47 protein-coding genes are annotated in these 46,104 nt (G+C 68.8%); 21 read left to right on the plus strand and 26 right to left on the minus strand.

From position 1 onward, the window contains the following. Window positions 1-89: 89 nt before the first annotated feature. The 6 genes from ABZX92_RS22660 to ABZX92_RS22685 all read right to left on the minus strand — a co-directional run bounded on the left by ABZX92_RS22660 (window position 90) and on the right by ABZX92_RS22685 (window position 5,380). A complete protein-coding gene (locus ABZX92_RS22660; protein WP_355562630.1) occupies window positions 90-1,013 on the minus strand; it encodes a cation diffusion facilitator family transporter in 924 nt (307 codons plus the stop codon). Window positions 1,014-1,072: 59 nt separating this feature from the next. Beyond that, entirely contained in the window at window positions 1,073-2,287 is a 1,215-nt protein-coding gene (gene manA / locus ABZX92_RS22665) for a mannose-6-phosphate isomerase, class I (protein ID WP_355562633.1), read from the minus strand. Between the two features lie 19 nt (window positions 2,288-2,306). Continuing rightward, entirely contained in the window at window positions 2,307-3,371 is a 1,065-nt protein-coding gene (locus tag ABZX92_RS22670) for a hypothetical protein (protein ID WP_355562636.1), read from the minus strand. Window positions 3,372-3,375: 4 nt separating this feature from the next. After that, window positions 3,376-3,576: a Trm112 family protein gene (locus ABZX92_RS22675; protein WP_355562638.1), complete on the minus strand. Its 201-nt coding sequence runs from the start codon at window positions 3,574-3,576 to the stop codon at window positions 3,376-3,378. A gap of 10 nt (window positions 3,577-3,586) precedes the next feature. Beyond that, entirely contained in the window at window positions 3,587-4,939 is a 1,353-nt protein-coding gene (locus ABZX92_RS22680; RefSeq protein WP_355562641.1) for a phosphomannomutase/phosphoglucomutase, read from the minus strand. Window positions 4,940-5,020: 81 nt separating this feature from the next. Further along, window positions 5,021-5,380 carry a DUF3499 domain-containing protein gene (locus tag ABZX92_RS22685; protein WP_196778186.1) on the minus strand — a complete coding sequence of 120 codons (360 nt, stop codon included), beginning with the start codon at window positions 5,378-5,380 and terminating at the stop codon, window positions 5,021-5,023. A gap of 93 nt (window positions 5,381-5,473) precedes the next feature. On the opposite strand from ABZX92_RS22685, the gene ABZX92_RS22690 reads away from it, so the two are divergent. After that, complete coding sequence (locus tag ABZX92_RS22690; protein WP_355562741.1) at window positions 5,474-5,917, plus strand: metallopeptidase family protein; 444 nt, start codon at window positions 5,474-5,476, stop codon at window positions 5,915-5,917. Between the two features lie 31 nt (window positions 5,918-5,948). Here the strand turns inward: ABZX92_RS22690 and ABZX92_RS22695 are convergent, their stop codons facing one another. Both ABZX92_RS22695 and ABZX92_RS22700 read right to left on the minus strand, forming a co-directional pair. Further along, entirely contained in the window at window positions 5,949-9,104 is a 3,156-nt protein-coding gene (locus ABZX92_RS22695; RefSeq protein WP_355562645.1) for a glycosyltransferase family 2 protein, read from the minus strand. 40 nt (window positions 9,105-9,144) lie between these two features. Further along, a complete protein-coding gene (locus ABZX92_RS22700) occupies window positions 9,145-9,441 on the minus strand; it encodes a WhiB family transcriptional regulator (protein WP_045315329.1) in 297 nt (98 codons plus the stop codon). 245 nt (window positions 9,442-9,686) lie between these two features. On the opposite strand from ABZX92_RS22700, the gene ABZX92_RS22705 reads away from it, so the two are divergent. The 4 genes from ABZX92_RS22705 to ABZX92_RS22720 are packed head-to-tail and all read left to right on the plus strand — an operon-like array spanning window position 9,687 to window position 13,268. Beyond that, window positions 9,687-10,442 (plus strand): site-2 protease family protein, encoded by a 756-nt coding sequence (locus ABZX92_RS22705; protein ID WP_355562648.1) that lies wholly within the window; start codon window positions 9,687-9,689, stop codon window positions 10,440-10,442. A gap of 33 nt (window positions 10,443-10,475) precedes the next feature. Next, complete coding sequence (cofD, locus tag ABZX92_RS22710; RefSeq protein WP_355562650.1) at window positions 10,476-11,429, plus strand: 2-phospho-L-lactate transferase; 954 nt, start codon at window positions 10,476-10,478, stop codon at window positions 11,427-11,429. Further along, on the plus strand, window positions 11,365-12,744 hold the full coding sequence (locus ABZX92_RS22715; protein ID WP_355562653.1) for a coenzyme F420-0:L-glutamate ligase: 1,380 nt from the start codon (window positions 11,365-11,367) through the stop codon (window positions 12,742-12,744). Before cofD ends, ABZX92_RS22715 begins: the two co-directional genes overlap by 65 nt. Beyond that, on the plus strand, window positions 12,741-13,268 hold the full coding sequence (locus tag ABZX92_RS22720; protein ID WP_355562656.1) for an NUDIX domain-containing protein: 528 nt from the start codon (window positions 12,741-12,743) through the stop codon (window positions 13,266-13,268). The genes ABZX92_RS22715 and ABZX92_RS22720 overlap by 4 nt, the downstream gene beginning before the upstream one ends. Here the strand turns inward: ABZX92_RS22720 and ABZX92_RS22725 are convergent. Both ABZX92_RS22725 and ABZX92_RS22730 read right to left on the minus strand, forming a co-directional pair. After that, entirely contained in the window at window positions 13,265-14,143 is an 879-nt protein-coding gene (locus ABZX92_RS22725) for a DNA-3-methyladenine glycosylase 2 family protein (protein WP_355562658.1), read from the minus strand. The genes ABZX92_RS22720 and ABZX92_RS22725 overlap by 4 nt on opposite strands. 47 nt (window positions 14,144-14,190) lie before the next feature. Further along, window positions 14,191-15,258: an NDP-sugar synthase gene (locus tag ABZX92_RS22730; protein WP_355562661.1), complete on the minus strand. Its 1,068-nt coding sequence runs from the start codon at window positions 15,256-15,258 to the stop codon at window positions 14,191-14,193. A 101-nt stretch (window positions 15,259-15,359) separates the two neighbouring features. Between ABZX92_RS22730 and ABZX92_RS22735 the strand changes: the two genes are divergently transcribed. Further along, a complete protein-coding gene (locus ABZX92_RS22735; RefSeq protein ID WP_355562664.1) occupies window positions 15,360-15,719 on the plus strand; it encodes a hypothetical protein in 360 nt (119 codons plus the stop codon). A gap of 4 nt (window positions 15,720-15,723) precedes the next feature. Here ABZX92_RS22735 and ABZX92_RS22740 read toward each other — a convergent pair whose 3' ends face one another. Continuing rightward, window positions 15,724-16,632, minus strand: a complete 909-nt coding sequence (locus tag ABZX92_RS22740; protein ID WP_355562667.1) for a glycosyltransferase family 2 protein — start codon at window positions 16,630-16,632, stop codon at window positions 15,724-15,726. 20 nt (window positions 16,633-16,652) lie between these two features. Here ABZX92_RS22740 and ABZX92_RS22745 point away from each other — a divergent pair, with 20 nt between their 5' ends. From ABZX92_RS22745 to ABZX92_RS22775, 7 genes are all read left to right on the plus strand, one after another. After that, the gene (locus tag ABZX92_RS22745) at window positions 16,653-17,624 is read left to right on the plus strand and encodes a glycosyltransferase family 1 protein (RefSeq protein WP_355562670.1); all 972 of its coding nucleotides are present in this window, start codon (window positions 16,653-16,655) and stop codon (window positions 17,622-17,624) included. A gap of 80 nt (window positions 17,625-17,704) precedes the next feature. Next, on the plus strand, window positions 17,705-18,835 hold the full coding sequence (locus ABZX92_RS22750) for a glycosyltransferase family 1 protein (protein WP_355562744.1): 1,131 nt from the start codon (window positions 17,705-17,707) through the stop codon (window positions 18,833-18,835). Between the two features lie 70 nt (window positions 18,836-18,905). Beyond that, the gene (locus ABZX92_RS22755) at window positions 18,906-19,799 is read left to right on the plus strand and encodes a glycosyltransferase family 2 protein (protein WP_355562673.1); all 894 of its coding nucleotides are present in this window, start codon (window positions 18,906-18,908) and stop codon (window positions 19,797-19,799) included. Next, a complete protein-coding gene (locus ABZX92_RS22760) occupies window positions 19,796-20,371 on the plus strand; it encodes a hypothetical protein (RefSeq protein ID WP_355562676.1) in 576 nt (191 codons plus the stop codon). Before ABZX92_RS22755 ends, ABZX92_RS22760 begins: the two co-directional genes overlap by 4 nt. Continuing rightward, window positions 20,368-20,919, plus strand: coding sequence for a hypothetical protein (locus ABZX92_RS22765; RefSeq protein ID WP_355562679.1), 552 nt, complete (start codon window positions 20,368-20,370; stop codon window positions 20,917-20,919). Before ABZX92_RS22760 ends, ABZX92_RS22765 begins: the two co-directional genes overlap by 4 nt. Window positions 20,920-20,922: 3 nt before the next feature. Beyond that, on the plus strand, window positions 20,923-23,415 hold the full coding sequence (locus ABZX92_RS22770) for a glycosyltransferase (RefSeq protein ID WP_355562682.1): 2,493 nt from the start codon (window positions 20,923-20,925) through the stop codon (window positions 23,413-23,415). Next, complete coding sequence (locus ABZX92_RS22775) at window positions 23,408-24,499, plus strand: glycosyltransferase family 1 protein (protein ID WP_355562684.1); 1,092 nt, start codon at window positions 23,408-23,410, stop codon at window positions 24,497-24,499. The genes ABZX92_RS22770 and ABZX92_RS22775 overlap by 8 nt, the downstream gene beginning before the upstream one ends. A gap of 251 nt (window positions 24,500-24,750) precedes the next feature. Here the strand turns inward: ABZX92_RS22775 and rfbD are convergent, their stop codons facing one another. Both rfbD and rfbB read right to left on the minus strand, forming a co-directional pair. After that, window positions 24,751-25,608: a dTDP-4-dehydrorhamnose reductase gene (rfbD, locus tag ABZX92_RS22780; RefSeq protein WP_355562747.1), complete on the minus strand. Its 858-nt coding sequence runs from the start codon at window positions 25,606-25,608 to the stop codon at window positions 24,751-24,753. Further along, the gene (gene rfbB, locus ABZX92_RS22785) at window positions 25,605-26,591 is read right to left on the minus strand and encodes a dTDP-glucose 4,6-dehydratase (protein WP_355562686.1); all 987 of its coding nucleotides are present in this window, start codon (window positions 26,589-26,591) and stop codon (window positions 25,605-25,607) included. The genes rfbD and rfbB overlap by 4 nt, the downstream gene beginning before the upstream one ends. Window positions 26,592-26,701: 110 nt before the next feature. Here rfbB and ABZX92_RS22790 point away from each other — a divergent pair, with 110 nt between their 5' ends. From ABZX92_RS22790 to ABZX92_RS22800, 3 genes are all read left to right on the plus strand, one after another. Next, the gene (locus tag ABZX92_RS22790; protein ID WP_355562688.1) at window positions 26,702-28,273 is read left to right on the plus strand and encodes an LCP family protein; all 1,572 of its coding nucleotides are present in this window, start codon (window positions 26,702-26,704) and stop codon (window positions 28,271-28,273) included. A gap of 66 nt (window positions 28,274-28,339) precedes the next feature. After that, on the plus strand, window positions 28,340-29,524 hold the full coding sequence (locus tag ABZX92_RS22795) for an LCP family protein (RefSeq protein WP_355562690.1): 1,185 nt from the start codon (window positions 28,340-28,342) through the stop codon (window positions 29,522-29,524). 9 nt (window positions 29,525-29,533) lie between these two features. Next, a complete protein-coding gene (locus ABZX92_RS22800) occupies window positions 29,534-30,217 on the plus strand; it encodes a TIGR03089 family protein (protein WP_355562693.1) in 684 nt (227 codons plus the stop codon). Here the strand turns inward: ABZX92_RS22800 and ABZX92_RS22805 are convergent. From ABZX92_RS22805 to ABZX92_RS22815, 3 genes are all read right to left on the minus strand, one after another. Continuing rightward, complete coding sequence (locus ABZX92_RS22805) at window positions 30,198-30,614, minus strand: DoxX family protein (protein ID WP_355562696.1); 417 nt, start codon at window positions 30,612-30,614, stop codon at window positions 30,198-30,200. The genes ABZX92_RS22800 and ABZX92_RS22805 overlap by 20 nt on opposite strands. A gap of 104 nt (window positions 30,615-30,718) precedes the next feature. Continuing rightward, complete coding sequence (locus tag ABZX92_RS22810; protein WP_355562699.1) at window positions 30,719-31,501, minus strand: META domain-containing protein; 783 nt, start codon at window positions 31,499-31,501, stop codon at window positions 30,719-30,721. 65 nt (window positions 31,502-31,566) lie between these two features. Then, a complete protein-coding gene (locus ABZX92_RS22815; protein ID WP_355562701.1) occupies window positions 31,567-32,499 on the minus strand; it encodes a hypothetical protein in 933 nt (310 codons plus the stop codon). Between the two features lie 314 nt (window positions 32,500-32,813). Here ABZX92_RS22815 and ABZX92_RS22820 point away from each other — a divergent pair, with 314 nt between their 5' ends. Beyond that, a complete protein-coding gene (locus ABZX92_RS22820) occupies window positions 32,814-33,140 on the plus strand; it encodes a metalloregulator ArsR/SmtB family transcription factor (protein ID WP_355562749.1) in 327 nt (108 codons plus the stop codon). Then, entirely contained in the window at window positions 33,137-33,616 is a 480-nt protein-coding gene (locus ABZX92_RS22825; protein ID WP_355562704.1) for an SRPBCC family protein, read from the plus strand. The genes ABZX92_RS22820 and ABZX92_RS22825 overlap by 4 nt, the downstream gene beginning before the upstream one ends. Before the next feature lie 39 nt (window positions 33,617-33,655). Here the strand turns inward: ABZX92_RS22825 and ABZX92_RS22830 are convergent, their stop codons facing one another. Both ABZX92_RS22830 and ABZX92_RS22835 read right to left on the minus strand, forming a co-directional pair. Next, a complete protein-coding gene (locus ABZX92_RS22830) occupies window positions 33,656-34,240 on the minus strand; it encodes a hypothetical protein (RefSeq protein WP_355562706.1) in 585 nt (194 codons plus the stop codon). Next, on the minus strand, window positions 34,237-34,809 hold the full coding sequence (locus ABZX92_RS22835; RefSeq protein ID WP_355562709.1) for a hypothetical protein: 573 nt from the start codon (window positions 34,807-34,809) through the stop codon (window positions 34,237-34,239). The genes ABZX92_RS22830 and ABZX92_RS22835 overlap by 4 nt, the downstream gene beginning before the upstream one ends. An 88-nt stretch (window positions 34,810-34,897) precedes the next feature. On the opposite strand from ABZX92_RS22835, the gene ABZX92_RS22840 reads away from it, so the two are divergent. Both ABZX92_RS22840 and ABZX92_RS22845 read left to right on the plus strand, forming a co-directional pair. Beyond that, on the plus strand, window positions 34,898-37,648 hold the full coding sequence (locus ABZX92_RS22840) for a tetratricopeptide repeat protein (protein WP_355562711.1): 2,751 nt from the start codon (window positions 34,898-34,900) through the stop codon (window positions 37,646-37,648). A 61-nt stretch (window positions 37,649-37,709) separates the two neighbouring features. Beyond that, the gene (locus ABZX92_RS22845) at window positions 37,710-38,066 is read left to right on the plus strand and encodes a hypothetical protein (RefSeq protein WP_355562714.1); all 357 of its coding nucleotides are present in this window, start codon (window positions 37,710-37,712) and stop codon (window positions 38,064-38,066) included. Between the two features lie 8 nt (window positions 38,067-38,074). Here ABZX92_RS22845 and ABZX92_RS22850 read toward each other — a convergent pair whose 3' ends face one another. The 5 genes from ABZX92_RS22850 to ABZX92_RS22870 form a co-directional block, all read right to left on the minus strand. Further along, window positions 38,075-39,310 carry a hypothetical protein gene (locus ABZX92_RS22850; protein WP_355562717.1) on the minus strand — a complete coding sequence of 412 codons (1,236 nt, stop codon included), beginning with the start codon at window positions 39,308-39,310 and terminating at the stop codon, window positions 38,075-38,077. 68 nt (window positions 39,311-39,378) lie between these two features. Continuing rightward, window positions 39,379-40,542 (minus strand): acyl-CoA dehydrogenase, encoded by a 1,164-nt coding sequence (locus tag ABZX92_RS22855; RefSeq protein WP_355562720.1) that lies wholly within the window; start codon window positions 40,540-40,542, stop codon window positions 39,379-39,381. 79 nt (window positions 40,543-40,621) lie between these two features. Then, window positions 40,622-41,110 (minus strand): 5-(carboxyamino)imidazole ribonucleotide mutase, encoded by a 489-nt coding sequence (gene purE / locus ABZX92_RS22860; protein ID WP_355562722.1) that lies wholly within the window; start codon window positions 41,108-41,110, stop codon window positions 40,622-40,624. Continuing rightward, window positions 41,107-42,294 carry a 5-(carboxyamino)imidazole ribonucleotide synthase gene (locus tag ABZX92_RS22865; protein WP_355562725.1) on the minus strand — a complete coding sequence of 396 codons (1,188 nt, stop codon included), beginning with the start codon at window positions 42,292-42,294 and terminating at the stop codon, window positions 41,107-41,109. The genes purE and ABZX92_RS22865 overlap by 4 nt, the downstream gene beginning before the upstream one ends. Beyond that, window positions 42,258-43,085, minus strand: coding sequence for a helix-turn-helix transcriptional regulator (locus tag ABZX92_RS22870; RefSeq protein ID WP_355562728.1), 828 nt, complete (start codon window positions 43,083-43,085; stop codon window positions 42,258-42,260). The genes ABZX92_RS22865 and ABZX92_RS22870 overlap by 37 nt, the downstream gene beginning before the upstream one ends. Window positions 43,086-43,152: 67 nt before the next feature. On the opposite strand from ABZX92_RS22870, the gene ABZX92_RS22875 reads away from it, so the two are divergent. Further along, window positions 43,153-43,911 carry an NAD(P)-dependent oxidoreductase gene (locus ABZX92_RS22875; RefSeq protein ID WP_355562731.1) on the plus strand — a complete coding sequence of 253 codons (759 nt, stop codon included), beginning with the start codon at window positions 43,153-43,155 and terminating at the stop codon, window positions 43,909-43,911. Here ABZX92_RS22875 and ABZX92_RS22880 read toward each other — a convergent pair. The 3 genes from ABZX92_RS22880 to ABZX92_RS22890 are packed head-to-tail and all read right to left on the minus strand — an operon-like array spanning window position 43,869 to window position 45,978. After that, a complete protein-coding gene (locus tag ABZX92_RS22880) occupies window positions 43,869-44,810 on the minus strand; it encodes a hypothetical protein (RefSeq protein WP_355562733.1) in 942 nt (313 codons plus the stop codon). The two genes, ABZX92_RS22875 and ABZX92_RS22880, sit on opposite strands and share 43 nt — an antisense overlap. After that, window positions 44,807-45,601 (minus strand): ABC transporter ATP-binding protein, encoded by a 795-nt coding sequence (locus tag ABZX92_RS22885; protein WP_355562736.1) that lies wholly within the window; start codon window positions 45,599-45,601, stop codon window positions 44,807-44,809. The genes ABZX92_RS22880 and ABZX92_RS22885 overlap by 4 nt, the downstream gene beginning before the upstream one ends. Beyond that, window positions 45,598-45,978 (minus strand): GntR family transcriptional regulator, encoded by a 381-nt coding sequence (locus tag ABZX92_RS22890; RefSeq protein WP_355562739.1) that lies wholly within the window; start codon window positions 45,976-45,978, stop codon window positions 45,598-45,600. Before ABZX92_RS22890 ends, ABZX92_RS22885 begins: the two co-directional genes overlap by 4 nt. Window positions 45,979-46,104 lie beyond the last annotated feature (126 nt).

Consider the following 46,104-nt stretch of genomic DNA (forward strand, 5'->3'; position numbering starts at 1 on the left):
GACGACTCCGGCCGTGGAGCCGCCTGTACAGGGCGCGCTCTACGGCCGGGTCATGCACGCCACCGGCACGGCCGCGCCACGGGCAGGGGTCAGGGGGTGGTGATGATGGAGCGGTCGAGGTCGGGCTCCAGGTAGATGAGACGGGCGTGCGGCACCTTGTTGCGGACCCGCTGCTCCGCATCGTTTATGGCCTGGGCCACCTCGTCCAGCGGCAGCTGCGGCTCCAGCGCGATCTTCGCCGCGACCAGCAGCTCCTCCGGGCCGATGTACTGGGTCTTGATGTGGATGACCCGCTGCACCTTCCCGGCCGCGAGCTCGTCACAGATGATGTCCAGGTCGGCGTCCGAGGCGCCCTCACCGATCAGCAGCGACTTCATCTCGATGATCAGGATGACCGCGATGATGCCCAGCAGCACGCCGATGGCGATGGTGCCGAGCGCGTCGAACACCGCGTCACCGGTCAGTGTGGTGAGGCCGACGCCGAGCAGCGCCAGCACCAGACCGAGCAGCGCGCCGGCGTCCTCCAGCAGCACGACCGGCAGCTCCGGCGTGCGGGACTGGCGGATGAAGCCCCACCAGCTGACGTCGCCCTTGATCTTCTTCGACTCGGTGATCGCGGTGATGAAGCTGTAGGTCTCCAGGCCGATCGCCACGACGAGGATCGCGACGGCGACGATCGGGCTGTCCAGCTCGGACGGGTGCTGCAGCTTGTGGATGCCCTCGTACAGCGCGAAGACCGAGCCGAGGCTGAACAGCATCAGGGCGACCACGAACGACCAGAAGTACCGGTCGCGGCCGAAGCCGAACGGGTGCAGCCTGGTGGCCTTGCGCTGAGCCGTCTTCTGGCCGAGCAGCAGCAGGCCCTGGTTGGAGGTGTCCGCGACCGAGTGCACTGCCTCGGCGAGCATCGATGACGACCCGGTGATCGCGAAGCCGATGAACTTGGCCACCGCGATACCCGCGTTCGCCGCCAACGCCGCGATGATGGCCTTGGTCCCGCCCCCTGCTGACACGCCTGTCTCCTCGCAACCAGTCCTGGCCAAAGCACGTCCGCTTTGTCCGGTCGTGAACCTTAGTCGTTCCCTGCCGTGGCGCGGAAAAGTTGAGCGGATTCAACACCATCCGGTCGGACGATCACCGCTGGGTCGGACGCGGGCAGCCACACGGACTCGCCGCGCGCCAACCGGACCTCGTCCCCGCGGGCGTTGGAGAGCACCGCCGCGCCGGACGTGCAGATCAGGATCTGCGGGCCGTCGTGGTTGATCCGCGCCTCACCGGTGAGGTCCAGGCGCGACAGCTCGAACTCCGGCGCGGGCGTGCGGTACACGCGGACACCCGGCGCGACTTCCTCACCGGTCGACACCGGCATGTCGCCGCACGTGAAGTCCAGCACGCGCAACAACTCCGGCACGTCGACGTGCTTCGGGGTGAGGCCGCAACGCAGGACGTTGTCCGAGTTCGCCAGGATCTCGATGCCGGTGCCGCGCAGGTACGCGTGCAGGTTGCCGGCGGGCAGGTGGATGGCCTCGCCGGGCTGCAGCACGATGCGGTTGAGCAGCAACGCGGCCAGCACGCCCGCGTCGCCGGGATAGGACTCGCCGAGCTCCAGGACCGTGCGGCATTCCAGGTCGAACTCGCCGTGCTCCTTCACGTGCAGCACGCACGCGTCGAGAACCTGCGGCAGCAACGTCGACAGCGAGGTCTGCGGCAGCGTGATCAGCATCGTGAACAACGCGCGCAGGCCCGACGAGTCCGGTTGCGCGACCAGCATCTCGGTGTACGGCGACAACGCGGGCGCGTCCAGCGTGCGCAGCAGCGAGACGGTCCGAGACGGCTCGCGGAACCCGGCGAGAGCGTGGAACTCGGTCAGCGCGCAGATCAGTTCGGGCTTGGCGGCCGGGTCCTTGTAGTTGCGGACCGCGGCGTCGCGCGGCACACCGGCGCGTTCCTCTGCGGCGAAACCCTCCGCCGCCTGGGCAGCGGACGGATGTGCCTGCAGGCTCAGGGCTTCCTCGGCGGCGAGCACCTTGAGCAGGAACGGAAGCCTGCTGCCCCACCGCTCGGAGACGCGCGTGCCCAGCTGGCCGTCGGGGTCTGCCGACAGCAGGTCGAGCAACGAGCGCTGCACGCCGTCCGCGCCGGTCACGCGGGACGGGTCGCCGGGATGGGCGCCCATCCACAGCTCTGCCTCGGGATGGGGTGCGGGCACCTCCTTCCCGAGCAGCTCGGCGATGGCCGTGCGCGAGCCCCACGCGTACGGCCTTACCGCGTTGTGCAGCAGGTCCACTTCTGAGTCAGCTCCCAAATCAGTACGGGTTGCCACCGAGAGTTCCGGCGGCGAGCCCGAGATACAGCGCGGCCAGTTCGAAGCGGAGCGCGAGCAGCGCGGCGCTGACCGCGTCGCCTCCCGCCACCTCGACGGCCGGTTCCAAGACGTCGGCTCCCGGCAGAGCGTCCTCGGCGGCGTGCCGCACAGCATCGGCCACCGGGCCCTGGCGCACGGCCAGCAACAGCACGCGCACGAGCCCGCTGCCCGGCTCGTCGTCCGGGTCTGCGAAGAGATCCGCACCGGAAGTGCCCTGCACCGCGCGGCGGTGCAGCACCGGGCGGGTCAGCGCCTGCGGATACCCGGCGACGTCGCAGGCTACCCCGGCGAACGCGGCGAGCACGCCGGCCCCGTGCACGCCCACCGACGTGGCGACCTCGTCGAGGCCCCACAGCAGCGGCGTGCGGTCGGCGACGCGCAGCGCCAGCGACTTCGCCGGGTTCACGAACGACTCGTGCATCGGGTGGTCGCGCTCGGCCTCGCGGTCGAGCTCGTCCGCGATGAGGCCGACGTCCACCTTGAGCAGGCCCAGCGAGTTCAGCACCACGAGCCACGCGGCGAGCGCGCGGGGGAAGCTGAAGCCGGGCGGCACGTCGACGCGGGGAGCCAGCAGCACGGCCTGGCCGGCAGCGGCGGCAGCGATCGGGCCGGAGTCCGGCGCCGTCAGCAGAGTCCGCGCGCCACGGCGGGAAGCGCGGTCGATCGACTCGGCCAGCACCCGGTCGCCGGGGTCCTCGGTGTGCGCGAGCACCACGTCGAGAGCGCCGACCCACGGCGGCACCTCGTCGGCGACCACGACCGGGACCGAGCAGCCAGGACCGAGCAACGCCATGACGACGCCCGCGACCGTGACCGCGTGGCCAGGCCTGGTGACCAGCACGACCGCGCGCGGGCGTTCGGAGAAGATCCGCTCCACCCCCGCCTCGGCCGCGGCCTCGGCGGTGGAACGGACCTGTGCCCCCGCCCGCGCGGCGGCGCGCAGCCAGCCACCGGTGTCGGCGTCGGCGAGGCGGCTCGGGTCGTCGAGCAGCGTGTCGTCGAGCACGGGATCACTCAGCCGACGGCGGCTCGACCGCCTCGTCCAGCAGCAGTACCGGGATGCCGTCGCGCACCGGGAACGAACGGCCGCACGCGGTGCACGTGAGGAAGTCCGCCTCCGGGTCTTCAGCGGTCCCGAGCTGCAGCGGCGCGTGCTCAGGGCACGGGCAGGCGAGGATCTCCAGCAACTGCTCTTCGAGCTTGACGGCCACGTTGTTCTCCTCAGGCCCGCACGATCGCGAGGACCTCGTCGCTGAGCGCGGCGACGGCCTCGGGCGTGGCGGCTTCGACGTTCAGGCGCAGCAGCGGCTCGGTGTTCGAGGCCCGCAGGTTGAACCACGACCCGTCCGCCAGCTGCACGGTGAGACCGTCCAGCTCGTCGATCGTGACGCCGTCCTTCGACCCGTACGCGTCCTTGATCGCGGCGATCCGGCCGGCCTGGTCGGCCACCGTGGAGTTGATCTCACCGGAAGCCGCGTAGCGGTTGTAGACCTCGGTCAGCTTCGACAGCGGACCGTCCTGCTCACCGAGCGCGGCCAGCACGTGCAGCGCGGCCAGCATGCCGGTGTCGGCACGCCAGAAGTCGCGGAAGTAGTAGTGCGCCGAGTGCTCGCCGCCGAAGATGGCGCCGGTCTTGGCCATCTCCTCCTTGATGAACGAGTGGCCGACGCGCGTGCGCACGGGCTTGCCGCCGTGCTCCTTGACGATCTCCGGCACGGCGTGCGAGGTGATCAGGTTGTGGATGATCGTGCCGCCGGGGTCCTTGGCGAGCTCGCGCACCGCGACCAGCGCCGTGATCGCGGACGGGCTGACCGGGTCGCCGTTCTCGTCGACCACGAAGCAGCGGTCCGCGTCGCCGTCGAACGCGACACCGGCGTCCGCGCCCTCGGCCTTCGTGCGGGCCTGGAGGTCGACGATGTTCTTGGGGTCGAGCGGGTTCGCCTCGTGGTTCGGGAAGCTGCCGTCGAGCTCGAAGTACATGGGCACGACCTCGATGGGCAGGCCCTCGAAGACCTGCGGCACCGTGTAGCCGCCCATGCCGTTGCCCGCGTCCACGACGATCTTCAGTGGACGGATGTTCTTCAGGTCGACCAGGTTGTTGAGGTACGCCGCGTAGTCGACGAGCATGTTGCGCTCTTCGAACGTGCCGGGCTCGACACCCTCGGCGTCCGGGACCTGGTTCTCGGCGTCCTGGCGGATCTGCGCGAGACCGGTGTCCTGACCGACCGGCGAGGCGCCCGCGCGGCAGAGCTTGATGCCGTTGTACTGCGCGGGGTTGTGGCTCGCGGTGAACATGGCACCCGGCAGGTCCAGCTTGCCGGACGCGAAGTACAGCATGTCCGTGCTGGCCAGGCCGATGCTGATGACGTTCACGCCCTGCGCCTGGGCACCCTCGGCGAACGCCCTGCTGAGCCCCGGCGAGGAGTCGCGCATGTCATGACCGATCACAATGGCCGGTCCGCCGACCAGGCGGGCGAAGGCCGCGCCGAAGTCGCGGACCACACCGGCGTCCAGCTGTTCGCCGACCACCCCGCGGATGTCGTACGCCTTGACGATGCCGGACAGGTCACGCACGCCGCACACTCCCGAAACTCGCTCTTGACGGCTACTGCACGGCAGCCTACCGGCGAGCGGATCTGCGACGCGTGTGGTCGCTCAGTCCTCGTGCGGATCCGGCAATACCCGCAGGTGACCGCGCCTCTGAGTGCCCAACGGCACATCCGGCACCTTCGGACTCACATCAGCCCGCCCAGCCTCACGCACGGCCTCGGCCAGGGCCGTCAGGTCGTCCACAGTGGGCTCGGGCGCCGCGAACTCACCCTGATGCCTCACGACCTCCCACCCACGCGGCGCCGTGAGCCGCAACGCGTGCTCCTCGCACAAGTCGTAGCTGTGCGGTTCGGAGTACGTGGCGAGCGGTCCGACGACTGCGGTGGAGTCCGCATAGGCGTAGGTGAGCGTGGCGACAGCCGGGTTAGCACACCCGGTTCGCGAGCACCGTCTCACGCTCCGCACGATCGGGGACGATAGCGCGTCCACGCGAGCCTGTGTGTGAGGCACGCTGTGTTTGCTCGCTCGGCACAGCAACTAGGCTGCTCGGTTGTGGTGATGGCACGAGGTTCACGTCGACAGGACTCGCCCCGCCGGCGCAACCGAGACCGGCACGGCCGAGGCCTGCGCGGCCCTCTTTATCCCGCCACGCTGCCGGCCGCCCGCTCCCGGGCCGAACGCTTCGACGCCCTGGTCATCGAGGCGCTGGAGCCCATCGAGGCCCGCTGGCGCACCGAGCTCACCCAGCTCGACGTGGCCGTGGACGACGTCCCGGACGTCCAGGTGGAGGGTGAGGACGGCGTGGTCGAGGACGGCAACGTCCCGCTCGCCCGCCTGCTGCCGACCGGGTCCGACAACCGAGCCCGAATCGTGCTCTACCGCCGCCCTCTGGAAGCGCGGGCGAAGGACGGCGCCGACCTGGCCGACCTGGTGCACGACGTCCTCGTGGAACAGGTGGCGAACTACCTGGGCCTGGACCCGGACGTGGTCGACGAGGGCTGAAACCCCTCTCACACACGCCAGAACGGCGACCTCACGCCCGACGGCGAGACGGAATCGCCGTCAGCACCGTGAACAGCGCCGCCGCAGCCTGAGCCAGCAACAGGAAGTCGCGGAGCGTCGTCGACATCTCCGCCCGAACCTCGGCCGCGTCTCCGGGCAACGGCACCCCGACCAAGTGCCCCCAAGCCCGCACGACCGGCACCTGCACCCCATCCACAGAAACAACCCACCCGGGCTCGTCCTCAGCGGCCAGAACGAGCACGCGCCCATCCCCACCAGCAGAAACCCGAACCGCCACCTCAGGCAACGACACGTTCACCGGCGCAATCCCAGCAGCAGCCAGCTCAGCCGGCGGCTCTCCACCGGTACGAGCCCGGCGAGCCAGGTCCGGACCGAGCAACACCCCGGTGTCCGCAGCCAACCGCAACCGCAGAACCGGCCGCCCATCAGAAGCCGCAGGCGCCACGGACACCAACTCACCACCAGCGGCCCGAACCCGCGAAGCAGCCTCCTCAGAAGGCAGCACCAGGAACGAAACCCCGGAAGACGCGGCCTGAGCCAACGCCAGCGTCACCACCGGCCCTGCCCCGTCCAGCAGCGACGAGTTCCACCGCCGCAACCGAGCCGGCGAGGAAACAGTCGGCACCAGATCGTCGTCCCCGAACGCAGGCATCCGCCCGGCCACCTGCCGGACAGGTGAGCCGAGGATCAGCACGGACCGCCCGGTCCGCTCCAGCTCAGCGGTCAACGACGACGACAGCCGCACCCCGCCATCAGCCTTCAACGGCCCGCCACGAAGATCCAGCAACCCGGCCACCCCGAGGCTGACCAACGTCACCACTCCAACGAGGTACACCGCACGCCGAACCCGAGCCTGCCCGGCGATACCCGGCGCAACACCGCGCTGACACCCGGCGAGCACCACACACACGAGCCCCCACGCCAAGATCACCAACGGTGTCCCGGGCCAGGCCTTGACCGCGGCCACCGCAGCGAGAGCGGCGATCGCCAGCACGATCACCAACAGCCCCGGCAACATCGAAGCGTTCGGCCGCAGCACAGCGGCAGCGAAAGCCGCCGCCACGAACACCGAGCACACGATCAGGTTCGGCGGAGGCGAGGAGAACGCCGCCCCGAGCCCGTTCAGGACCATCTCGGGGTGTTGCAACAACACCGCGGGCCAAGGCAACAACAACGCCATGGGCAACAACACGATGGCGAACAACGCGGCGATGCGACGAGCGCCACCGGACACCGCGATGAACCCGCCAAGAGCACCCACGATCACCACCACGTGGGTCAGCGGCGAAAACGCGCCCAGAACAGCAACCCCGAGCGCCGTGCCGGAAGCCATCGGCAACCAGGCGTGCGTGGACGACGCGCGCAACACCGCGTACACGCCGGCGAACACCACGGGCGTGACGATGTGGACGACGACGACGTCCAGCCGTCCCTCTGACACCGCTGTGGTGGCCACGGGCAGCAGTCCGTAGAACGCCGCCACCACCGCGCGCACGGACCGGCGTACGCGCATGCCCCGTGACGCGATGTAGGCGGACAACGCCGCGAGGGGGATATCTCCGAGCAACAGCAGTGCCACCGCGAACGAAGGTCCGCCGGGGATCAGGCCCAGCACGGCCAGAGCCGCGGGAGCCGGAGCCGCGGTGCCTCCGAACACCGGGTGCCAGGAGGCCAGGTAGGACGACCAGACCGAGCCAAGGGAACCCACGGGCAGCAGCCGGCCGCCGGCGAGGTCCAAGCCGAGGCGCGACCAGTTGGCGATCAGCGCGACCACCGACAGGCCCAGCACCAGCAGCACCGGCGGGGCCAGCAGCAGCGAGCGCAACACCCGTGACTGGTCGACCTCGACGAAGACCAGCTCCGGTCCGCGCGGGCCGGGTGACGGACGTGGCCGCGGTGAAGGACGCAGCGCACCCGGCAACGCGGCGTCGACCGGCACGACGATCGGAGGCCGGCGCAAACCGGCCACGCGCGGGCGGCCGCGTGAGGCGCCGGCGGGCAGCGCGGAGGGACCGACCGGGCGAGTGTCCACTTCGGATGGTTCGAGCCACGCCGAACGAGAGTCGGACGCGGGCAAACGACCCAATGCCGCGTCGGCCTCGACACGCCGTCGGATCAGGAACGCCGCGCCGGCCCGGACGGCGTTGCGCAACCGGGTCAGACGAGAGGTGAAGAGGCCCGGCACGACGGCCGAGCCCCGACGAGCGCGACGGCCTTCGAGGAGCCGGCCTCGGGTCAACAGGTAACGCGCGGCGCCCACTTCCGCGTGCGCGTCGCCGAAACGTCGGAGGAACAGGAAACCCAAAGCCCGCAGCAAAGACAGAAAGAGCAGGCGCGGGAGTCCGATCAGGAACGAGAAACCCGAGGTGTTGACCAGAAAGGTGCGCATGCCGTGCGCGCGGTCCACGCCTCGAAAAGACGGACCCGGCCGCGCCATGGCCGCATCCAAACGACGTGCGCCTTTAGTTGCGGCGCGCGCATGTCGCATGCGTGCGACCGGTACGCACAGGACCAAATGACCGGAGCGATTAGCGCGCCAGCCGAAGTCGAGATCATCGCGCAGCAGCGGCATGGCCTCGTCGTAACCGCCCAGCTGATGCCAGATCTCGCGACGGATCAACGAACCCGCGGACGAGACCGCGAGCACTTCGGTGCTCTGCTGGAACGACGCCGAATGTTCGGCGGACGAGAGGCCAGTCTGTCGATGTCCTGAAGAATCGGTCGACAAACCCGCCTCGACGACCAGACGAGAATCCACCCAATCGAGGCACAGCGGGCCCAGCACGGCAGCCGACGGCGACACCTCGGCCGCGGTGAGCAGGGCGGCCAGGCAGTCGGGTTCGGGCGCGCTGTCGTCGTGCAGCAGCCACAGCCATTTGCCGGGGTCGCCCCACCGTTCGACGGCGTGCTCCACCGCCAGACGCACCGCGGTGCCGAAACCCGTGCCACGAGGCGCCGTCAGCACGCCGTCCAGCAGATCTTCCGCCTCGGCAAGGACTTTCGCGGTGCGATCGTGGGATCCGGTGTCGACCGCGATCACATGCCTGGGGCGAATTCGCTGGCGCCGCAACGCGGACAGCGCCGTGCTGAGCCACTGGTCGCCGTCGTGGCAGACCAGGACGCACAGCACCGGCGCGGTCCGGAGCCTCGGGTGAGGACTTGTCACGTCCTCAAGTTAAGGCACAAAGATCACACTTCTGACCGCGTTAGACGGCCCGCTTCTTCAGCTTGCGGCGTTCTCTCTCCGAGAGACCGCCCCAGATGCCGAAGCGTTCGTCGTGCTGGAGTGCGTACTCAAGGCACTCCGAACGCACCTCGCAGCCCAGGCAGATGCGCTTGGCCTCCCGCGTCGAACCACCCTTTTCGGGGAAGAACGCCTCGGGATCCGTCTGCGCGCAAAGCGCGCGCTCCTGCCAGTCCTGCTCGTCGGCAGGGTCGAACAGGTACGACAGCTCGCCCTGGACTACCGGCTGCGCGACGTGATCTTCTTCGAATTCCTGCATTTCGTCCGCCTCCTCGCCTTCCGCTCTCCCCGGTTGGCGGACGCCAGACGCCGTTCCCACAACGACGAATGACACCGATGTGATTACACCTGCGTCACAGCGGGCGGTCAAGCGGAGTCCACACGTCGGGGGATATTCGCGCAGATGGCCGCAAAAACCTTGACTGGCAGCACAGACAGTGATTCAGGTGTCGCAACAGGTGCCCGAACGGCCCACCACGCCAGCCGACACGCCACACTGGTGGGGTGAAGCGATCAGCAGTGCGCCCCAGTCCACTGTTCCTCGGCCTGCTCGCGGTGACCGCCGCCGGAGCCGCACTCACCCTGCTCGAAGGTGACGTGGCCATCATCTCGGGCACCATCCTCTTCGTACTCGCCGGGTGGGCGGTAACGCTGTGCCTGCACGAGTTCGGGCACGCCGCCGTCGCGTACAAGGGCGGCGACTTCTCCGTACGCGACAAGGGTTATCTGACTCTCGACATCCGCCGTTACACCGACCCGGTGCTGAGCATCGTGCTGCCGCTGGTCCTGCTCGCGGTCGGCGGAATCCCCCTTCCGGGTGGCGCTGTGTGGATCAACCACCACGCGCTGCGGTCGAAGAAGGTCGAGTCGCTGGTCTCGCTCGCGGGACCGGCCACGAACCTCGTGATCGGCGTGCTCCTCGCGGGAATCGTCACGCTCTTCTCGCCGCCTGACGCGCTCGCCGGCGCCATTTCGTACCTGGCTTTGTTGCAGGTGTTCGCGTTCCTGCTGAACATCCTGCCGATTCCCGGCTTGGACGGCTGGGGTGTTTTGGAGCCGTTCATGTCGTACAAGGCGCAGCAGTTCGGCGCGAAGGCCCGGATGTGGGCGCCGCTGGTGCTCTTCGCCGTGCTGCTGACGTTCTCCGAGGTCAGCATGCTGTTCTTCCAGGCGGCGACCGCGATCTTCGAGGCGGTCGGCGGCGACCGCGTCGCGGCGAACTCCGGTTCGATCGTCTTCGCGTTCTGGCGCTACCTGTAGGCCCGTCGGACCCTTGTGGAAGCATGGCTTGGCGTGAAGGTCGTAGCACTGGTCGGCGGGGTCGGCGGAGCACGGTTCCTGCAGGGACTCAAGCAACTCGGGGCTGACGTCACCGCGGTGGTCAACACCGGCGATGACGTGTGGATGCACGGGTTGCGCATCACGCCCGACCTCGACACCTGCATGTACACGCTGGGCGGCGGGATCGACACGGAGCGCGGCTGGGGCCGTGCGGGCGAGTCGTGGACCGTCAAGGAGGAGCTCGCTGCGTACGGCGCCGAGCCGACCTGGTTCGGGCTCGGCGACCGCGACATGGCGACGCACCTCGTTCGCACCAGGATGCTGCGCGCCGGGTACCCGCTGTCGGCCGTCACCGAGGCGTTGTGCGACCGCTGGCAGCCGGGCGTGCGGCTGCTGCCGATGTCCGACGACCGGGTGGAGACGCACGTCGTCGTCGAGCTGGACGGCGAACCGAGGGCGATCCACTTCCAGGAGTGGTGGGTCAAGCACCGGGCGGGCATCCCGGCGCAGTCGTTCGCGTTCGTGGGCGCCGAAGCCGCGACCGCGGGGCCTGGCGTGCTGGACGCGATCGGTGAGGCGGACGCGGTGATCCTGGCCCCGTCCAACCCGGTTGTGAGCATCGGCACGATCTTGAACGTGCCCGGCGTGCGCGACGCGTTGCGCAAGACCGAGGCCGGCGTGGTGGGCCTGTCGCCGATCATTGGCGGAAAACCGTTGCGGGGCATGGCCGACGCTTGTCTGGACGCGATCGGGGTGGAGACCTCGGCCGAGGCGGTCGGGCGGCTCTACGGCTCCCGCAAGTGCTCTGAAGACGGCATTCTCGACGCGTGGCTGGTGCACACCGGTGACCGCGCGGACGTTCCAGGGGTCGCGGTTCGCGCGGTTCCGCTGCTGATGTCCGATGTGGACGCCACGGCGCAGATGGCCCGTGACGCGCTGGAACTGGCCGGAGTCGACGTTGACTGATCACGCCGCCGCGGCGCTGGAGCTGCTGCCGGTACCGGGCCTGCCGGAATTTCGCCCCGGCGACGATCTTGCCGCAGCGATCGCCGCTGCCGCACCCTGGCTGCGCGACGGCGACGTGCTGGTCGTGACGTCCAAGGTGCTGTCCAAAGTAGAGGGACGGCTCGTCCGCGTGCCCGCCGATCCGGAGGAACGCGACAGGATCCGGCGCGAGCACGTCGAGGCCGAGTCCGTGCGGGTGCTCGCCCGCAAGATGCGCACGCTGATCACCGAGAACAAGCTCGGCATCGTGCAGGCCGCGTCCGGGGTCGACGCGTCGAACGTGGCCGGCGACGAGATCGCGCTGCTCCCGGTGGATCCGGACGGGTCCGCGGCGGCGTTGCGGGGGGCTCTCAAAGCCCTGCTCGGCGTCGAGGTCGCCGTGGTGGTGACCGACACGATGGGCCGCGCGTGGCGGATCGGCCAGACCGACGCCGCGATCGGCGCGTCCGGCATCCGCGTGCTGCACGACTACGCCGGGTCGGTCGACGAGCACGGCAACGAACTGGTCGTGACCCAGGTGGCGATCGCGGACGAGATCGCGTCCGCCGCCGACCTGGTCAAGGGCAAGCTCGGGGCGGTGCCGGTGGCGGTGCTGCGCGGGTTCGAGGTGGTGGACGACGGGTCCACCGCGCGCGATCTGACCCGGCCGACCGACGAGGACCTGTTCCGGCTCGGCACCGAGGAGGCGCTGGCTCAGGGCCGCGCCGAGGCCGTGCTGATGCGGCGGTCCGTGCGGTTCTACACGTCCGAGCCGGTTGATCTCGCTGCGGTGAAGCGCGCTGTTGGCGCTGCGTTGACCGCGCCCGCTCCGCACCACACGAAGCCGTTGCGGTTCGTGCTGGTGCGCGAGAAGCGAGCCGAGCTGTTGCAGGCGATGCGGATGCAGTGGGAAGCCGATCTGCTCGGGGACGGGTTCACGGCCGAGCAGATCGCGCGCCGGGTTCGCCGCGGTGACCTGCTGGTGGAGGCGCCGGAGATCGTGGTGCCGTTCCTCGTTCGCGACGGTTCGCACAGCTACCCCGATGAGCGACGCGCCGCCGCCGAGAAGACGATGTTCACGGTCGCTGGTGGCGCCGCCGTGCAGGGCCTGCTGGTGGCGCTGGCCGCCGAGGGGCTCGGCTCGTGCTGGGTGTCGTCGACGATCTTCTGCGCGGACGTCGTGCGCGCCGTGCTGGGCGTTCCGGCCGACTGGGAACCGCTGGGCGCGGTGGCGGTCGGGCATCCGACCGAGCCGCTGACGCCGCGCGAGCCGCTGGAAGGGCTGATCGAGCTGTGACGCTGCACGACGACGCGGTCTCCACGCTGCGCCAGTTCACCGGGCAGGACGCGTTGAAGGAGGCCTACCTGGGCTTCCTGGCGGCCCGTGAGGACGCTTGCCGGCGTTCCTGCGAGCCGGGGCATCTCACGGCGTCCGCGTTGGTGCTGGACGCCACCGCGGAGCACGCGTTGCTCACGCTGCACCCGCGGGTGGGCCGGTGGCTGCAGCTCGGCGGTCACTGCGAGCCGGAGGACGTGTCGCTGGCCGCGGCGGCGTTGCGCGAGGCCACCGAGGAGTCCGGCATGCGCGGGCTGCGCATCGAACCGACGCCGATCCACCTCGACGTGCACCCGATCACGTGCTCGCTGGGCAAGCCGACGCGGCACTTCGACGTGCGGTTCCTGGTGCGGGCTCCGATGGGCGCGCAGCCGGTGCGGTCGGCCGAGTCCGTCGACCTGCAGTGGTGGCCGCTGGACTCGTTGCCGGACAACGTGGACGACCTGCACCCGCTGATCGAGTCAGCGCTGGCCCGCCTCCGCTAGAACTTGCGGTAGTCGCGCGGGGAGAACCTCGGGGCTCGTCGCGGCCGCCGCATGCCCGCCGACTCCAGGTACATCACCGCGCGGTGACGTTGCGGCTTGTACGGCTCCAGCAGCTCCATCATGGCGTCGTCACCGCTTGGCGTGCCGGTCAGCGCCCACGTGACGTTCTTCGCGACGTGGTAGTCGCCGACGCTCACCGCGTCCGGATCGCCCCACGAGCGTTGGGCCACCTCGGCGGACGTCCACACGCCGATTCCGGGTACCTTCTCGAGCAGCTCACGGCTGCGCATCTCGGCGGCCTTCTCCAGCCGGTGCGCGACCTGGGCCGCGTTGATCAACGTGCGGCGGCGGGCACCGTCGAGCCCGCACTGGTGCCACTCCCAGTCCTGCAGGCCGAGCAGGCGTTGAGGCGTCGGCGGCACCTTCAGAGGGAGTGGCCCTGGCGCAGGCTCGCCGAAGCGGCGGCCCAGCTCGCGCCACGTCCGGAACGCCTCCGTACCGGTGACCTTCTGTTCCAGGATCGAGGCGAACAGCAGGTCCCAGACCCGTCCGGTCGAGCCGAGCCTGAGGCCGGGGCGGCGCCGGCGGGCTTCCGCGATCACGTCGTGATGGGCGACGAACTCGTCCACCGGGTCGTCCGCGCCGAGCAGGGCGGGCAGGCCGTCGAGCAGCCACCCGCCGCCCTCGCCCCACGCTTCCGCTTCGATCACGTCGGTCCGTGTGATGTGCAACGTGCCTGGACCGCACGGCGTGTTCGCCGCGAACCAGATGCCGCCGTCCGTGCTGAAGGACGGATCACCTGGTCCGCGGCGCAAACCGCCCAGCACCGCACCCAGATCGAGTGGGAACGGTGGTGTCCAGGAGCGGCTAGGCATCCCGGACACCGCTCCCCGAGTCGAGGAGCGGTGTTGTCCGAGATCTCCTAGGCATCCGTCGAGAAGCGCACGCCGGCCTCGGGCAGCACCACACCCGGCCACACGCGCGCCCCGCCGATCAGCTCACAACGAGCACCGATCACGGCCGAGTCACCGACAACCGCATCACGCAGCACCGCGCCGGCCTGCACCAGCGCACCGGCACCGACGATCGAGCGCTCGACGACCGCACCTTCACCGACAACAGCTCCGTCGAACAGGATCGCGCCGTCGAGCACCGCGCCGTCCGCGACCGTGCAGTTCGAACCCACCGCCGAGCCGCCGCGAACCGTGGCGCCCTCGTGGATCGACGAGCCCTCCAGCACCAGGAAGTCGCCGGGCTGTGCAACCGCGGCCGACGGCGCGACGCCGCGCACCAGGTCCGCCGAACCCTGCACGAACGCCTCCGGCTTGCCCAGGTCGAGCCAGTACGTGGCGTCGACGTGGCCCTGCAGGCGGCGACCGGCCTCCAGCAGACCGGGGAACGTCTCGCGTTCAACCGACACCGGGCGACCGGCCGGGATGGCGTCGATCACCTCGCGGCGGAACACGTAGCAACCGGCGTTGATCTGGTCCGTCGGCGGGTTCTCGGTCTTCTCCAGGAACGCCTGCACCCGGCCCTCTTCGTCGGTCGGCACGCAGCCGAACGCGCGGGGGTCCGCGACCTTCACGAGGTGCAGCGTGACGTCCGCCTCGTGCTTGCGGTGCGTGTCCACGATCCCCGTCAGGTCGACGCCCGAGAGGATGTCGCCGTTGAAGACCATCACGTCGGGTTCGCGCAGCTTGTCCGCGACGTTGCGGATGGCGCCGGCGGTGTCCAGCGGCACCTCCTCGACCACGTACTCGAGCTCAAGGCCGAGCCGCGAGCCGTCACCGAAGTACTCCTCGAACACCTCGGCCTTGTAGGACGTGCCGAGCACCACGTGCGTGATGCCGGCCTCCTTGATCCGCGACAGGAGGTGCGTCAGAAACGGCACCCCCGCGGTCGGCAGCATGGGCTTGGGAGCGGACAGGGTCAGCGGGCGAAGACGGGTGCCCTTGCCCCCGACCAGCACCACAGCTTCGACGCCGTGCACCTTTTTCCTCCTCCGCGTTACAGCGAGCCGTTCGACGGAATACTCTGACACGAAGCAGATCGTCATACGGGATCTGGTCCCGGCAAGGAGCTAAATCCGACATGGACCCCCGCGACCGGGCCGACGCCATGCTCGCCCGCGCCCGTGCACGTGGGCGGCACATCGTGACGCCGGACAACATGACCTCCCCGATGGACGCGTCCGACACGCAGCAGGTCCCTCGCACGCTGGTCAACGCCATGGATCCACGTCAGGACCCGGACTCGACCATGATCATTCCTTCGGCTCAGATGGGTCAGCAGCCGCGGCCGCAGACGGCCCCGTCGATGCCGACCCAGCCGATGCCCGTGGCGGATGACGCGGAGATCACTCAGGTCGTGCAGCAAGGTGTGATCCCGACCGCCACGAACCACCAGCAGACGCGCAACTCGCTGACGCAACGCCTGAACGGGAACATGTGAGGGTCTAACGACCAGCCCAGTCCTGCCAGACCTGGCGGCGCGCGATCTTGGCACGCGAGCCGATCACGAACCGTTGGAACACGGTCGCGGGCAGCCTGATCAGCACCTCTCCGAGAACCCTGAGCCTGAGCCAGAGCTTGAAGTTGGCTGCTTGAGGCACGTTTTTGCGCAGCGGCAGCAACGCCGTGATCACCAGAAACCGCGCCAGCTCCCGTGCCGCCACGGAGACCGGCGCACAGCGCAGCAGCATCAGCAAGCGGTTGCGCTCGTTCCAGCGGTGGAACAACGCCGAGCCGGGCCGCGTGCTCGCGCCGTGCCGATGCCGCACCCGCGCGGGCCCGACCGAGATCACCCGGTGCCCGGCCAGCCGCAGCCGCCAAGCGGTGTCGGTGTCCTCGTAGTAGCAGAAGAAGCTCGCCGGGACGCCGCCAACTTCGCGCAGCTCTTCGGTCCGGAGCAACGCCGCGCCACCGCAGAAGCCGAACACCTCGCGTCCGGCCAGCACGACGTCCTTGCCGTGGCCGTCCGAGGTCAACGCCACACCGACGGACTGCGTCGAGCCGTCCGTCAGCAGGAGGGACGACGTGGCGGCGGCTGCTCCGGGATCGCCTTCGAGAGCGCTCTCCAACTCGGTCAGCCACGACGGGTCCGGTACCGCGTCGTCGTTGAGCCAGGCCACGTACGGGGTGTCGATCATGTTCGTGACGGCCGCCAGCCCGCCCGCATACCCACGGTTCTTCGGCAGCCTGACAACCTCATGTCCGCTGATCAACGAGGCTGTGCCGTCGTCGGACGCGTTGTCGACGATGATCGTCCTATGTGGACTCTTCTGGGCTTCGAGGGCGTCCAGGCACGCCGTGATGTGATCACGGCCGCGCCACGTCACGACCACCACGGTGCTGAGTGCCGACACGGCGTGAGACGGTACGCGACGTGCCAGAGCTGGTAGTCCTGACCGAGCAACTCAACGCGCCCGTCCCCGGCGGGACCGGGCGGTACACGGCCGAGCTGTTGCAGGCCCTGAAGGACACCGCGCCTTCGGGCTGGACGGTTTCGAGCGCGGCCACAGCTCGCGCGGATCACGTGATCAGGCTGCCGCGCCGGGCGCTGGTGGCGTTGTGGGAACGGGGGCTGCCACCTCGGCTCGGGCCGCACGTGCACGCTCCCACGCCGCTCGCGCCGCTGCCGGGCGCGGTCGTCACGGTGCACGACGTCGTGCCGTGGACGCATCCGGAAACGCTGACACCGCGCGGGGTCGCGTGGCATCGCAAGGTGATCGCTGCTGCCGCGTTGCGCGCACGGGCCCTGGTCGTGCCGACTCGGGCCGTCGCCGACCAACTGACCGCTCACTTGCGCGTCGAAGTTCCGGTGCACGTGGTGCCCAACGGCGTCACTCCGCTGAAAGGGCCTCCGGCGGACGACCTGTTCGACCGCTATGTGCTCGCCGTCGGCACCATCGAGCCGCGCAAGGGCTTCGACCTGCTGGTGCGGGCGACCGAGCGGCTCAAGGTCCCGCTGGTCGTGATCGGGCCGCAGGGGTGGGGCGGTGTCGATCTCCGCGCGGCGCACGTCAGGTTGCTGGGCAAGGTTTCCGACGCCCGGCTCGCGTCGGTGCTGGCGGGTGCTTCCGTGCTGGCGGCGCCGTCGCTGGCCGAGGGGTTCGGGCTGCCGGTGCTGGAGGCGATGGCCGCCGGTGTGCCGGTCGTGCACTCCGACGACCCGGCTCTGGTGGAGGTCGCGGGCGGCGCCGGAACAGTCGTGCGGCGGGGCGACCTGGCCTCGTTGACGGAAGGACTGCGCTCGGTTCTGCAGGATCCGCATCACACGATCGAGGCCGGCGTCACCCGCGCGAGAGAGTTCACCTGGGCAAAGACCGCGCTCGGTGTCTGGGAGGCCCACCTGTGAAGACCGGATTGGCGCATTCCCGCTAAACGCATTAGCGAATGACATTACGCTGACTGATCGTGCCGACCGCCGAACCCAGCGTGCTGATCGACGCCACCGCGGTTCCCGCAGATCGTGGTGGTGTCGGCCGTTACGTGGATTCGCTCGTCGCCGCACTGGACGCCGACGGCGCCGAGCTGGCCGTCGTGTGCCAGCCGCGCGACGAGGACCTCTTCACCAAGATCGCGCCGAACGCCCGCGTGGTGCGAGCCGCGGACGCCGTCGCCACCCGGACAGCGCGGCTGGCCTGGGAGCAGACGACGTTGCCGCGCCTGGTCCGGGCTCTCGGTGTCGACGTCGTGCACTCACCGCACTACACACTTCCGCTGGCCATCAAGGCCGCATCGGTCGTGACGCTGCACGACGCCACGTTCTTCACCGACCCCGTGCTGCACTCATCGGTCAAGGCGCGCTTCTTCCGCGCCTGGACCCGTGCGTCGTTGAAGCGCGCGGACCTGTGCGTGGTGCCGTCCCAGGCCACCGCCAACGAACTGGCGCGCGTCGCTTCCGCCGACCCCCGCGTGCTGCACATCGCGCAGCACGGCGTCGACACCGAGCGCTTCCACCCGCCGTCGCCGGACGAGATCCTGGCGGTGCGGCGCACGTTGTCGTTGGGGGACACGCCATACGTGGCGTTCCTCGGCGCACTCGAACCGCGCAAGAACGTCCCGGCGCTGATCCGCGGCTTCGCCCAGGCGATGGTGGGCCGCGCCGACCCGCCCGCCCTGGTGCTCGCCGGCCAGCCCGGCTGGGACAGCCAGGTCGAACGCGCTCTGGACTCGGTGCCGCACCGCATCCGGGTGATCCGCGCGGGCTACCTGCCGTTCGAACAGCTCGCCGGGTTTCTGGGTGGCGCGGAACTGGTCGCCTACCCGTCACTCGGCGAGGGCTTCGGCCTGCCGGTGCTGGAGGCCATGGCGGCAGGCGCCTGCGTGCTCACCACCCGAAGACTGTCGCTGCCCGAGGTGGGCGGCGAGGCAGTCGCGTACTGCGGTGTCGGAGCGGGTGACATCGCGGCCGCGATCGCCGATCTGCTGGACGACCCCGCCCGCCGCGCGTCGCTCGCGGCGTCCGGGCAGCAACGCGCGAAGGACTTCTCCTGGGCCATGAGCGCCGAACGGCACCGCCTGGCCTACGAGCGCGCGGTCATGGTGCGCCGCCGCCGTCGGTGACGCCACCGCCTAACCACGTGCGCGAACCACATCGCGCCCCGCCACACGCTCGTGAGAGCGCCGCCCGGCCATGCGCGCGCAGACCACTGGAACGCGACGCACTACTGTGGCGCGCGTGAAATACGGCGACGGACTTGGTGTCGTGACGGTCACGTACTCGCCGGGCGAGACGCTGGCACCGTTCGTGGACACCCTCGCGAAGGCGACCACCCGCTCAGTGCAGGTGATCCTCGCCGACAACGGGTCCACGGACGGCGTGCCCGAGCAGGTTGCCGCGGAGCGCGAGCACGTGAGGTTCGTGCCCACCGGCGGGAACCTGGGTTACGGCGGCGGGGCGAACCGGGGGGTCGAGGCCCTCGGCCAGGACGTCGGCTGGGTGCTGATCTCCAACCCGGACATCGAGTTCGCGCCCGGCAGCGTCGACACGTTGATCGAGGCCGCCGGCCGCTGGCCCAGGGGTGGCATGTTCGGGCCGCTCATCCGCGAGCCGAACGGCGAGATCTACCCGTCGGCGCGGCTGTTGCCGTCCATCGGGCGGGGGCTGGGGCACGCGGTGTTCGGCGCGTTCTGGAAGTCGAACCCGTGGACGCGCGCGTACCGGCAGGAGAAGACGCCGGTCGAGCGGACTGCCGGGTGGTTGTCCGGGAGCTGCTTCCTGATGCGGCGCGAGGCGTTCGACTCGGTCAAGGGCTTCGACGAGCGCTACTTCATGTACTTCGAGGACGTGGACCTCGGCGAGCGGGTCGGCAAGGCCGGCTGGCTGAACGTCTACGTGCCCGACGCGGAGGTCACGCACATCGGTGGCCACTCGACGGCGCGGTCGTCGGATCGCATGCTGCGCGAGCACCACCGCAGCGCGTACCTGTACCTGGCCGACCGGCACCAAGGCGTGCTGTGGGCTCCGTTCCGGCTGCTGATCAAGGCCGGGCTGACGCTGCGGGTGAAGCTCCTCACCAGAGGATGAGCCGCAGCCGCACGCCCCGCGTCATCCACGACCCGAGCGACGAACCGGTCCCGAAGCGGACCGCGTGGCTGCTCATCGCGGGCGGTCTCGCCGGGGTGGCGGCCGGAACGACACTCGGCATCACCCTCACCACAGGGCTGATCTTCATCGGGTTCCTCGGCGGCCTCGCGTACGCCCTCGGCGTGACCGGCCTGGCCGAACGCAAGTGGATCGCGTTGCCGGCGTTCCTGCTCGGAGCCGCGGCGCCGTTCCTGCTGACGTTCGGCGGCCACAGCGTGCTGATGCAGCGGATCGGGCACGTCGAGCACTGCACGGTCACGCGGACGGAAGAGCACCCGTTCGCGAAGTACCCGGAAGTCGACTACACCCTCGCCTGCCAGGGCGAAACGGTCGAGCTCAGCCGCGACTGGGACGAGCGCCTGATGACCGTGGAAGCGGACGTTCTCGTAGGTGAACCGCTGCGGCCGGTCTTCGCGGACCAGACCAGATGGAACCTGCTCCTGGTCACAAGCGTCCCCCTGGCGATGATTCTTCTCATTCCAGTCGCCAGGGCGATCAGGAAAGCCCCATGAGACGCCCGGTGCCACTCATCGTGATCGGGCTGGCCGCGATCGCTGCCGCCGCCGTGCTCGGCGCGATCGTGCCCAAGAGGTACGACCTCGCGGTGCTGATCCCGTGCTGTCTGCTGTCGCTCGCGTTCGCGTGGGGCGTCGGCAAGCTCGGGCCCGCGTGGCTGGTGCTGCCCGCGTTCATGGTCGTGATTCCGGGCACAACGGTGCTGGTCAGCGACGGTCACCGCGCGTTGATGGACCTGCTCGCCACGCGCGAGACCTGCGTGATCACGAGAGTCGACGACATCCCCCGGCCGGACAACCCGGCGTTCGCCCACTACCTCACCTGCCCCGACGGCGCCGAGCTGCGGATCGTCGTGCTGGGCGAGCAGGACAAGAAGATGCAGCCAGGTCCGGCCACCGTGCTGCGGCACCCGGTGATGCGGCCGTTGCTCGCCGACCGCAACGACTGGTCCGGCGAGTGGGTGTTCGGGGTACCAATCGCGATCTTGTTGCTGTTGATCTGTGCGACCACGCTGCGGGCGCGCAGAGTGATGAGGCAGGCTTAGGAGGTGGATCGCGCATCACTGCCCGTCGTGTCCGTCGTCGTCGTCAACTACCGGGGCGCGGAGGACACGGTCACCTGCGTGCGCGGACTCGCCGAGGTGGACTACCCGGCTGAGCTGCTGCAGGTCATCGTCGTCGACAACGAGGCGCACGACACCGCGCGGCTCAAGAAGGACCTTCCCGGCGTCAAGATCGTCACCTCGGAGGCCAACCTCGGCTTCGCGGGCGGCTGCAACCTCGGCGTCGAGCACGCCACCGGCAGCGTGCTCGCGTTCCTGAACAACGACGCGCGCGCGGACCGCGGGTGGATCAGGGCCGCGATCAAGGTCTTCCACGCCGAACCGGCCGTGGGCGCGGTCGCGAGCAAGGTGCTCGACTGGGACGGCCAGAAGATCGACTTCGTGGACGGCGGGCTGACCTGGTTCGGCATGGGCTACAAGCGCCACGCCGGGATGGACGACGACGGCTCGCACGACGACCCGCGCGACGTGCTGTTCGGCACCGGATCGGCCATGTTCGTGCGCGCGGACGTCTACCGCGAGCTCGGTGGGTTCGACGAGCGGTTCTTCATGTTCTACGAGGACGTCGACCTGGGCTGGCGGCTCAACCTGCGCGGCTGGCGCGTTCGCTACGAGCCGGCGTCGCTCACGTTCCACCGCCACCACGCGTCGATGAGCTCGATCGACCACAGCCGCGAGTTGTTCCTGCTGGAACGCAACGCACTCGCCGCGCTGTACAAGAACTTCTCCGACGAGACGCTGGCGAAGGTGCTGCCGGCCGCGCTGGCGTTGTGCGTGCGCAGGGCGACCGCGCGCGGCGAGATCGACCCGACGCAGCTGGAGATCACCCGCAGGCCGTCGGACCCCGCGCTGGACCGCGAACCGGTCGGGGTGTCGCGTGAAGCGCTCGCCGGGTTCCTCGCGATCGACCAGTTCGTCGAGCTGATGCCGTCGCTCGCGGAGTCGCGCAAGATCGAGCAGGCCGCGCGGTCACGATCGGACGCCGACCTGGTGCCGTTGATGCGCAAGGCGTTGGAGCCCGCCTATCCCCTGCCGCGCTACCTCGCGGCGCACGACATCCTCGTCGACGTGCTCGCGCTCGACGACGTGTTCGGCAGGCCGCGCAAGATCCTGGTGATCACCGGCGACGCGATCTCGGACCGGATGGCGGGCCCGGCGATCCGCGCGTGGCACATGGCCGACGTGCTGTCCGGCGAGCACCAGGTGCGGCTGGTCACCACGAACCCGTTGTGCGTGCCGCCGGACGCGCCGTTCGCCGTCTCGCAGGCGCGGCCCAAGGAGCTGCCGCCGCACGTCGCGTGGGCGGACGTGGTGGTGCTGCAGGGTCACGCGCTGGAGATGATCGGCGAGCTGAAGAAGACGTCGTCGACCAAGATCGTCGTCTGCGACATGTACGACCCGATGCACCTCGAACTGCTGGAGCAGGGCAAGGACGACACCGACGAGAAGCGGGCTCTGGACCTGGAGACCGTCACCAAGGTGCTGAACAACCAGCTCGAGCGCGGCGACTTCTTCCTGTGCGCGTCGGAACGGCAGCGGCACTTCTGGCTCGGCCACCTGGCCGCGCTGGGCCGGTTGACGCCCACGTTGTACGACAACGACCCCACGACCGAGTCGCTGCTCGGGATCGTCCCCTTCGGACTGTCGGGCAAGCCGCCGCAGCGCACCGCACCGGCGATCAAGGGCGTGGTGCCGGGGATCTCGGACGCCGACAAGGTCGTGATCTGGGCCGGTGGCGTGTACTCGTGGTTCGACCCGCTGTCGCTGATCCGCGCGATGGACCAGCTGCGGGCGAAGCGGTCCGACGCGAAGCTGTTCTTCCTGGGCATGAAGCACCCGAACCCCGAGGTGCCGGAGATGGACATCGCCGGCCGGACACGGGCGTTGTCCGCGTCGTTGGGGCTGACCGGCGAGACGGTGTTCTTCAACGACGGCTGGGTGGCGTACCACGAGCGGCAGAACTACCTGCTCGACGCTTCTTGTGGTGTCACAACGCACTACGAGCACGTCGAGACCACGTTCGCGTTCCGCACGCGGGTGCTCGACTACCTGTGGGCGGGCCTGCCGATCGTCACCACGTCCGGCGACTCGTTCGCGGATCTGGTGCTGCGGGAAGGTTTGGGCGTCGTCGTGCCGCCGGAAGACCCGGAGGCGCTGGCCGACGCGCTGGAGAAGGTGCTCTACGACGAGGAGTTCGCGGCCGCGTGCCGTGAGCGCATCGCCGTCGTCCGTGAGCGGTTCACCTGGGAGACGGCGCTCGCGCCGCTGGCGGAGTTCTGCCGCGACCCCAGGCCCGCCGCGGACCGTCTGCCGGGCTCCGCACCCATGGTGCGCGCACCGGGGTTGAGCAAGGCGGACAAGATGAAGCGGGACCTGCGGCTGGTGCGCGAGTACCTGGACGCCGGTGGCCCGTCCGAGTTGGCCAAGCGGGCGACGGGGCGTCTGCGCAAGATCGCGCGTGGTGGACGTAATGGCTAGAGCCCCAAAACCGCTCTCAGTGCTGCTCGACGGCACACCCCTGCTCGGACTTCGCACCGGAATCGGCCGCTACACAGCCGCTTTGGCCGAAGAACTGGCTTCCATGCCGGAGGAAGTCGACGTGCGCGCGGTCGCGTTCACGTTGCGCGGCTGGCGGGCGTTGCGGACCGTGTTGCCGCACGACGTCACCGCGCGCGGGCTTCCCGTGTCGGCACGGGCATTGCGCCGCATGTGGCTGGGCGCGCCGTTCCCGCCGGTGGAGATGCTGGCCGGGTTCTCGGACGTCATGCACGGCACGAACTTCGTGCTGCCGCCAACGATTCGGGCCGGGCGCGTGGTGACGATCCACGACCTCGCGTTCCTGGACGCGCCCGGTGACCTGCCGCCGTCGGACCGCCGGTTGCCGGAGCTCGTCCGGTTGTCGGCCCAGCGCGCGGACGTGATCTGCACGCCGACCGCGGCGGTGGCTTCCGTGGTGGCGGACCGGTTCTCGGTGCCGCTGGAGAAGATCGTCGTGACGCCGCTCGGGGTGGATCCCGCGTGGTTCGCGTCCCGGCCGCCTTCGGTGACGTTGCGGGGCCGGTTCGGGCTGCCGTCGGAGTACCTGCTGTTCGTGGGCGCGGACGGGCCGCGGAAGGGCCTGGAGTACCTGGTGAAGGCGCACGCGGCGGATCCGTCGTTGCCGCCGCTGGTGATCGTCGGGCCCGGTCGGTCCGGTGTGGACGGACGGGTGCTGCGGACCGGGTACCTGTCGGACGTGCACCTGCGCTCGGTCGTGGCCGGGGCCACGGCGCTGGTGATGCCGTCGCGGGACGAGGGGTTCGGGCTGCCGGTGCTGGAAGCGTTGGCGTGCAACGTTCCCGTGGTGTGTTCGGACGTGCCCGCACTGCGCGAGACCGCCGGCGGACACGCCCTCCACGTACCGGTAGGCGATGTGGAGGCGCTCGCCGAAGCCCTGGCCCAGGCCGTCGCGGCACCGGCGACTCCGGCCGCTCAGGCAGAACGACGGGCGTACGCGTCCGGGTTCACCTGGCGGCGGTGCGCGGAGAAGACGGTCGAGGCCTACCGGCAGAGCCGGGCTTGACGGCGTCTGCAAGTACTACCGACTGCGAGTTGGTGGTACTTGCAGACGCCCCAACGGCTTCACCGAGAGTGCGGCCTCGGCGAATGCTTGTCGAGCTGACTCAGCGACACCTGCCGCGAGCCCGTGACGGCGGCAACGCACTTCAGGAAGCGCTGCCGATCGGAATCCGCTGTCGCGGGACGCTGGGGGTTGCGCCCGGAATCGAACATGCCGAACAGGTTCTCGTACTTGAAACGGCCGTGCCAGACCGCTCACTCCAATGGCGCAGCACCAGTACGCGGAGCTACCACACCCGCTTTGAATGCCTCCGAAAGGGCGCTTCGCCAGTGCGGCAACGGGCGCAGTCCCGCTGCTGCCCATGCCGCACCCGACAGCACCGAGTAGGCGGGTCGTGGAGCCGGTCGGGGGAAGTCAGCTGTGGTGCAGGGCTGCACGCGGGCCGGGTCGGCGCCCAACTCCTCGAAAATCGCCTGCGCGAAACGGAACCACGTCGTCTCGCCACCGCCCGTCGCGTGCAACAAACGCGTCGAAGGCAGAACCGAGGCAAGCTCAAGAAGACCGGCGGCGAGGTCGTGCGACCACGTCGGCGCGCCGCGCTGATCGTCCACAACGGACAGCGAAGGCCGCGATGCCTCCAGCGCCGCAATGGTCTTCACGAAGTTCGAGCCGTGCACGCCGTAGACCCACGAGGTGCGCACGACCCAGCCGCCCGCGTCGAGCACGCGACGTTCGCCTTCGTGCTTCGACCGGCCGTAGGCGGACTTCGGGGCGGCAGGGTCAGACGGCTCGTAAGGCCGCGTCCCGTCGCCGGCGAACACGTAGTCCGTCGACACGTGGATCATCGGAATGCCAAGGGACGCGCACGCTTCAGCGAGCAGACCGGGCCCGACTCCGTTGACCGCGAACGCACGGTCCTCGTCGGTCTCGGCCGCGTCGACGGCGTTGTACGCGGCGCAGTTGATCACCGCAGTGGCACCCGCGAGATCAGCTGCCGTAACGGAAGTCACGTCGAGCTCGGCGGACGACAGCGCGCGAACGTCGGGCGACAGCAGTGCGAGGTCGTGACCGAGCTGACCACGACCGCCGGGAACGAGGATCAACCGACTCAGCCCTTCGCCAGCGCGGCGCGCTCCTTGAGCGGCTCCCACCAGGCCCGGTTCTCGCGGTACCACTCGACCGTGTCGGCGAGCCCGACGGCGAAGTCGACCTGCGGTGCGTAGCCCAGCTCCGAGGCGATCTTGGAGATGTCCACCGAGTAGCGGCGGTCGTGCCCCAGGCGGTCCTGCACCGGCTCGACGGACGACCAGTCGCGCCCGGTCGCGGCCAGCAGCTTCTCGGTCAGCTCGCGGTTCGTGAGCTCGGTGCCGCCGCCGATGTTGTAGATCTCACCCGGCCGGCCGCCCTCGGCGACGAGCTGGATGCCGCGGCAGTGGTCGGCCACGTGCAGCCAGTCGCGCACGTTCAGGCCGTCGCCGTAGAGAGGCACCTTCCTGCCGTCGATCAAATTGGTGACGAAGAGAGGAATCACCTTTTCAGGGAACTGGTACGGCCCGTAATTGTTCGAACACCGGGTGATGCTCACGGGCAGTCCGTGCGTGCGGTGGAACGCGCGGGCGAGCAGATCGGAAGAAGCCTTGGAAGCCGAGTACGGCGAGTTCGGCTCGAGGATGTGCTCCTCCGACCACGACCCGCTCTCGATGGAGCCGTAGACCTCGTCCGTCGACACGTGCACGAACCGGCCCACGCCCGCGTTCAGCGCACCTTGCAGCAGCGTCTGCGTGCCCAGGACGTTGGTCAGCACGAAGTCCGCGGATCCGGTGATGGACCGGTCCACGTGCGACTCGGCGGCGAAGTGGACGACCACGTCGACGCCGCGCATCTGGTCAGCGACGACGGCGGGGTCGCAGATGTCGCCGCGCACGAACTCGAACTTGCCGGCGACCGGCGCCAGGTTGGTCTCGCTGCCCGCGTAGGTGAGCTTGTCGAGCACCACCACTTCGGCACCCGCGAAGGCCGGGTACGAGCCGCTCACCAACTCCCGCACGTAGTGCGAGCCGATGAACCCGGCCCCACCTGTCACCAGTACGCGCATGCTCAATTCCTCCCGTGGTGTTCCACCGCTCGCAGTCTGTCACGTACTCAATCGCTGCAACCCACAGCGACGTCACGTCGTGTGTCTTATAAACGACTAAACTCGGCGTGGTGGGGGAGGAAACGACTGTGGAAGGCAGAAGTCTGCCGGTCAGGGTGGAGGGGTCCACCCGGCCGACGGCGGCTTTCCGCGCGTTCCTGGTGACCGGGCGAATTTTCGTCGCGCTCGCCTCGGCGGCTGTGCTGACGGTCACGTCGTACGGCTGGGCGAAGATCAAGAACGCCAACGACGGCATCGTCAAGACCGAGGTCATCTCCGAGGAGCTCGCGAAGCAGGGTCCCAAGCCGCTCGACGGCGCGGTCGACATCCTGCTGGTCGGCATGGACAGCCGCACCGACGCCCAGGGCAAGCCGCTGTCGCAGGAAGCGCTGGCGCTGCTCAACGGCGGAGTCGCCGACGGCGAGCAGAACACCGACACGATGATCCTCGTGCACATCCCGGTCGACGGCACGCGCGCGGTCGCGATCTCGTTCCCGCGCGACTCCTACGTCGAGATCGCGGACGGGTTCGGCAAGCACAAGCTCAACTCCGCGTTCGCCCGCCAGCGCAACACCGTCGACCAGCAACTGCGCGGCAAGGGCGAGACGGACGAGCAGAAGATCCGCACCGAGTCGATGGCGGCCGGGCGCAAGACGTTGATCAAGACGATCGAGAACATGACCGGCGGGACCGTCCGGGTCGACCGGTACGCCGAGGTCAACCTGGCGAGCTTCTACGAGGTCACGAAGGCCATCGGCGGCGTGGAGGTGTGCGTGAAGGAGGACACCTCGGACAGCGACTCCGGTGCGAACTTCAAGGCCGGAGTGCAGACGATCGAGGGCGCGCGGGCGTTGTCGTTCGTGCGGCAGCGGCACAACCTGCCCGGCGGCGACCTCGACCGCATCGTGCGCCAGCAGGTGTTCATCGGGGCGCTCGCGAAGAAGGTGCTGTCGACCGGCACGCTGACCGACTCGGACAAGCTGAACGGGCTGGTCGAGGCCATCCAGAAGTCGGTGATCCTCAGCTCGGGCTGGGACATCACCACGTTCGCCGAGCAGATGCAGGGCCTGGTGGGCGGCAACATCGAGTTCCGCACCATCCCGGTGGGCGACCCGACGGACACGTACGAGGACGGCAACGTGCTGCCGGTGAACCCGGCGCAGGTCCGGAAGTTCCTCACCAGCCTCGCCGCGGACAAGTCGTCGTCCAGCTCGTCGTCGCCGACGACGGCCACGACGCTGCCCGCGCCGCCGAACTCGTCGATCACCGTGCAGGTCTACAACGCGGCGGGCGTGCAGGGTCTCGCGAGCACCGTGCTGAACACGTTGGTGGCCAAAGGTTTCAAGCGCGGCACCTTCTCCTCGGCGCAGGAGACCAGCGACACCACCGTGGTGAAGTACGCGGCGGGCGAGGAGGGCTCCGCGCGCAAGGTGGCCACCGAGCTCGGGCCGAACGTCGGCGTCGAGGAGGACGCGTCCGTCCGAAAAGGACAGGTGCAGGTCTTCCTGGGCACCGATTACTCCGCACCGGCCGAGAGCGACGGCGAGGACGTCGACGCCCAGGGTGTGCCCGGCACCACGTCGAACGCCCCCTCCAGCAGCGTGCCGCCGATCACGGCGGGCGGACTGGTCTGCGTGAACTGAAATCCCGGCGTAACGGGCTACTGATAGTTACGCTGAGCAGGAAACCCAGTACACGGAGGACCCACGTTGAGCGCTGCCACCCGCGCGAAGAAGACCGCCCTGGTCATCGGCCGGACGGTCATCGCGCTCGTTGCCGTGACAACGTTGGCGTTCTCCGGCTACTTCTGGACCGCGCTGCGCCTGGTGCAGCAGAACACCAACACCACGCAGATCCTGGAAGTGCTGGACGACATCCCGAACTCGCCACCGGTCGAGGACGGCGCGCTCGACATCCTCCTGGTGGGCAGCGACAGCCGGACGGACGCGCAGGGGCGCCCGCTTCCCGCGGACGTGCTGCGTAAGTTGCGCACCGAGGGCACGGACACGGTGAACACGGACACGATCATCGTGATGCGCATCCCGCGCAACGGCGGCAAGGCCAGTGCCATCTCGATCCCCCGCGACACCTACGTGCCGATCGCCGGCTTCCGCGAGGACAAGATCAACTCCGCGTACGGCGCGGTGAAGTACCTCACGGCCGAACGACTGCAGGCCGAGGGCGTCTCGGATCAGCAGGAGCGAGAACGCAAGTCCGACGAGGCCGGGCGCAAGGCGTTGGTGCAGGCGGTGCAGGACCTCACCGGCATGCGGATCGACCACTACGCCGAGATCAACCTCTACGGCTTCTACCTGCTGACCGAGGTGATCGGCGGCGTGAAGGTGTGCCTGAAGGCCGGCACGTCGGACCCGAACTCGGGCGCGAACTTCCGCGCGGGCGAGCAGGTGATCTCGGGCGGTGACGCGCTGTCGTTCGTGCGGCAGCGGAACATGCCCGGTGGTGACCTGGGTCGCATCGCGCGGCAGCAGGTGTTCATGTCACAGGCGATGAAGCAGCTGTTGTCCGCGGGCACGTTCACCGACCCCGGACGGATGAACGGACTGCTGGACGCGATCTCGAAGTCCGTGGTGGTGGACCAGAAGCTCGACCTGGCGACGCTGGCCGCGCAGGCGCAGGGCCTCGCGTCGGGCAACATGGAGTTCGCCACGATCCCGGTCACGAACATCGACGCGCGCAACGAGCGCGGGCAGAGCGTGGTCACGGTGGACCGCGACGCGGTGAAGGCGTGGGTGGCGCAGCAGATCGGCGAGACGCCGAAGCCGACACCTTCCTCCACCCCCACGTCGGCCTCGAAGTTCGGTCCTGACAAGCTGCTCTCGCTGGACGGCGCGCACACCGCGGTCGCCCAGCAGGATGTGCCCTGCGTCGACTAGGAGTGCCGCGTGAGCGTGACCGAGATCCTCTTCACGCCGTTGCTGAAGGCCGACTCCGGTCGTCCGCTGATCACGCACTACGACGACGCGACGGGCTCACGGGTGGAGCTGTCCCGCGCGACGATCGCCAACTGGGCCGCCAAGACGGCGAACTGGCTGCGCGACGAGCACGACGTCGAGCCCGGTGACCCGGTGGCGGTGCTGCTGCCCGCGCACTGGCAGACCGCCGGCCTGCTGCTGGGCGCGTGGTGGTGCGGTGCCCGGGTCGTCGGCGCCGGTGAGGATGCCCGCGTGGCCGTGGTTCCGCCCGGTGGCACTTCGAACGCCGATGTCGTGGCCGTGGCTTCGTTGCACCCCATGGGGTTGGGCGCGGGTGCTCCGGTCGACTACCTGGACGACGTGCGCGTGCACGGCGACGACTTCATGCCGTGGTCCCCTGTCGCGGGTTCGACGCTCGCACTCGGCGAGTCCACTGTGGATGAAGTGGTGGCCGAGGCGCGCGAACTGGGCGCGAAGCTGGGTGCTGAACCGCGCGTGCTGTCCACTTTGGAGTGGGCGGTGCCTTCCGGTGTGCTGGAAGGCTTCCTGGCCGTGCTCGCGGCCGGTGGTTCGCTGGTGCAGGTGAGCAATCCCGACGCGGGCCGGCTGGCCGCGCGCCGGGAGAGCGAGAACGTCACGCTGCAGCTGGGTTGAGCACCTTGTTGTTCTTGAACAGCACGCGGTCCAGCGCGTAGGCACCACCGTTGAAGCCGAGCGCGAGCGCGCCGGCACCGAGCGCGACGACGAGCTCTCCGCCGCCCTCGCCCAGCAGGCCGTTCGAGATGTGCACCAGGAAGAACGCGCCGAGCATGTCGACGGCGAGCAGCACTCCGGCGATCGGCAGCGCCAACCCGGCGATCAGCGCGAGGCCACCGGCGAGCTCGACGGTCGCGGCGAACGCGGCCGAGACCGAGGGCAGCGGCACACCCATCTTCTCGAACGACGCGCCGGTGCCGGCCAGGCCGAACTCGGTCCACTTCTGCCAGCCGTGCGCGACGAACACGATGCCGAGGCCGATCCGGCCGATGAGTGCGGTGACGTCCTTCACCATGGTTGCTGCTCCCCGATCCTGTCGTTCTGCTGTCGGTCGTTCAACTTCGAACCAAAACTAGTACAGGTTTGAACGACCTCATGAAAACGACAGGAACCCCACAGCTAACTCTTAAGTTGCACTCCCTCACCCTTCGCGTTCGTCAGCGTCAGCGACTTGCGGTCGATCTTGTAGGTCACCTGGCCGCTCAGCACTGCCACCACTGCCTTTTCGACTGACGTCTCATCCGCGCCGCACGCCTTGTCGGTGTGCACCAACGACTCGAACGTGATCGTCTGACCGTCCACCTTGTACGACGCCGATCCGTCGTTGCAGCCGGTGAACACGCTCACGTTGCCGTTCTCGAACTTCAGCGTGGCCGGCACGCGACCGGGGACCGACGACACGGCATCGGCCTGGATGAGGCTTTCGAGCTTCCAGATGCCGCCTTCGAGCTTCGCCGGTGCTTCCGCGGTGAGCACGATCTCGGCACCAGACCCGGTGATCACGAGCGTGCTGCCGTCGAGCTTCCACGCCGGCCCCGCGCTGAGGAGCTTCGACAGCCACTGGTCCTGGGTGTGCAGATCGGGGTTCGGGCAGCCCATGGCGGTCATCCCGAGGTCGGTGACCTGGAGCTTGCCGCCGTCCAGCGTGACCGGGCCCTGCATCTGGTTGCAGCCGGCATGGGCGAGCAGGCGTCCGTCGTCGGTGAATCTCAGCTCCACTCTCGTGCCCTCGACCATGGCACGCGGCTTGCCCTGGTCGGTGACGGACGTGGACGTGAACACTTTTCCCTGCACGTCACTCTCCCCTTGCCCGGCAGACCTGTTGCCGCAGCCGGTGGCGAGCAGGGCGACGGCGATCGCGGCGACGAGAACTCGGTAGCTCATGTGCAGAGGACGGAACATGAGGTCTCCTGGGTTGCCCGAAGGCCGGACACGGGATCGCCGTGTCCGGCCAACAGGATTCGACGTCACGGGGACAGGGACTCCGCGAAGTCGTAGAGGCTCTTGATGTCGTTGTCGAAGTACGGCCCGTCCATCTGGTTCGCGTCGTTGTGCCGGTGACTGACGACGCTGTTGATGTAGCCGAGACCGTTCGCGTCGTTGTACTCCTGCAACCACGGGCCACCGCTCGAGCCGCCGGTCATGTTGCACCAGGCGCGGACCTGCTGGGCGTGGCCGTTCCAGGTCGTGCCCTGGCAGAAGTACTGCAGCTCACCGGTGAACGGCGGACCCGCGGGGTAGCCGAGGATCGTCACCGCCACCGAGTAGCCCCAGTTCCAGCGCAAACCGTTGCCACCCACGACGTTCGCGATCGAGTTGCCGCCGAGGGTCTGCATGATCACGATGCCCATGTCCTCGTCGCTGTTGCTGGAGTTGATCCAGGCCGTGCGAGAGGTGAGCTGGTACGCGCTCCACGTGCCGAACGGCCGCGCGCCGTTGCGGTAGCGGGGCACGAAGACCCAGTTGGACATCCACTGGCCACCGGCACCGCCGTGCACGCAGTGCCCCGCCGTCTGGACCAGTTTTCTCTTGGCGCTGCTGACAGTCGCGGCCGAGCACACGTAGTTCAGGCCGTTGGCCGGATTGGTGAAGAACACCTTGCCGACCGTCTGCGACTCGTTGAGCATCGTCCCGATGCCCTGGGCCTGCTCGGTCTTGACCGGCACCGAGGGTGCGACGCCCTCGATGCTGCCCGCACGCCCCGAGGGCTGGGGTGCGGACTTGGCCTTGACCGTGGCGGGACCTTCGGCCGGGATCGCTGCGGCCATGCGCTCCGGAGTCCAGTACGCCTCCGCTGCGGCAGCCGTCTGGATCTTGTTGTCGGAGGTTCTGGCCAGGCTGGCCGAGCTGCCGTTCGGTGCCGCCTGCGCGGTCGGCACGAAGACAGAAGCGGCCAGCACGAATCCAAACGCTAATGAAACAGTTCTTTTCGTTCTCATTCGAAATACCCCATTAAACGAGGTTAACTTGCGGCGCTGCGAACGTAGCGAGGCCTCTGACCTGGTGTCCAGCGGTGCATTTGAAGTTGCTCTGTTCAGCACAACTTCCATTCCGTGTCCGCCGGAAAAAGGTCCGTCCGGGCCATTTCCTCGTCGAATGTGCAGGATCGGAAAGCGCTATCCAGCCCGTTGATCTTGAAGTTGGGGCTTGACAGGCAGGCGCCGCGTGGCTGTACTTAACCCAACGGTTAGATAACCAAGTGGTTAGGTACGAGATGGACCAGCTGAGCGCCACCTTCGCCGCACTGGCGGACCCGACCCGCCGGGCGATCCTGGCGCGGCTCACCGACGGGCCCGCGACGGTGAAGGAGCTCTCCGAGCCGTTCGACATCAGCGGCCCGGCGATCTCCAAGCACCTGCGCGTGCTGGAGAAGGCAGGCCTGATCACGCGTGGCAGGGAGGCCCAGTGGCGCCCCTGCCAGCTCGACGCGACGCCGTTGCAGGAAGTCGCCGTGTGGGCTGAGAACTACCGCCGCTTCTGGGATGCGAGCTACACGCGCCTGGACGCACTCTTGACCGAGATGAAGGAGAACGAGCAATGACCACCGTCAAGTTCGGCACCACCGTGACCCTGCCCTCCGACACCGAGATCGCGATGTCGCGCACGTTCGACGCGCCCGCTTCGCTGGTGTGGAAGGCGTTCACCTCACCGGAGCTGCTGCGGCGCTGGCTGCTCGGCCCTGACGGCTGGGAGATGCCGATCTGCGAGGTCGACCTGCGCGTGGGCGGCAAGTGGCGCTACGGGTGGGCGCAGCCGGACGGTTCCCAGGCTTTCGAGATGTACGGGGAGTACACCGAGGTCACGCCGTTCACGCGGCTGGTGAACACCGAGCACTTCGAGGACAACCCGCCTGCGGTGACGACCGTGGAGTTCGTCGAGTCCGGCGGCCAGACCACGATGACGACCACGATGCGGCTGGTGTCGCAGGAGGCTCGGGACGCGGTGCTGGCGACCGGGATGTCGGACGGTGCGGGGCGCAGCTACGAGCGGCTGGGTGAGGTGCTGGCGACGCTGTGACACTCGTCGAGGCCGCCCCCGGGACGGCCTCGACGGGCTTCACCTGCCGTATTTGAGATATGCCTTGTCGTAGGCGGTGTCGTACGGCTTGACGCACTCGTCGTGCGCTTTCTGCGCCTTGTCGCCGAGCTCGTAGATGCTCTCCGGGCTGCTCACGCGGAAACCGTTGCCGCGCATGCATTCCACATACGTCTTGAGGGCATGCTGGACGTTCGGGTCGGCCTGGACCTTCGCGACGATCTGGTCGGCCTTGTCCGAGAGGGCCGCCATGTCCTTGCCCCACGCGGTCTTGTAGGTCTCGTTGTAGCAGCCCTGCGTGTTGTCCGTGCCGTACAAGGCATCGCCCCAGGCGTTCTGCCGTTCCTCGCTCAGTTTTGCCAGTACGGCGTCGTTCGGGTCCTCGGGACGTTCGGCGATGGCCGTGTCGAGATCCTTGCCGGACCGTCGCGCCTCCTGGACCGCGAGGTCGACCGGCACCGCGACGACGTACTCGAAACCGTTGCGGTGCATGCAGTCCGCGATGAGCTCCTCGTGCTTGAGCACCTGGCGGCGCACAGGGTCTTCCTGTGCGCCGCAGGCGGTCAGCGCGAGCACCAGGAGTCCTAGTGCCGCTTTGCGGATCACGTGCCGCCACTGCCCCAGACGCTCAGGTAGCCCTTGGTGGGCTGGTAGGACTTGGCGAACTGGTTGTGCAGGAAGGTGCGGTCGGTCTGGTTGATCTTGATGCAGCCGGCCGAGCGGTAGTTGGAGTCGCTCCAGCCGCTGGTGCCCTGCGAGTGGATGAAGAGCTCGGTGCGCATGTTGCCGCAGCGGGTCTTCTTGTTGCCGAGCTCCCAGACCCAGCCGCGCACGACCGCGTTGCCGCCGGTCTTGTTCCAGTGCTTGAAGTAGCTGTTGCTGTCGGAGTCGGTGTTGCTGTAGACGCCGTCGGGCAGCCAGCCGTGGTCGTTCGTGCACTCGTTCTTGGTGCCGTCACCGCTGCCGGCCCGCATCTTGATGCGGTACTCGGTGGTGCCGATGCTCACGTAGGCCACGAGCTGGCTGTTGAGCGGCGAACCGATGTTCTTGATGTAGTTGAACTGCGGTGGTTCGGTGTACTGACCGACCACCTCCTGCGTGTAGGCCTGTGCCGGCAGTGCCGCGCTGAGTGTCAGCGCGATCGCTCCCAGTACCGCCATCGCTTTGATCCGCAAGGTGCCTCCCTCCTCTTGAGTGGCGTCAGCCTCCTCGTTCGTCCGAAACGCCCCTTGCCCGTAGCAAACCCGTACTACCGTGCCGCGCGTGGACGCCTTCCACTCGCTGTTGCGCTTGAGACGGCACGAGGCGTCGGTGAGCCAGCGCGAGCTCGCCGACCGCGCGGGCATGAGCGTCGCCGCCGTCCGCGACCTGGAACAGGGCCGGTCCCGCCGGCCGCACCCGCGGTCCGTGCGGGCGCTGATCAACGCGCTGGGGCTGACCGGTGCGTCGGCCGACGAGTTGCGCGCGGCCGCTTCCCTTGAGCTGCGGCCGGTTGCTGTCGACAGCGCCGTGCGGCTGTCCGTGCTCGGCCCGTTGACGATCCATCGTGGACAGATGGAAACCGGTGTGGGGCGTGGCAAACGGCGGTTGCTGCTCGGCCGGTTGGCGCTGTCGCCCGGTGTTCCCGTTGAGGTTTCGGAGCTTTCCGCCCTGGTCGGGTCGTCGTTGCAGGTGCACATGTCGCGGCTGCGGTCGATGGTGCCGCTGGAGCTGATACCGGGTGGTTATCGGTTGTGCCTGCCTTCGTCGCGCCTCGACCTGGTCTTGTTCCGGGAGCTGATGCGGGACCCTGCGGACCTCGACTCGCTCGGCGAGGCGTTGTCGTTGTGGCGTGGACCGGTCCTGGCCGATGTGGACGAACTGCGTGAGCATCCTTTGGCCACCGCATTGGCTTCCGAACGAATCGACGGGCTGCTGTCCTACGCACTGGGACGGCCTCTGGACGCGTTGCCCTGGCTGCGCGCTTCGGCTGCGGAGAACCCGTTGCACGAGCCGCTGCACGCCCGGTTGATCAGCGTGCTGGCCGCCGCGAACCTGCAGGCTGAGGCCTTCGCCGTGTTCGACTCCGTGCGAAGACGGCTCGCCGACGAGCTCGGCATCTCACCAGGCCCTGAACTGGTAGACGCGCATCGGCGGTTGTTGCGCGCCGAGCCGCCGCGTTCGGTGCCGGCCCAGCTGCCGTTGCGGCTGGCTTCGTTCGTGGCGCGGGAAGCTTCGTTGTCCTCGTTCTCCGGTCCGCTCGTGGTGGTGTCCGGCGTTGCGGGCGTGGGCAAGACGACCTTGGCGGTGGAGTGGGCGCACCGGATGCGTGCTCGTTTCCCCGACGGGCAGCTGTACGTGAACCTGCGCGGCTTCGATCCGCTCGGGCCCATGACTGCTCTGGAGGCGCTGCACGGCTTTCTGGACGCGCTGGGCGTGCCCGCGTCGTCCATTCCCTCTGGTCTTGCGGCTCGTTCGGCGCGTTTCCGCAGTCTGCTGGCGGACCAGCGGGTGTTGATCGTGCTGGACAACGCTCGCGATGCCGAACACGTTCGTCCGTTGCTGCCCGGATCTTCTTCCTGCCAGGTCGTGGTCACCAGTCGTGTCGCCTTGACCGGGCTCGTTGCCGTCGAGGGTGCCGTGCCGGTGGCTCTGGACGTGTTGTCGTCGGTTGAGGCCGATCTGCTGCTCGATGGTCGTGGGGTTTCGGTTGGTTCCCGGCCCGGCATCGTTTCGGTGTGCGCCGGCCTGCCGCTTGCCCTGGCGATCGCCGCGGCTCGTTCCGACGCCGTTTGCTCGGGCCTGGATTCCTTGTCCGACAACGACCCTCGTGCTGACGTCCGCTCGGTCTTCTCGTGGTCTTTGGGCGCGTTGTCGGCGGATGCTCGTCGATTGTTCGGCCTGCTGGGCCTGCATCCCGGCCCGGACTTCGCCGCGCCGGCCGCAGCCGCTTTGGCGGGTTCGGATGTTCTCGCGGTGCTGGACGAACTGGTCGAGGCCTCGTTGCTGTTTCTCTCCGGGCCTGGCCGGTACGCGATGCACGACCTGGTGCGCGAGTACGCGTCCGAACTTCCTTCCGATGGTGGCTTCCGCTTGCTGGACCACTACCTGCACACCGCTCGGGACGCCGCGATGTTGTTGCAGCCCAACCGAGGCCCGTTCTCCTTGGGCTCACCTTCCGCCCCTCCTGTCGCCCTGTCCTCGGTCCGCCAGGCCTGGTCGTGGTTCGACGCCGAACGCCAAGTTCTGGTAGCCCTGGCACTGTCGTCCACTTCGGACATTCACGTGTGGCAGCTGGCGCGCGCTCTGGCGTCGTTCTTCAACTATCGCGGCCTGTGGGACGAGGCGATCCGGTTGCACACCGCGGCCCTGGAAGCCGGTGTGCGCATGGATTCTTCGTCGATGCAGGCAATGGCGCACCGTTCTCTCGCCGGCGTCTACGGCTACATGGACAGTTCATTGGCCGACTACCACTACGAACGTGCGATCTCGATGTTCTCCTCACTGGGCGACGAGATTTCCGAGGGGCACGCTCGGATGAACCTGGCGTGGCTGCTGTCGCGGCGCGGCAAGGACACTGACTCACTGACCCAGTACGAGCGGGCTTTGACGCTGTACCGCTTGTGCGGCAACGAATACGCCGAGGCGCGCGCCCTGAACGCCCTCGGCGAGAAGCTGGCCACCATGGACCGCGCTGCCGAGGCCGTGCCGTTCTGTTCGGCGGCGCTGGAGGTGATGGAGCGCCTCGGCGACACCCAGGGCATCGCCATCGTGCTCGACAGCCTCGGCTACGCCCACCACCGCCTGGGTTCGTTTGCTGAGGCTGTCTCGTTGTACGAGCGAGCTCTGCCGTTGCGTGAAGAAGGCGGCGACCGCCACTCGATCGCGACGCTGCACGACCGCCTCGGCGACGCTCTGGCCGCATTGGGCTCGTTGGCTTCTGCCCGCTCATCTTGGCGCCGAGCCTTGGAAATCCTGGAGGGCGTGCGACACCAGGACGCTCTTGAAGTACGTGCAAAGCTGGACGGAGCGTAGTCACCTTTTGTGACCACGGTTCCCCCGGTAGAGGTCCCTGCTCGCGGTTACGTTCAGGCTCATGGGACGTTTCCTCGCAGCTCTGGCTCTGATGGTGGGCTTCGTCGTGTTCTCCGCCCCACTCGCCCAAGCCTCCGACGGCACACACTGGCTCGTGGCCCCGTGCCCGCCCGGCTCGAAGGCGCTGTGGCTACCGCGCGTCGACAAGTTCGGCACCGATCTGAGCTGTACGACCGAGGAGGCCCGCGGCAAGGCGGTGAAGGAGGCCGTGGACAGCGGCAGCCCGACCCGGATGATGAACGTCGCCATCGCGTTCGCCCAGCAGCTCTCGGACAAGGCGCTCACCCCGGAGTCGCCGTGCGTGTTGGGGGCCAAGGGGGCGATCGGCGAGGCGTTCGGCACCTGCGTGGCCGCCTGACGTTCCCGCTAAGGACCGATGGGCAGCTGAAGAAGGCGCTCGCGCACACCGGAACCGGTGCGAGCGCTTTCCTCGGCGAGAAGGCAGAGCGCGGCACCGAGCGGTACCGACATGCGGGCACGGTGCTCGGTCGGCAGCATCTCCGCGGGCTTCGCCGGGTCCCACCGCGAGACCGGCTGGGCGAACCGCAGGGAGTCCGCCCGAGCGGTGTAGGCCTTCTCGGTCTGGCTGATCCGCTTCTGCCGCACCGCGTGCGAGTCGATGTTCAGGAACGTGACGCACAGCAGCTCCCCGCGGCCCGCCATGTCCAGCCACCGCCCGAACCCCAGCAGGTACGACTGGACCATCTCGCTCGGCCGGATACCGGTCTCCTCGGTGAGCTCCCTGGTCGCGGCGTTGATCGCGAGCTGGGCCAGCGGCAAACGCTGCTCGCCCCTGAAGTCCTTCGGCTCCGCGCCACCGGAACCACTCGGAGCCAGCAGTTTCGGGCTTGAGATGTTGGCCTCGGACTGCATCGTGCCGACCAGCCTGCCATCGCTCGTGATCGCCACTGTCGACGCGCCGATGAGGTTGAAGAGCCAGCTGTCGCGGAAGTCGCGAAGAACACCGTCCCGGCGGACGAACAGCGCCCGGCCGAACTCGGGAAGGATTCTGCGGTCCACCTCGACGTCCTTTGTGGACATCTCATCGGACTGCACGAACCGGAAGTGGTCACCTTCGACGACCTCGACGTCCCCGCTGGCCCACGCCTGCCCGGTGAAGTTGGTGTTCCAGCCGAGGCACGGACCGTTGAACCTGTGCGAGTGGTTCGCCAGCACGTACTTGAGGAACTTGGTCGCGTGAGGCTGCAACTGGGGCGGGACGACGTAGGGAAGGTCAGCCATCCGCACGTGCTGCTCCGGCGACCGCATCCGCTCGCTGGTGCGCCGATCGTGGACGAACGTGCCCGTCCTCATCACGAGCACCCGGAAGCCGTCGGCACCCGCGAGCCGCTGGACCACGTCTTCGAAATCGTCGTTCGACCTCGGCAGGAACTCGGTCTTCCTGGCCTCACGCACGTTCTTGTGCACCTCCAGCGCGATCAGCAGCACGGAGAACGCCGCTTCCACCCAGAGGACGCCGGCCGGGATGACCATGAACATCGACGCGACGCCGACGACCACCACGGCCAGACCGAGGAACGTCCAGCGATATTCCTTGGCAAAGCGGAATGCCCGGTGAGACGCAGTGCGGGCTGAGCGCATCGTGGTGACCACGCGAGGTCATCGCGTGGCCACCAGTCGATGTTACCCAGCTCACAAACGAGCGATCGTCAGCCGTTGAGGACGGCGCGCGACATGACGACGCGCTGGACCTGGTTCGTGCCCTCGTAGATCTGCGTGATCTTGGCGTCGCGCATCATCCGCTCGACCGGGAAGTCACGCGTGTAGCCCGCGCCACCGAACAGCTGCACCGCGTCGGTGGTGACCTCCATGGCCACGTCCGAGGCGAAGCACTTGGCGGCGGCGGTGATGAAGCCGATGTTCGGCTCGCCGCGCTCGGCCTTGGCGGCGGCGACGTAGACCATGTGGCGGGCGGCCTCGATCTTCATGGCCATGTCGGCGAGCATGAACTGGACGCCCTGGAAGTCCGAAATGGACTTGCCGAACTGCTTGCGGTCCTTGACGTACGCGACGGCGGCTTCCAACGCACCCTGCGCGATGCCCACGGCCTGCGCGCCGATCGTCGGACGCGTGTGGTCCAGCGTCTTCAAAGCCGTCTTCAGGCCCGTGCCCGGCTCACCGATGATCCGGGAAGCGGGGATGGTGCAGTTCTCGAAGTAGATCTCGCGGGTCGGCGAGCCCTTGATGCCGAGCTTGCGCTCCTTGGGGCCGACGGAGAAGCCCGGGTCGTCCTTGTGCACGACGAACGCGGAGATGCCCTGGGACTTCTTGGGCGCCTTGGGGTCCGTCACGGCCATGACCGTGTACCAGGTGGACTCGCCGGCGTTCGTGATCCAGCACTTGGTGCCGTTGAGCACCCAGTGGTCGCCGTCCAGCAGGGCACGCGTGCGCATCGAGGCCGTGTCGGAGCCTGCCTCGCGCTCGGACAACGCGTAGGAAGCCATGGCCTCGCCCGAGGCGATGGACGGCATGACGAGCTGCTTGAGCTCGTCGGAGGCCGACAGCAGGATCGGCATCGTGCCGAGCTTGTTGACGGCGGGGATCAACGACGAAGAGGCGCAGACGCGGGCCACTTCCTCGATGACGATGCAGGTGGCGACCGAGTCCGCGCCCTGGCCGTCGTACGACTCGGGGACGTGGACGGCCGCGAAGCCCGCCTTGACCAGGGCGTTGTGGGCCTCTACCGGGAAGCGCTCGTTCTCGTCGACCTCGGCCGCGAACGGCTTGATCTCCTTCTCGGCGAGCGAGCGGACGGCCTCTCGCAGCGCCTCGTGCTCCTCGGCGAGCTGGTAGGTGCCGAAGCTCGGGTTCACCTTTGTTACCTCCCGGTAGCGAGTACTCGGCACGATGTTAGCGCCCGTTCACTACGGACGCTGGTGTGCTGTTGAGCACTCAGAGGGACTTCTGCAGCGCCGCGTCCTTGTCTAGTACGAGCTGCTCGAGTTCCGCCTGGAAACGAGCCATGCGCTCCTGCAACTCCACATCCGAAGAAGCGAGCATCCGAACGGCCAGCAGACCCGCGTTGCGAGCGCCACCAACGGACACGGTCGCCACCGGAACGCCCGCGGGCATCTGCACGATCGAGAGCAGGGAGTCCATGCCGTCGAGGTACTTCAGCGGCACGGGCACGCCGATGACCGGGAGCACGGTGGCGGAGGCGACCATGCCAGGAAGGTGAGCAGCGCCACCCGCACCGGCGATGATCACCTTCAGACCACGTGAAGCAGCCGAGGTCGCGTAGTCGAGCATGCGCTGCGGGGTGCGGTGCGCGGAGACGACGCTCACCTCGAACGAGACGTCGAACTCGGCGAGCGCCTCGGTGGCCGCCTTCATCACCGGCCAGTCCGAGTCGCTGCCCATGATCACGCCAACCTGCGTCACTCCGCACTCCCGTGAATGTCGTATCCGTCAGACCAAACGCCGGTGGACAACCAGTCCGCCGCCAAGCGAGCGCGCGAACGCACCGAAGCCATGTCGTTGCCGAGGAACGTCACGTGCCCGATCTTGCGGCCCGGCCGTTCCTCTTTGCCGTAGAGGTGCACGTGCGCGTCGGGGAAGCGCGCGAAGAGGTGGTGCACGCGCTCGTCAGGGCCCATCGCCGGAACATCAGACGCGCCCAGCACGTTCGCCATCACCACGGCGGGCGCCATCAGGTCCGTGCGGCCCAGCGGGTAGTCCAGCACAGCCCTCAAATGCTGTTCGAACTGCGAGGTGCGCGCGCCCTCGATCGACCAGTGGCCGGAGTTGTGCGGGCGCATCGCGAGCTCGTTCACCACGACCCCGTCAGCCGTCTCGAACAGCTCGACGGCCAGGACACCCACTACGCCCAGCGCGTCGGCGACCTTCAGCGCCAGCTCCTGGGCGGCAGCGCCGTCCAGAGCGGGAGCAGGGGCCAGCACCTCGACGCAGATGCCGTCCGACTGCACCGTCTCGACGACCGGCCACGCGGCGCCCTGCCCGAACGGTGAGCGCGCGACCACGGCCGCCAGCTCGCGGCGCATCGGCACGCACTGCTCGACCATCAGCGGCGTCCCGGCCTCCAGCAGCTCGGGGACGACCAGCTCAGCGCTGTGCGGCTGGTTCAGCATCCACACGCCACGGCCGTCGTAGCCGCCGCGAATCGCCTTCAACACGCACGGCCAGCCGTGGGCCGCGCCGAACTTCATGACGTCGCGAACCTCGTGGACCTCGGCGAACGGCGGCACCGGCAGGCCCAGCTCGGCCAGCCGCACCCGCATCTTGAGCTTGTCCTGCGCGTACTGCAGCGCGTCCGGACCCGGATGCACCTTCACGCCCTCGGCGACCAGCGTGCGCAGGTGCTCGGAAGGCACGTGCTCGTGGTCGAACGTGACGACTTCGCAGCCCTTGGCGAACGCGCGCAACGCGTCCAGGTCGGTGTGCGTGCCGAGCACCACGTCCCGCGCGACCAGAGCGGCGGGGTCGTTCTCGGAGACGGCGAGCACGCGAAGCGACTGGCCGAGCGGGATCGCGGCCTGGTGCGTCATGCGGGCGAGCTGCCCGCCGCCGATCATGCCGACGACGGGGAGACGGGTACGGGAGTCCACGGTTCAGGCATCCTACCTGCGGCTTCTTCCGCGCTCACCAGCAGAGCCAGCCGTCGCGCGGTGACGCTGCCCACGGGCGCGGTGTGGATCACCAGCCGCTGGTCGTGCTCGGGCGCGCCGAGCACCTCGCAGTCGAACTCCAGCAGGCCGGCAACGGGGTGCCGGATCCGCTTGCGGTCCGACCGGCGCACCGCCACGTCGTGCTCCGCCCACAGCCGCGCGAACAGCGGGCTCGCCATCAGCTCGTCGACCAACGGCTGCGCGGCCGGGCGCCGGGCGATCGTGGCTCTCAAATCAGCAACATGTGCGCGGGCGGTGTCCTCTCGATCTTCCTCCGGAATCCGGTCGGACTCGGTCAGGAAGAACGCCCTCAGCAGGTTCAGGCCGGGACGCAGGCTCGGGTGCACCAGAGAGGCGCGCGGAGTCCACGCGAGCACGTCGCCGAGGTCGGTCATCACGAACGCGATGTCGTCGCGCAGCCGGTCGAGGAGCAGCTGGACGCCGGGCCGCACGTCACGCGACGCGGGCTCCTCCGGCACCGCTTCGCCGGCCAGACGGAACAGGTGCGCGCGCTCGTCGGCGTTGAGCTCCAACGCGCGTGCGATGCAGTGCAGCACCGACACGGACGGATGCGGTCCACGGGCCTGTTCGAGGCGTGTGTAGTAGTCGATCGACACGCCCGCCGCGGCCGCGATCTCCTCCCGGCGACGGCCAGGAGTGCGGCGCCGCCCGTCCCCGATCGGCGCCATCCGCTCGCGGCGGCTGCGCAGGAAGCCCGCCAGTTCACGCATGCCTCCACCGTAACCAGGTATCGATCGTCCCTGGCTGCGTCACCAGGACCAGAACACGCTGGGACACATGAAGATCGCGATGACGGGGTCGACCGGACGGGTCGGCAGCAGGCTTCTTCCCAGGTTGCAGGAGCAAGGTCACGACGTGCGCACGCTGAAACACCGGCTCGCGGACACCGAGGCGGTCGAGGAGCTCGTGACCGACGTGGACGCCGTGGTGCACGTTGCCGCCGCCCTCCGCACGAGCACCGACCACGAGGCCGTGAACGTGCACGGCACGCGAGCACTCGCCGAGGCCAGCGCGAAGGTGCCGTTGTTCATCCACATCAGCACGACGCTGGTCTACCCAGGCGGTCTGGGCAGGCCCGCGACCGAGGACGACCCGGCGAACCCCGGCCCGGAGTTCGGCGAGTACGCCCGCACCAAGGCGCTCGGCGAGCGGGCGGTGCTGGACACCAGGGAGGCCACGGTCCTGCGGCTGGCCTTCGTCTACGGCGACGGCGACCCGCACCTGGAGGAAGCGATGCGCTGGGCCTCGAACTGGCCCGGCCACCAGCGGCTGCACCTCGTGCACCACGCCGATGTCGCGCAGGCGATCGGGAAGGTCCTCGACACCGGTGCGGGCGGGATCTTCAACGTCGCGGACGACAGCCCTGCCACGGCCGTCGAGCTGCACCTGCTGAACGGCCTCACCCCCAGTGAGACCGTTCAGCAGGAGTTCGACCCGTGGCACGGGATCGCGTCGACGAACCGCGCTCAGAAGGAGCTCGGCTTCCGGCCGCGCTACCCCTCTGCCTGGGCCGCGGCGACGGCCGGCGTGCTCTGAACCGGCTCGGTGACGGAGGAGATGCGGCGGTGGGACCGGGACGGCTTCCACCCGCCGCCGCGTCGCAGCAACCGGAACGTCAGGTAGAACAGCACGCCGGTGAGCAGCGCGAACACGCCGAACTCGATGAACCGGAACGCCGTGATCCGCTCAACCGGCTGGTAGTCGACGTAGGTGCCGACCGCACTGCCCGTGTTGCGCATGCAGGTGTTCAGGTTCACGTGCTTCTCGCACGCGTCCGACACCGACACCGGACTCAGGTCCTTGCCGACGAAGCCGCCGCCGAGCTCCAGAGCGCCCCTGGGGATGTCCGGGGTGTTCTCCCAGCGGGAGATCACGCGGGCCACCGGCAGGTAGTGGTCGCGCAGAAGCACCGACAGCAGCATGCGGGAGAACGTGTAGACGACCAGCGTCGCCGCGATCGCCGCCACCACATGCCTGGTGAGCAAACCGATGAACACGCCCAGAGCGAGCCCGAACAGCGCGTAACCCATCTGCACGACCGGGTGCGATTCGAAGGCGGACCACGCCAGCTGCGAACCCACGTGGCCGTCACCGAGCCCGACGACCACGCCGAGTACAGCCGCCAGCACGCCGAGCACGATCGCCTTGCCGCGCAACCAGTCCACCGGCGTGACGTCCTGGCCCCACGCCACGAAGTAGGTGCGTTCCTCCAGCTCGCGGGAGATCAGCGGAGCGCCCCAGAACACGCCGATCATGCCGCCGAAGATCAGCTGCACCATCAGGCCGTAGAAGCCGGCCATGGGCATCGAGTCATACCCCGCCGCGGCCCACGCCTCCGCCCGGAGCAGCGCGTAGGCGGCGAACAGGGCGAGCAGTGCGGCGCCGGCGATCGACCAGCGGTGCTGACGCCAGGTCAGCCAGAGAAATGCGCTCATGCCGCACGCTCCAGGTGGGCCACGACCAGCTCCTCCAGCGTCACGTACCGGGCGGTCCAGGGCTCGTCGATCTGCGTGCCGCCGGAGCGCACGAGGTACTGCGACTGCGACTTGCTGTGCTTCGCGAGCACCACGGGCCCCTCCACGGGTGAGGTCTCCTCGCGCGGACCCGTGTAGAGAACGTGCTGTTCGAGCAGCTCGTCCGTCTCTCCGTCCACGAGCAGGCGGCCGTCTCCGAGCAGCAGCAACCTGTCCGCCACACCGCCGATCTCCGCGACGACGTGCGTCGAGAAGATCAGCGTCATGCCGTTGTCCGTGACCTCGGTCAGCAGCTCCCGCATGACCTTGCGGCGGGCGAGCGGGTCGAGTTCGGACAGCGGCTCGTCGAGCATCAGCACGTCCGGCTTGGCACCCAGGGCCAGCGCCAGCGTCACGTGCGTGCGCTGGCCACCGGACAGGTCGCCGATCTGCAGCCTGCGCGGGACCTTGAACCGGGTGAGCCACCCGTCGGCGCGCTCGTTGTCCCAGACGGCGTTCATGCGGCGGCCGAACTGCAGGACGTCGGCCACCTTGAAGTTCCGGTACATCGGCTTGTGCTGCGGCACGTACGCCACGCGGCCCGCGATCGACGCGTGCCCGTTCTCCGGCGGCAGGTGCCCGGCCAGCACGTTCAGCAACGTCGACTTGCCGGAGCCGTTGGCTCCGACGAGTGCCGTGACGCTGCCCGGCGGCAGCTCGAAGGAGACGTCCCGCACCGCCCACTTCGACACTTCGGCCGCGACCACGCTCATTGCTCTCCCCCACTCAGCACCTCGCGCAACAGCGCGTAGATGTCCTCGTCCTCCAACCCGGCGGAGCGTGCCTCCGCGACCCATGCGGCGAGTGTGGTGCGCAACGGGCCGAGGTCCTCGGGGGCGGCGGACCCCAGGGACGCCTTGACGAAGGTGCCGGAGCCCTGACGGGCCTCGACGAGGCCGGCGAGCTCGAGCTCGCGGTAGGCCTTGAGCACGGTGTTCGCGTTCACGCCGCTGGTGGCGACGACATCGCGGACCGTCGGCAGCCGATCACCCGGCTGCAGCCAGCCGAGCCTCATGGCCTCCCTGACCTGCCGCCCCAGCTGCAGGTACGCGGGAAGACCGCTGCCACGGTCGACGTGGAACTCGACCACACACGCTCCCCAGATTGTTCTATTGAACTAAGACAATAGAACACTTGTCCGCAGCTGAAAAGTCACGCGGGGGGGGGCCCCGTCCGGGTGGGGGTTTCGGGGGGCCCCCCCGGCGCCCGGGGGCCC

Origin of the sequence: Lentzea sp. NPDC006480 (assembly GCF_040611995.1) — a bacterium.
Classification (GTDB): Bacteria; Actinomycetota; Actinomycetes; order Mycobacteriales; family Pseudonocardiaceae; genus Lentzea.

Bases quoted from the DNA above. Each gene is read 5' to 3' on its own strand.
- ABZX92_RS22700 (WP_045315329.1), bottom strand. From the start codon at position 9,441: ATGCAGGAATTCGAAGAAGATCACGTCGCGCAGCCGGTAGTCCAGGGC.
- ABZX92_RS22875 (WP_355562731.1), top strand. From the start codon at position 43,153: ATGAAGATCGCGATGACGGGGTCGACCGGACGGGTCGGCAGCAGGCTT.
- ABZX92_RS22735 (WP_355562664.1), top strand. From the start codon at position 15,360: ATGGACCCCCGCGACCGGGCCGACGCCATGCTCGCCCGCGCCCGTGCA.
- ABZX92_RS22885 (WP_355562736.1), bottom strand. From the start codon at position 45,601: ATGAGCGTGGTCGCGGCCGAAGTGTCGAAGTGGGCGGTGCGGGACGTC.
- ABZX92_RS22810 (WP_355562699.1), bottom strand. From the start codon at position 31,501: ATGTTCCGTCCTCTGCACATGAGCTACCGAGTTCTCGTCGCCGCGATC.
- ABZX92_RS22880 (WP_355562733.1), bottom strand. From the start codon at position 44,810: ATGAGCGCATTTCTCTGGCTGACCTGGCGTCAGCACCGCTGGTCGATC.
- ABZX92_RS22775 (WP_355562684.1), top strand. From the start codon at position 23,408: ATGGCTAGAGCCCCAAAACCGCTCTCAGTGCTGCTCGACGGCACACCC.
- ABZX92_RS22765 (WP_355562679.1), top strand. From the start codon at position 20,368: ATGAGACGCCCGGTGCCACTCATCGTGATCGGGCTGGCCGCGATCGCT.
- rfbB (WP_355562686.1), bottom strand. From the start codon at position 26,591: ATGCGCGTACTGGTGACAGGTGGGGCCGGGTTCATCGGCTCGCACTAC.
- ABZX92_RS22805 (WP_355562696.1), bottom strand. From the start codon at position 30,614: ATGGTGAAGGACGTCACCGCACTCATCGGCCGGATCGGCCTCGGCATC.
- ABZX92_RS22755 (WP_355562673.1), top strand. From the start codon at position 18,906: ATGCGCGCGCAGACCACTGGAACGCGACGCACTACTGTGGCGCGCGTG.
- ABZX92_RS22725 (WP_355562658.1), bottom strand. From the start codon at position 14,143: ATGCCTAGCCGCTCCTGGACACCACCGTTCCCACTCGATCTGGGTGCG.
- ABZX92_RS22845 (WP_355562714.1), top strand. From the start codon at position 37,710: ATGGGACGTTTCCTCGCAGCTCTGGCTCTGATGGTGGGCTTCGTCGTG.
- ABZX92_RS22825 (WP_355562704.1), top strand. From the start codon at position 33,137: ATGACCACCGTCAAGTTCGGCACCACCGTGACCCTGCCCTCCGACACC.
- ABZX92_RS22850 (WP_355562717.1), bottom strand. From the start codon at position 39,310: ATGCGCTCAGCCCGCACTGCGTCTCACCGGGCATTCCGCTTTGCCAAG.
- ABZX92_RS22690 (WP_355562741.1), top strand. From the start codon at position 5,474: ATGGCACGAGGTTCACGTCGACAGGACTCGCCCCGCCGGCGCAACCGA.
- ABZX92_RS22820 (WP_355562749.1), top strand. From the start codon at position 32,814: ATGGACCAGCTGAGCGCCACCTTCGCCGCACTGGCGGACCCGACCCGC.
- ABZX92_RS22870 (WP_355562728.1), bottom strand. From the start codon at position 43,085: ATGCGTGAACTGGCGGGCTTCCTGCGCAGCCGCCGCGAGCGGATGGCG.
- ABZX92_RS22715 (WP_355562653.1), top strand. From the start codon at position 11,365: ATGTGGACGCCACGGCGCAGATGGCCCGTGACGCGCTGGAACTGGCCG.
- ABZX92_RS22760 (WP_355562676.1), top strand. From the start codon at position 19,796: ATGAGCCGCAGCCGCACGCCCCGCGTCATCCACGACCCGAGCGACGAA.